50 protein-coding genes, 2 tRNA genes and 2 pseudogenes (1 of these 54 only partly in view) are annotated in these 57288 nt (G+C 71.5%); 20 read left to right on the top strand and 34 right to left on the bottom strand.

From position 1 onward, the window contains the following. Together ABD841_RS28240 and ABD841_RS28235 are read right to left on the bottom strand one after the other, a co-directional pair. Positions 1-2239, bottom strand: the 5' portion of a protein-coding gene (locus ABD841_RS28240; RefSeq protein ID WP_344978149.1) for an ATP-binding protein. The gene continues 1166 nt to the left of window position 1, outside the view; only the first 2239 of its 3405 coding nucleotides appear in the window; it begins with the start codon at positions 2237-2239; the stop codon falls past the left edge of the window. Between the two features lie 161 nt (positions 2240-2400). Then, entirely contained in the window at positions 2401-2970 is a 570-nt protein-coding gene (locus tag ABD841_RS28235) for a hypothetical protein (RefSeq protein WP_344978148.1), read from the bottom strand. A 112-nt stretch (positions 2971-3082) separates the two neighbouring features. Here ABD841_RS28235 and ABD841_RS28230 point away from each other — a divergent pair, with 112 nt between their 5' ends. The 3 genes from ABD841_RS28230 (at position 3083) to ABD841_RS28220 (ending at position 6275) form a co-directional block, all read left to right on the top strand. After that, positions 3083-5053, top strand: coding sequence for a sensor histidine kinase (locus ABD841_RS28230; RefSeq protein ID WP_344978146.1), 1971 nt, complete (start codon positions 3083-3085; stop codon positions 5051-5053). Further along, positions 5050-5685: a response regulator transcription factor gene (locus ABD841_RS28225; RefSeq protein WP_344978144.1), complete on the top strand. Its 636-nt coding sequence runs from the start codon at positions 5050-5052 to the stop codon at positions 5683-5685. The genes ABD841_RS28230 and ABD841_RS28225 overlap by 4 nt, the downstream gene beginning before the upstream one ends. A gap of 155 nt (positions 5686-5840) precedes the next feature. Next, positions 5841-6275, top strand: coding sequence for a DUF3592 domain-containing protein (locus ABD841_RS28220; RefSeq protein WP_425582054.1), 435 nt, complete (start codon positions 5841-5843; stop codon positions 6273-6275). A gap of 589 nt (positions 6276-6864) precedes the next feature. On the opposite strand, the gene ABD841_RS28215 is transcribed toward ABD841_RS28220, so the two are convergent. Both ABD841_RS28215 and ABD841_RS28210 read right to left on the bottom strand, forming a co-directional pair. Beyond that, a tRNA-Ala gene (locus tag ABD841_RS28215) sits at positions 6865-6937 on the bottom strand. Between the two features lie 19 nt (positions 6938-6956). After that, positions 6957-8387, bottom strand: a complete 1431-nt coding sequence (locus tag ABD841_RS28210; protein ID WP_344978142.1) for an MFS transporter — start codon at positions 8385-8387, stop codon at positions 6957-6959. 110 nt (positions 8388-8497) lie between these two features. On the opposite strand from ABD841_RS28210, the gene sigJ reads away from it, so the two are divergent. The 3 genes from sigJ (at position 8498) to ABD841_RS28195 (ending at position 13828) form a co-directional block, all read left to right on the top strand. Continuing rightward, positions 8498-9397, top strand: coding sequence for an RNA polymerase sigma factor SigJ (sigJ, locus tag ABD841_RS28205; RefSeq protein WP_344978140.1), 900 nt, complete (start codon positions 8498-8500; stop codon positions 9395-9397). A gap of 37 nt (positions 9398-9434) precedes the next feature. Continuing rightward, the gene (locus ABD841_RS28200; protein WP_344978138.1) at positions 9435-10649 is read left to right on the top strand and encodes a phytoene desaturase family protein; all 1215 of its coding nucleotides are present in this window, start codon (positions 9435-9437) and stop codon (positions 10647-10649) included. 98 nt (positions 10650-10747) lie between these two features. After that, positions 10748-13828, top strand: a complete 3081-nt coding sequence (locus tag ABD841_RS28195; RefSeq protein WP_344978136.1) for an AfsR/SARP family transcriptional regulator — start codon at positions 10748-10750, stop codon at positions 13826-13828. 69 nt (positions 13829-13897) lie between these two features. On the opposite strand, the gene ABD841_RS28190 is transcribed toward ABD841_RS28195, so the two are convergent. From ABD841_RS28190 to ABD841_RS28170, 5 genes are all read right to left on the bottom strand, one after another. Continuing rightward, positions 13898-14749: an alanyl-tRNA editing protein gene (locus ABD841_RS28190; RefSeq protein WP_344978134.1), complete on the bottom strand. Its 852-nt coding sequence runs from the start codon at positions 14747-14749 to the stop codon at positions 13898-13900. Positions 14750-14815: 66 nt separating this feature from the next. Then, positions 14816-16045 (bottom strand): CynX/NimT family MFS transporter, encoded by a 1230-nt coding sequence (locus ABD841_RS28185; protein WP_344978132.1) that lies wholly within the window; start codon positions 16043-16045, stop codon positions 14816-14818. 248 nt (positions 16046-16293) lie between these two features. Further along, positions 16294-16959 carry an SRPBCC family protein gene (locus tag ABD841_RS28180; protein ID WP_344978130.1) on the bottom strand — a complete coding sequence of 222 codons (666 nt, stop codon included), beginning with the start codon at positions 16957-16959 and terminating at the stop codon, positions 16294-16296. A 65-nt stretch (positions 16960-17024) separates the two neighbouring features. Next, positions 17025-17405: a hypothetical protein gene (locus tag ABD841_RS28175; protein ID WP_344978128.1), complete on the bottom strand. Its 381-nt coding sequence runs from the start codon at positions 17403-17405 to the stop codon at positions 17025-17027. A 25-nt stretch (positions 17406-17430) separates the two neighbouring features. Beyond that, positions 17431-17793 (bottom strand): hypothetical protein, encoded by a 363-nt coding sequence (locus ABD841_RS28170; protein ID WP_344978126.1) that lies wholly within the window; start codon positions 17791-17793, stop codon positions 17431-17433. 86 nt (positions 17794-17879) lie between these two features. On the opposite strand from ABD841_RS28170, the gene ABD841_RS28165 reads away from it, so the two are divergent. Further along, positions 17880-18446 (top strand): 2-thiouracil desulfurase family protein, encoded by a 567-nt coding sequence (locus ABD841_RS28165; RefSeq protein ID WP_344978124.1) that lies wholly within the window; start codon positions 17880-17882, stop codon positions 18444-18446. 142 nt (positions 18447-18588) lie between these two features. Here the strand turns inward: ABD841_RS28165 and ABD841_RS28160 are convergent, their stop codons facing one another. Continuing rightward, complete coding sequence (locus tag ABD841_RS28160; RefSeq protein ID WP_344978122.1) at positions 18589-19251, bottom strand: hypothetical protein; 663 nt, start codon at positions 19249-19251, stop codon at positions 18589-18591. A gap of 50 nt (positions 19252-19301) precedes the next feature. Between ABD841_RS28160 and ABD841_RS28155 the strand changes: the two genes are divergently transcribed. Then, positions 19302-19979, top strand: coding sequence for a response regulator transcription factor (locus ABD841_RS28155; protein WP_344978120.1), 678 nt, complete (start codon positions 19302-19304; stop codon positions 19977-19979). After that, a complete protein-coding gene (locus tag ABD841_RS28150; protein WP_344978118.1) occupies positions 19976-21331 on the top strand; it encodes a sensor histidine kinase in 1356 nt (451 codons plus the stop codon). Before ABD841_RS28155 ends, ABD841_RS28150 begins: the two co-directional genes overlap by 4 nt. Before the next feature lie 190 nt (positions 21332-21521). Here ABD841_RS28150 and ABD841_RS28145 read toward each other — a convergent pair whose 3' ends face one another. After that, positions 21522-24614 carry a hypothetical protein gene (locus ABD841_RS28145; protein ID WP_344978116.1) on the bottom strand — a complete coding sequence of 1031 codons (3093 nt, stop codon included), beginning with the start codon at positions 24612-24614 and terminating at the stop codon, positions 21522-21524. Between the two features lie 266 nt (positions 24615-24880). Then, positions 24881-25933, bottom strand: a complete 1053-nt coding sequence (locus ABD841_RS28140; RefSeq protein ID WP_344978114.1) for a LacI family DNA-binding transcriptional regulator — start codon at positions 25931-25933, stop codon at positions 24881-24883. Positions 25934-26477: 544 nt separating this feature from the next. Between ABD841_RS28140 and ABD841_RS28135 the strand changes: the two genes are divergently transcribed. From ABD841_RS28135 to ABD841_RS28120, 4 genes are all read left to right on the top strand, one after another. Beyond that, a complete protein-coding gene (locus ABD841_RS28135; protein WP_344978112.1) occupies positions 26478-27308 on the top strand; it encodes a carbohydrate ABC transporter permease in 831 nt (276 codons plus the stop codon). After that, positions 27308-28132 carry a carbohydrate ABC transporter permease gene (locus tag ABD841_RS28130; protein WP_344978110.1) on the top strand — a complete coding sequence of 275 codons (825 nt, stop codon included), beginning with the start codon at positions 27308-27310 and terminating at the stop codon, positions 28130-28132. The genes ABD841_RS28135 and ABD841_RS28130 overlap by 1 nt, the downstream gene beginning before the upstream one ends. A gap of 102 nt (positions 28133-28234) precedes the next feature. Next, on the top strand, positions 28235-29524 hold the full coding sequence (locus tag ABD841_RS28125; protein ID WP_344978108.1) for an ABC transporter substrate-binding protein: 1290 nt from the start codon (positions 28235-28237) through the stop codon (positions 29522-29524). Positions 29525-29848: 324 nt separating this feature from the next. After that, the gene (locus ABD841_RS28120; RefSeq protein WP_344978106.1) at positions 29849-31048 is read left to right on the top strand and encodes a hypothetical protein; all 1200 of its coding nucleotides are present in this window, start codon (positions 29849-29851) and stop codon (positions 31046-31048) included. A 176-nt stretch (positions 31049-31224) separates the two neighbouring features. Here ABD841_RS28120 and ABD841_RS28115 read toward each other — a convergent pair. From ABD841_RS28115 to ABD841_RS28085, 7 genes and pseudogenes are all read right to left on the bottom strand, one after another. Further along, positions 31225-31455, bottom strand: a pseudogene (locus ABD841_RS28115) (leucine zipper domain-containing protein); the annotation flags it as partial. After that, entirely contained in the window at positions 31452-32633 is a 1182-nt protein-coding gene (locus ABD841_RS28110; protein ID WP_344978104.1) for a Cmx/CmrA family chloramphenicol efflux MFS transporter, read from the bottom strand. The pseudogene ABD841_RS28115 and the gene ABD841_RS28110, both read right to left, overlap by 4 nt. Before the next feature lie 351 nt (positions 32634-32984). Beyond that, complete coding sequence (locus tag ABD841_RS28105; protein ID WP_344978102.1) at positions 32985-33830, bottom strand: ABC transporter ATP-binding protein; 846 nt, start codon at positions 33828-33830, stop codon at positions 32985-32987. Continuing rightward, complete coding sequence (locus ABD841_RS28100; RefSeq protein ID WP_344978101.1) at positions 33827-34882, bottom strand: FecCD family ABC transporter permease; 1056 nt, start codon at positions 34880-34882, stop codon at positions 33827-33829. Before ABD841_RS28100 ends, ABD841_RS28105 begins: the two co-directional genes overlap by 4 nt. A 209-nt stretch (positions 34883-35091) precedes the next feature. Next, complete coding sequence (locus tag ABD841_RS28095) at positions 35092-36135, bottom strand: FecCD family ABC transporter permease (RefSeq protein ID WP_344978100.1); 1044 nt, start codon at positions 36133-36135, stop codon at positions 35092-35094. Then, on the bottom strand, positions 36132-37178 hold the full coding sequence (locus tag ABD841_RS28090; RefSeq protein WP_344978099.1) for an iron-siderophore ABC transporter substrate-binding protein: 1047 nt from the start codon (positions 37176-37178) through the stop codon (positions 36132-36134). Before ABD841_RS28090 ends, ABD841_RS28095 begins: the two co-directional genes overlap by 4 nt. Positions 37179-37478: 300 nt before the next feature. After that, complete coding sequence (locus tag ABD841_RS28085; RefSeq protein ID WP_344978098.1) at positions 37479-38252, bottom strand: helix-turn-helix transcriptional regulator; 774 nt, start codon at positions 38250-38252, stop codon at positions 37479-37481. 261 nt (positions 38253-38513) lie between these two features. On the opposite strand from ABD841_RS28085, the gene ABD841_RS28080 reads away from it, so the two are divergent. Continuing rightward, positions 38514-39143, top strand: a complete 630-nt coding sequence (locus ABD841_RS28080; protein ID WP_344978097.1) for a pyridoxamine 5'-phosphate oxidase family protein — start codon at positions 38514-38516, stop codon at positions 39141-39143. A 55-nt stretch (positions 39144-39198) separates the two neighbouring features. Here the strand turns inward: ABD841_RS28080 and ABD841_RS28075 are convergent, their stop codons facing one another. From ABD841_RS28075 to ABD841_RS28065, 3 genes are read right to left on the bottom strand one after another with little or no spacing between them, the layout of a single operon-like run. Continuing rightward, positions 39199-39627 carry an AMP-binding protein gene (locus tag ABD841_RS28075; RefSeq protein WP_344978095.1) on the bottom strand — a complete coding sequence of 143 codons (429 nt, stop codon included), beginning with the start codon at positions 39625-39627 and terminating at the stop codon, positions 39199-39201. A 19-nt stretch (positions 39628-39646) separates the two neighbouring features. After that, positions 39647-40834, bottom strand: a complete 1188-nt coding sequence (locus tag ABD841_RS28070) for a thiolase family protein (RefSeq protein ID WP_344978093.1) — start codon at positions 40832-40834, stop codon at positions 39647-39649. A 31-nt stretch (positions 40835-40865) separates the two neighbouring features. After that, the gene (locus ABD841_RS28065; RefSeq protein ID WP_344978091.1) at positions 40866-42017 is read right to left on the bottom strand and encodes an acyl-CoA dehydrogenase family protein; all 1152 of its coding nucleotides are present in this window, start codon (positions 42015-42017) and stop codon (positions 40866-40868) included. A 136-nt stretch (positions 42018-42153) separates the two neighbouring features. Between ABD841_RS28065 and ABD841_RS28060 the strand changes: the two genes are divergently transcribed. Further along, positions 42154-42828, top strand: a complete 675-nt coding sequence (locus ABD841_RS28060) for a TetR/AcrR family transcriptional regulator (protein WP_344978089.1) — start codon at positions 42154-42156, stop codon at positions 42826-42828. 13 nt (positions 42829-42841) lie between these two features. On the opposite strand, the gene ABD841_RS28055 is transcribed toward ABD841_RS28060, so the two are convergent. From ABD841_RS28055 to ABD841_RS28025, 7 genes are all read right to left on the bottom strand, one after another. Beyond that, the gene (locus ABD841_RS28055; RefSeq protein ID WP_344978087.1) at positions 42842-43606 is read right to left on the bottom strand and encodes a crotonase/enoyl-CoA hydratase family protein; all 765 of its coding nucleotides are present in this window, start codon (positions 43604-43606) and stop codon (positions 42842-42844) included. 71 nt (positions 43607-43677) lie between these two features. Continuing rightward, positions 43678-44541: a 3-hydroxyacyl-CoA dehydrogenase family protein gene (locus ABD841_RS28050; RefSeq protein WP_344978085.1), complete on the bottom strand. Its 864-nt coding sequence runs from the start codon at positions 44539-44541 to the stop codon at positions 43678-43680. After that, entirely contained in the window at positions 44538-45971 is a 1434-nt protein-coding gene (locus ABD841_RS28045) for an amino acid permease (RefSeq protein WP_344978083.1), read from the bottom strand. The genes ABD841_RS28050 and ABD841_RS28045 overlap by 4 nt, the downstream gene beginning before the upstream one ends. 446 nt (positions 45972-46417) lie before the next feature. Further along, positions 46418-47077, bottom strand: coding sequence for a TetR/AcrR family transcriptional regulator (locus ABD841_RS28040; protein WP_344978081.1), 660 nt, complete (start codon positions 47075-47077; stop codon positions 46418-46420). Between the two features lie 71 nt (positions 47078-47148). Continuing rightward, positions 47149-47946 (bottom strand): SDR family NAD(P)-dependent oxidoreductase, encoded by a 798-nt coding sequence (locus ABD841_RS28035; protein WP_344978079.1) that lies wholly within the window; start codon positions 47944-47946, stop codon positions 47149-47151. 54 nt (positions 47947-48000) lie between these two features. Continuing rightward, positions 48001-49566 (bottom strand): AMP-binding protein, encoded by a 1566-nt coding sequence (locus tag ABD841_RS28030; RefSeq protein ID WP_344978077.1) that lies wholly within the window; start codon positions 49564-49566, stop codon positions 48001-48003. Beyond that, complete coding sequence (locus ABD841_RS28025; protein WP_344978075.1) at positions 49563-50372, bottom strand: enoyl-CoA hydratase/isomerase family protein; 810 nt, start codon at positions 50370-50372, stop codon at positions 49563-49565. Before ABD841_RS28025 ends, ABD841_RS28030 begins: the two co-directional genes overlap by 4 nt. A 42-nt stretch (positions 50373-50414) precedes the next feature. Between ABD841_RS28025 and ABD841_RS28020 the strand changes: the two genes are divergently transcribed. Both ABD841_RS28020 and ABD841_RS28015 read left to right on the top strand, forming a co-directional pair. Next, on the top strand, positions 50415-51221 hold the full coding sequence (locus ABD841_RS28020; protein ID WP_344978073.1) for an enoyl-CoA hydratase/isomerase family protein: 807 nt from the start codon (positions 50415-50417) through the stop codon (positions 51219-51221). 135 nt (positions 51222-51356) lie between these two features. Continuing rightward, a pseudogene (locus ABD841_RS28015) lies at positions 51357-51725 on the top strand (transposase); the annotation flags it as partial. 95 nt (positions 51726-51820) lie between these two features. On the opposite strand, the gene ABD841_RS28010 reads toward ABD841_RS28015, so the two are convergent. From ABD841_RS28010 to rsfS, 3 genes are all read right to left on the bottom strand, one after another. Beyond that, positions 51821-51893 (bottom strand) — tRNA-Ala (locus ABD841_RS28010). 127 nt (positions 51894-52020) lie between these two features. Next, positions 52021-52653 (bottom strand): histidine phosphatase family protein, encoded by a 633-nt coding sequence (locus tag ABD841_RS28005; protein WP_344978072.1) that lies wholly within the window; start codon positions 52651-52653, stop codon positions 52021-52023. After that, positions 52650-53060 carry a ribosome silencing factor gene (gene rsfS / locus ABD841_RS28000; RefSeq protein WP_344978070.1) on the bottom strand — a complete coding sequence of 137 codons (411 nt, stop codon included), beginning with the start codon at positions 53058-53060 and terminating at the stop codon, positions 52650-52652. The genes ABD841_RS28005 and rsfS overlap by 4 nt, the downstream gene beginning before the upstream one ends. Positions 53061-53461: 401 nt before the next feature. On the opposite strand from rsfS, the gene ABD841_RS27995 reads away from it, so the two are divergent. Further along, on the top strand, positions 53462-53890 hold the full coding sequence (locus ABD841_RS27995) for a Fe-Mn family superoxide dismutase (protein WP_344978068.1): 429 nt from the start codon (positions 53462-53464) through the stop codon (positions 53888-53890). A gap of 116 nt (positions 53891-54006) precedes the next feature. Then, on the top strand, positions 54007-54249 hold the full coding sequence (locus ABD841_RS27990; protein ID WP_344978066.1) for a hypothetical protein: 243 nt from the start codon (positions 54007-54009) through the stop codon (positions 54247-54249). A gap of 12 nt (positions 54250-54261) precedes the next feature. Here the strand turns inward: ABD841_RS27990 and nadD are convergent, their stop codons facing one another. Further along, entirely contained in the window at positions 54262-54882 is a 621-nt protein-coding gene (gene nadD / locus ABD841_RS27985; protein ID WP_344978064.1) for a nicotinate-nucleotide adenylyltransferase, read from the bottom strand. A 74-nt stretch (positions 54883-54956) separates the two neighbouring features. Between nadD and ABD841_RS27980 the strand changes: the two genes are divergently transcribed. After that, positions 54957-55982, top strand: coding sequence for a M48 family metallopeptidase (locus ABD841_RS27980; RefSeq protein WP_425582053.1), 1026 nt, complete (start codon positions 54957-54959; stop codon positions 55980-55982). 520 nt (positions 55983-56502) lie between these two features. Here the strand turns inward: ABD841_RS27980 and ABD841_RS27975 are convergent. Then, complete coding sequence (locus ABD841_RS27975; protein ID WP_344978060.1) at positions 56503-57093, bottom strand: hypothetical protein; 591 nt, start codon at positions 57091-57093, stop codon at positions 56503-56505. Positions 57094-57288 lie beyond the last annotated feature (195 nt).

Here is a 57288-nt window from a genome sequence, read left to right as displayed (position 1 = left end):
CCAGTTCCCGGACGCGCCGCAGCTCGACCAGCTGGCCTTGCGCGTCCCCGGCCCCGAGCCGGGCCTCGGCCAGGGCGAACAGCAGGTCCATCCGCTGGGCCGGGGTCAGGCCGGGGTCGCCGTCGGCGGCGTGCTCGGCGCGTTCCAGCAGGTCGGCCGCCACGTCGTAGGCGCGTAGCCGCTTGGCCTCCTCGGCGGCCCGCCACGCCGCCCGCCAGGCGTGCGCCGCGTGCCCGGCGGGCACGGCCAGCAGCCAGTGGTGCGCGGCGGCGGCCAGCCGGTCGGAGACCGGCCCGCCGGTCCGGGCCTCCAGCGCCCGCGCGACCACGGCGTGCACCCGGGCACGGCGCAACGCGGGGACGACCTCCGTCAGCGCCTCCTGCACCAGCGCGTGCACGAACCGGAACCGCCCCGGCCGCCCCTCTCCCACCAGCGCGGCCGTCATCGCGGGCTCCAGCCGGTCCAGCGCCTCGTCCAAGCCGAGCCCGGCGGCCTCGGCGACGACCGCCAGGTCGAACTCCCGTCCCGCCACGGCCGCCACCCGCAACAGGTCGGCGGCCGGTCCCGGCAGCCGGCTCACCCGGCCCAGCACGACGTCACGCACCCCCAGCGGCAGCGCGCCCCGGCCGGTGGACCCGGCGGACAGGTAGCGGACCAGCTCGGTGACGAAGAACGGGTTGCCGTCGGTCCGGTCCCGCAACGCCCGCACGTCCGTCCCCGCCGGGGTGAGCTCGGCCAGCTCGTCGGCCGACAGGCCGGCCAGCGGCAGCCGTAGCGCCTGGCGGCGTGCCAGCGCCTCGAAGGCGTCGGCCAGCGCGCCACCGGGCTCGGGCCAGTCCCGGGCCGTACCCACCACGGCGAGCGCGCCGTCGGTGACGTTCCCGGCCAGATAGCTCAGCAGCCGCAGCGAGGACGGGTCCGCCCAGTGCAGGTCGTCCAGCACCACCAGGACCGGACGCGCGTCCGCCGCGATACGCAGCGCCCGGGCGGCGGCCGCGTAGGTGCGGAAGCGGGCCCCTTCCGGATCGGCGTGGGTGACCGAGCCGACGCCGGGCAGGTTCGCGCGTACCTCGGCCGGGAGCGGCGGCAGTGCGTCGGTGAGCCGTTCCAGCACCGTCACCCACGGCCAGAACGCCGGCGCCCCCTCGATCGCCGCGCACCGCCCCACCGTCACCAGATACCCGTGGGCGAGAGCCCTGCCGGCCACCTCCTCGGCCAGCCGGGTCTTGCCGATCCCCGGCTCCCCGGTGATGAGGGCGAACCCCGGCGTGCCGGCCGCCGTCGCCTCCAGCAGGGCCTCCAGGGCGGCCAGTTCCTCCCGCCGGCCCGCGATCGCGCGCTCGGTCACGCCGCCGTGCTTCGCGCGCCCGCCCCCGCGGTCGGCGGACTCTTCGCGCGTGCCCGCGCGGTCGCCGTCCTGGCCCTGCTCCGTCGTCTCGGCGGCGGTGCCGGTCGCGACCTGCACCGCCGTGGTCCGTACCGGACGCAGGCGCGGAGACTGGGCGAGGATGTCACGCTCCAGGTCGCGCAGTTCCTCGCCCGGGTCGATGCCGAGTTCCTCCGCCAGGATGCGGCGGACCGTGCGCAGCGCGTCCAGGGCCTCGGCCTGCCGCCCGCTCTGGTACAGGGCCAGCGCCCGCAACGCCCACAGTCGTTCGCGCAGCGGGTGCTCATGTGTGAGCCCCTCCAGCTCGCCCAGCACCTCGTCATGGCGGTCCTGCCGGATGATGGCCGCGACCCGAAGCTCACGGGCCCGCTCCCGGGCCTCGCCCAGGTGGGCCCTGACCGCCGTCGCGTACTCGTGCTCGGCCAGATCGGCGTAGGGCTCGCCCCTCCAGAGCCGCAGCGCCTCGTCGGCCGCCCGTTCGGCCTGCGCCGGCTCGCCGGCCTGCGCGGCTTGTCCGATCAGTTGCAGGAAGCGGTTGGCGTCCACCTGTTGCGGATCCAGGGCCAGGGTGTAGCCGACCGGTCCGAAGGTCAGCAACCGGCTCTGGCCCCGGGCCGGACGCCTCGGCTCCAGGATCCGGCGCAGGTTGGACACATACGAGTGCAGCGACGCCATGGCCTCGGCGGGCGCGTCCTCACCCCACAGCCGGTCGACGAGCGTGGCCGCGGAGAGCGGCCGCCCCTCGGCCAGCACCAGCACGCTCAGCAGCATCCGGGCCTTCAGCGCGCCGACGCGGACCAGACGGCCGTCATCGCCGACGATCTCCAGCGGCCCCAGTACGCGGATGTCCACTGCCTCTGCCCTCCAGGTCACTGACGACGCCTGCTCCCGCGGGTCGGGGCGTTGGGCCACGATAAACGCTGATCGCCCAGAATGCCGGATCGGCCCCGGCCGCGAGGGCGTGTTCCCCGGCGCACGGCCGCGCCGGGTGACCTTCGTCGTCCCGGGGCGCCCTACCGCGGGACCGTGGCCTGCTGCGGCTCCCCCATGCGCTGCACCCGGACGAGTGCGATCGCCAGCATCAGCACGGTGATGCCGTGCCCGAGGCCGCCGGTGAAGCTGCCGTGCGGGTGCACCGGCACATGCCAGGACAGCGCGACGCCGATGCCGATGGTCAGCGGCTGCGCCAGGACCAGCATGACCCCGGCGTAGCGGGGCAGAATGCCGGCGCGGAAGGTGGCGATGCCGAACAGCAGCATCCCGAGGGAGAACAGGCCCGGCCCGATCGGGAAGGAGACGGCCACCATGGCCTGGCTGCCCAGCAGGACGCCGACGTTGCCGACGGCCGAGGTCGCCATGCCCGCCAGGGTGAGGACCAGGCCGATGACGGCGAAGCCCCCGGTGCGCTCGCGCTGGGCCTGGTGCACGCCTACGATCACGATCGCGTACAGGGTCCAGGGGATGAGGATGAGCGCGTCGCGGTAGTCCTGCGGCGGCGGGGTGATGAACGATTCGACGGCGAGAGCGGTCCACCCCAGGAAGCTCGCGACCGCCATGGTCACGTACGGTGATGTGTTTCTCATGTCGGCCACGATCGGCGCCGGGCCGGTCGGGCGTCATGATGCTCCGGTCACCTCGAGTTCGGGACATATTGCCCCGTGACCGCGGGACAGGGCTGGTGGGACCATTCCTGGCGTGACACGTACCTCGATCCGATGGGGCACCACGGCCGGGATCCTGCTGTTCTGCCTGGTGGTGGGCGCGCTCGCGGCCGAGCCCCGGCTGCGCGAGCTCGGTGTGACCGGGATTGTCGAGCGTTTCGACGGCTTCCGCGCCGTGGCGGGGCTGGCCTTCGGGCTGCCCGGCGTGTTCGTGGTGTCGCAGCGGCCCGCCAGCCGGGTCGGGTGGCTTATGGCGGCGGTCGGGGCGGCGCAGGCGGTGGGGGTGGCGCTGTCGGCGTACGGGTTGCTCGGCATCAACGGAGGCGGCGGGGGGCTGCCCGGCGACGACTGGGCCATGTGGCTGTCGAACTGGTGGTGGATGCCCGCCTATTTGGCGGTGCCGACCCTGTTCTTGCTGATCTTCCCGGACGGTCGGCTGCCGTCGCGGCGCTGGCGTCCGGTCGCCGCCCTGGCCGTGGCGGGCATCGCGGTCAACACCGCGGACTGGGCGCTGCGCCCGGTCACCGTCGTGGACGTCGCCGGGCTGTACCCACCGGACTACGTGGGGGTGCTGGCCGGCCTGCCGCCGTTCCCGCCCGCGCTGCGCGTGGCGGGGATCGTGTGCGTTGTCGTCGCCGCGGTGCTGTCGGTCGCGTCGCTGGCGGTGCGCTACCGGGGGGCGCTGGACGCGCCGCGCCGCCAGTTGCAGTGGGTGCTGGCGGCGGCGTTGGTGACCGTGGTGCTGTTGGGGGCGGCCCAGGTCCTGCCGATGGGCGGGCCGCTGCTGGTCGCGCTGGCCCCGGTGCCGCTGCCGGTGGCCGTCGCGGTCGCGGTGGTGGCCCACCGGCTGTGGGACCTGGACCTGCTGCTGTCGCGGGCGCTGGCCTTCGCCGGGGTCAGCGCGCTGCTGCTGGGGGCGTACGCGCTGGCGGTGTTCGCGCTGGGCCGGGTGGTGGGCGCGACGGCGAGCGCCGCGCTGGTGGCCTTCGCCGTCCACCCCCTGTACGCGCGCATCCGGGCCAAGACCAACCAGCTCGTCTACGGCGACCGCGACGACCCCGGCCAGACGCTGCGGCGGCTGGGCGCCCGGCTGGCCGGCGCCGAGCCGCCCGGGCGGCTGCTGGACCGGATGGCCGCCGAGCTGGCCCGGAGCCTGCGGGTGCACCACGTGGCCGTCGAGGAGTCCGGCCTGGTCGTCGCGGAGTGGGGCAGGCCCGGCGGGGAGTGCGAGAGCGTGCCGCTGCACCACGCCGGAGAGCGGGTCGGCACGCTCGTGGTGGGCGAGCGGCTGCGCCCCAGGGACCGCGCCCTGCTGGCGGAGCTGGCCCCGCACCTGGCGGTGGCCGTGCACGCCCACCGCCTCGACGCCGACCTCGAACGCTCCCACCGCCGCCTGCTGGCCGCCCGCCAGGAGGAGCGGGACCGCCTGATGTACGAGCTGCACGACGGCCTCGGCCCCACCCTGGCCGCACTCGCGCTGCACATCGACAAGAGCCGCCGCCTCGTGGACACCGACCCCGGCCAGGCCAAGCAGCTGCTCGGCGACCTGGCGGTCCGTACCCGGACCACGGTGGAGACCGTACGGGCCATCGTGCACGACCTGGCCCCGCCGCCCCTGGACGAGTACGGCCTGGCGGGAGCGCTGGCCGAGCTGGGCAGGGGCTTCACCGGCCACCTGACCGTCGAGACCGACGCCCCCTCCGACCTGCCCGACCTGCCCGCGGCGGTCGAGCTGGCCGCCTACCGCATCACCGCCGAGGCCCTCACCAACGCGGCCCGGCACGCCCGGGCCTCGCACTGCACGGTACGGTTGCGCGCGGACGGCGACCTGGAGCTGACAGTGGACGACGACGGAGTGGGCCTGGGCGCCCCCGCCCGCCGCGGGTTCGGCCTCACCTCGATGCGGCGCCGCGCCGAGGAGCTGAACGGCACCTTCGACCTGGTCACCAGCCCGGGAGCCGGCACCACCGTCCGCGTCCGGCTGCCGCTGGAAGGCGCCCGGTGACCCGCGTCGTGGTGGTCGAGGACCATCCCGTCTTCGCCGAAGGACTCGTCGCTCTCCTCTCCGACCTGCCCGGGGTGGAGGTCGCGGGCGTGGCCGCGACCGGGGAGACGGCCGTCGAGCTGGTCGCCCGGGTCCTGCCCGATGTCGTGCTGATGGACCTGCGCCTGCCCGGCATGGACGGTGTGCAGGCCACCGCCCGCATCACCGCCTCCCACCCGCAGGTGGCCGTGCTGGCCCTGACCATGATGTCCGACGACAAGACCGTCCTGGCCGCCCTCCGTGCCGGTGCCCGCGGCTACCTCCTCAAGGAGGCCACCCCCGCCGAGATCGCCCGCTCGCTGGAGGCGGTGGCCGCCGGGCAGGTCGTCTTCAGCGCCGCCGCGGGCAGCCGCGTGCTGGACGCCCTGGCCTCCTCGCGGGTACGGCCCCGCCCGCTGCCGGAGCTGACCGAGCGCGAACTGGAGGTGCTGAACCTGCTGGCCACCGGCCTCACCAACACCGCCATCGCCCAGCGGCTCTTTCTCAGCGAGAAGACGATCCGCAACCACGTCACCAACATCTTCGCCAAGCTGGGCGTCTCCGACCGCGCCGCCGCCGTCGCCCGCGCCCGGGACGCCGGCCTTGGCGCCTGACCGTCCGGGCCGGCGGCCGGAAGCCGGTCGGACCGCCCTTGCCGGGCCCAGCCTGAGCCGCCGGTGGGGCGGATACCCGGCGGTCCCGACGCGCAGCACTAGGGAGATCCAAACGGGCGACAAGTCAGGCCCTCTACCGTGCTGACGGAGGGCAGGTGAGTGATATGTGGATACTTCTGACAATAGCCGTCCTTTGGAATCTCTTTTTCGGTGGCTTCGCTTTATATTTCTATATCCAGGACAAGCGGCGCTGGGCGAGCATGGTGGAGGTGCCCGGCCTGGTGTCGTTTCGGCAGGTCCTGGGCGGCCCGAGGGATGTGGTGCTGCACTTCCAGACGGCCGAGGGCCGAGAGATCGAGATGGTGCCCCGCTACCGGGGCAACGAACTCCAGATCACGCGTTACCTCCGGGAGGGAACCCGGGTGAGGGTGTTCTACCATCCGCACCGTCCCGACGAGCCGTGGCTCACAGAGGAAAATGGGGCCAAATGGATCTCATTCCCCTTGGTCCGCGCTTACTTTACCAACGCCCTTTTATTGCCCAACTTCGCCATTATGGTTTTCTTAATACTCGACCTCATGGGCTACTGACGCGTGGACCGGAATCGCCCCGTGCGCCCGAGGCGGACGCTTCGCTCCCGGCCGGGTGTTCACACTGACGAGTACAGGGCTCCCCTGGATTCACCGGCGCTGTGACCGGAAAGGTTCACCGGGTTGCGGCTCGCGATCGCGACACCCGGATCGGCCGGATGCGAGTCCGCAGATCCGACCGGCTTTCCCGGCCCCGCCCGTGTATGAGCATTGACGTTCGCCGGTCTGCGGCTACTTGCGGTCGCGGGGTGTGCGGATTGACTGCCGGGTCAAGCACCAAGATCAGGGGAGCGGGCATGACATCGCCGCCGGACCGCTTGGACGAAGCCCAAGCGGCCACAGCGGTCGCCCGAGAGCGTGACCGAGACGAGCGATGGTGGCCACGAGGTCACGCATGCCTCGCAGCCGGTCCGTGACGCGCCCGCAGCGGCCACCCACCGCCGGCGCCCTTCTGCACGACCGCCGCGCATGCCCGAAGAAGCCCGCCGACGGCCACGTCAGCCGGAAAACGACGAGATCCCGCCCGATCGAGCCGATCGGACGGGATCTTGTCAACGCTCTACAGGCCATCTTGAGAACGGCCCCGAAGTGGAGCTATGGGGATTCGAACCCCAGACCTCCTCCATGCCATGGAGGCGCGCTACCAGCTGCGCCATAGCCCCTTGCGATGCAGATGAAATCTTAGCCGACTCGGGAGACCTCTCGCGCCATCATTCCGGCCACGAGGGCGATCGCGGCGGAGCCGAGGGCGCTCACGGTGATGATCCCGAAGGAGATCACGTAGGCGTCGCGGGCGGGCAGAGAAGTGCCGGCGAGGGTGATGGAGGTCAGCAGGGCCGAGGTCGCGGCGCCGGAGACGCTGCCGCCGATGGAGCGGACCAGGGAGTTGATGCCGCTGGCGATGCCGCTCTGGCCCGCCGGGACGTGCTGCACGGCGAGCGCGCCCAGCGCGGCGTAGGCGATCCCGAAGCCGAGCCCCTGCACGGCGTTGGAGCCGACCAGGTGGAGGACCGAGTCGTTGAACAGCGTGAACCAGCCGAACCCGGCACCGCACAGACCCGCGCCGAGGGCCAGGGAGTAGGCCGGGCCGAGCCGCCCCGAGAGGCGACCGGCCATGGAGGAGGACACCAGCATGGTGGCGGTGCTGGGCAGGGCGTAGAGGCCGACGTCGAGGACCGACCCGCCGAAGCCGTACCCGGCCGCGGCGGGGGTCTGGATGAAGCCGGAGAGCAGGGTGAAGGACCCGAACATGGCGAAGCCCAGCAGCAGCGCGGCCAGGTTGGCCGGCAGGGAGTGGCGGCCGACCAGGAGGTGCAGCCGCACCATCGGCTCCCGGATCCGCAGCTGGCTGACGACCCACACCGCGCACAGCGCGGCCGCTCCCCCGAACAGTCCGACGACGAGTCCGGAGCTCCAGCCCCAGTCGTTGCCCTTGGAGACGGCGAGCAGCAGGCAGACGAGCCAGGCGGAGAGCAGCGCCGCCCCGACGAGGTCGGGGCGGCCCCCGGCGCCCGCCCCGGTGTCGTGGGCGCTGAGCGCGATGAGCACGATCGCGACCGCCGCGAACCCCGCGGTGATCCAGAAGACCGGGTGGTGGCTGGAGGTGCGGTCGGCGATCAACCCTGTGACGATCATGCCGAGACTGCCGCCGACGCCCATGGTGGCGCTGACCACGCCGATGGCCGTCATCACCCGGGCGGGCGGGAAACTGTCCTTGATCATGCCGATGGCCAGCGGGATCAGCGCCGCCGACGCGCCCTGCAGGGCGCGTCCCGCGATCAGCACCCCGAGCGAGTCCGAGAGCGCGCAGATCACCGAGCCCAGGACGAGCAGCCCGACGGTGAACAGGATCATCCGCTTCTTGCCGTACATGTCGCCGAGGCGCGACAGCAGCGGCGTCGCCACGGCCCCGGCGAGCAGCGAGGCGGTGAAGACCCAGGTGACCTCCGCGACGGACACCCCGAAAGCGGTCATCATCCGGGGCAGCAGCGGGATCACCACGGTCTGCTGGACGGACACCACCATCCCGGCCGTCGAGAGCGCCACCAGGGTCAGCCAGAGCTGCCTGCTCCGCTGTGCGGTTCCCGGCTCGGCGACGGTCGTCCCTGCCACGTACTCCCCCTCCGCCGGCGATTCCCGCAATCGCATGGTAGAGGGTGGAAATAAACACCCGTTTACCGGGTCGTGTCACGCCGCGGGTGACGTGATACGTCTGTCTTCTCATGACTGCCGAGCATCTGACCGTTGAGCGTTTCGAGAGGCACCGCGACCTGCTGACCGGGGTCGCCTACCGGGTCCTGGGCACCGTGGCGGACGCCGAGGACGTCGTCCAGGAGGCGTGGTTGCGCTGGTCGGAGGTGGACGCGTCCGACGTGCGGGACGACCGGGCGTACCTGGTCCGGGTGGTGACCAGGCTCGCCATCGACCGGCTGCGGCGGGTGCGGGCGCGGCGGGAGGCCTACGTCGGGTCCTGGCTGCCGGAGCTGGCCGCCACCCCGGACGCGACCGAGCACGCCGAGCTGGCCGACTCGGTCGAGCTGGCCCTGCTGGTGGTGCTGGAGACGCTCTCGCCGCTGGAGCGCGCGGTGTTCGTGCTGCGCGAGGCGTTCGACCTGCCGTACGCGGAGATCGGCGAGGTCATCGGCCGCAGCGAGGCGACGGTCCGGCAGCTCGCCCGGCGCGGCCGGGAGCACGTGCGGGAGCGCACGCCGCGCTTCGACGTGGACCGGGACCGGCGGCGCAGGCTCACCGAGCGGTTCGCCGACGCCGCGGTGCGCGGTGACCTGGACGCGCTGACCGCGATGTTCGCCACGGACGTGTCACTGGTCGGCGACGGCGGCGGCAAGGCCAAGGCCCCGCGGCGGGTCATCACGGGCGCGGACAAGGTGGCGCGGTTCCTGTCGTCGATCGCCTCCGTGGAGGGCGCGCGGAGGTTCCTGGAGAGCGCGGGCCTCCCGCCGGCCTCCGGCTTCGGCATGGAGATCACGGACGTGAACGGCGGACCGGCCCTGGTGGTGACCGCCGACGGGCGGCCGGTCACCGTGTTCTCCCTGGTCGTCGCGGACGGGCTGATCCAGACCGTGTTCCTGGTGGCGAACCCGGAGAAGCTCTCCCGCCTGTGATGTCACGAACGGCGGACCCCGTTCCGTCATGAGGGACATGACACGAGACATCAGCATCGTCGGCGGCGGGCTCGCCGGACTCACCGCGGCCATCGCGTGCGCCGAGGGCGGCGCGCGGGTCACCCTGTACGAGGCGCACCGGGAGCTGGGCGGCCGGGCCCGCAGCACCGCGGCACCGTACGTCGCCAACGACGGCACCCACGTGTTCTACTCCGACGGCGAGCCGTGGCGCTGGCTGGCGGCCAGGGGACTGGTCCGGCCGTTCCGCAGGCCCACGCCCGGCGAGATCGTCAGGGCCAGGTTCCGCCACGGCGGCCGGCTGTCCGGCCTGCCGCCCCGGCCGCTGCTGAAGGCGCTCGCCAGGCGGCGCCTCCCGGCCCCGGTCGACGAGGACTTCCGGACCTGGGCCACCCGGCACTTCGGCGAGGAGGGCATGCGGGCCGCCGCGGGGCTGGTCGGCGTGATCACCTACGACGCCGACCCCGGGCGGCTGTCGGCGGCGTTCGTCTGGGAGCGGGTGCTGCGGGCGGCGGCGCCGAAGTACCCGGCGCCGCGCTACGTCGTCGGCGGCTGGGGACGGGTGATCGACCGGATGGCGGACCACGCCCGCGGCCTGGGCGTGCGGATCGAGACCGGCTCACGGGTGGACCGGCTGCCCGAGGGAGCGCCGGCGATCGTGGCGACCTCGCTGGACGCCGCCAGGGTGCTGCTCGGCGACGACTCGCTGCGCTGGGAGAGCGGCAGGGCCGTCCTGCTCGACCTGGGCCTGCGCAGGCACGCGAAGGACCTCTTCTTCGTCTCCGACCTGGACGAGGGGGGCTTCCTGGAGCAGTACGGCCTGGCGGACCCCTCACTCGCCCCGGCCGGGCACACCCTGGTCCAGTTGGAGATGCCGGTCAGGGCGGGCGAGTCCAGGGCGGCGGCCGTCTCCAGGGCGGAGCGGCTGGCCGACCTCGGCCTGCCCGGCTGGCGGGAGCGGACGACCTGGCGGCGCGAGGCCATGGCGGGGGGCCGCACCGGCGCGCTGGACCTGCCCGGCCTTTCCTGGCGGGACCGGCCCGCGATCGACCGTGGAGACGGCGTCTGGCTGGCCGGTGACGCGGTCGCGGCTCCCGGGCTGCTCAGCGAGGTCTCCTCGCACAGCGCCCTGGCCGCGGCCCGAGCCGCCCTGCGCGCGGCCGGGCCGCGTGCGGGCCGCGCGGGGGCCGCACCGCCGGAACGGGACACCGGCCACCTCCCGATCACCCGATAATCACACACAGTCACGGATTTATGACCTAGAGTAACTGTTCGGCAACGCGACGTCATGCCAGGGGTGTTCATCAGGGAATCCGGCCGCCGGGGACAGCGATGGGGACAGGTTTCGAGTTCAGGGTTCTGGGGCCGGTCGAGGTGTTGCACGACGGGCGTCCTGTGCCGGTCAGGGCGGCCAAGCAGCGGGTGCTCCTGGCCTCGCTGCTGCTCGACGCGGGCAGAGTCGTCCCCGTCGGGACCCTGGTGACCCGCCTGTGGGGGGAGTCCCCGCCCGACGGGGCCCGCAACACCCTGCAGAACTACGTGATGCGGTTGCGCCGCGTGCTGGCCGGGGCCGCGCGGGCGGCGGGAACGGCGGGCGACGGCGAGAACGGCCCGGTGCTGACCCGCCCGCAGGGGTATCTGATCGAGGCGGCCGGTGACGCGGTGGATCTGCACCGCTTCGATGCCCTGGTCCGTCACGCCAGGGCCGCCGCGGCCGCGGGCGCGGCCGACCGGGCGTCGGTGCTGCTCCGGGAGGCGCTGGGGTTGTGGCGCGGGCAGCCGCTGTCGGACGTGCCGTCGGAACCCCTGCAGCGGGAGGTCGTGCCCGTGCTGGCCGAGCGCCGGCTGGGCGCGGTCGAGCTGCGGATCCAGGCGGACCTGCTGCTGGGCCGGCACGCGGAGGTCCTCCCGGAGCTGCGGGAGCTGACCACCGGTCACCCCCTGCAGGAACGGTTCTGGGCGCAGCGGATGCTGGCGCTGTACCGGTCGGGACGCCAGGGTGAGGCGCTGGAGTGCTACCGCGCCGTCAGCGGACTGCTCGCCGAGGAGCTGGGCGTCGACCCCGGCGCGGAGCTGAGGGAGCTGCACCGCCGGATACTGGCCGCGGACCCCGCGCTCATGACCCCGGTCCCCGCGTGCGCCCGGCCGCCGTCCACGACCGGCGGCGGGCCGGGCGACTGCTCGCACGGCGGTGGCGACGATGGCGACGATGGCACAGCGGGTGGCGGCGTATCGGGCGGCGGCCGGTCCGATGGCGGCGTATCGGGCGGCGGCCGGTCCGATGACGCACACCGCGGCGCCCCGGCCGGTGCCGGCCCGCGCGGCGCCGCGCGGGCGCCCGGCAACCTCCCGGCCGAGATGACGACGTTCGTCGGCCGCGAACGACAACTCGCCGACGCGCGGCGGCTGCTGGAGAGCGCCCGCCTGGTCACCCTGACCGGCGTGGGCGGGGTCGGCAAGACACGGCTGGCGTTGCGGGCGGCCACGCGGGTGGCGCGGAGCTTCCCGGACGGGGTGTGGCTGGCCGATCTCGCGCCGCTGACCGAGCCGGAGCTGCTCGACCGGGCGGTGGCCGAGGCCCTCGGCGTCCGCGACCAGTCGGCGCGTCCCGGCGTGGACGTCCTGGTCGAGCACCTGCGCGGGAAGGAGACGCTGCTGGTGCTGGACAACTGCGAGCACGTGGTCGGCGCCGTCGCGACGCTGACGGCCGCGCTCCTGCGGGCGGCACCCGGCCTGCGTGTGCTCGCGACCAGCAGGCAGCGGCTCGGGCTCCCGGGAGAGCACTTCCTGCGGGTGCCGCCCCTGACCGTGCCCGCCCGTGACGACGCGGGGCAGCCGCTGACGCGCTACGAGGCGGTGCGGTTGCTCACGGACCGCACCGCGGCCTCGGCCCCCGACTTCCGGATCACCGAGCGTAACCGCGGCGCCGTCGCCCAGCTGTGCCGGCGCCTGGACGGCATCCCCCTGGCCATCGAGCTGGCGGCGGTGCGGCTCGGCACGCTCTCGATCGAGGAGATCCTCGAACGTCTCGACGACCGGTTCCGGCTGCTGAGCGACGGCGGCAGCCAGATCTCCCCCCGCTACCACCGCACCCTGCGGGGCGTGGTCGACTGGAGCCACGACCTGTGCACGGAGCAGGAGCGGCGGCTGTGGGCGCGGCTGTCGGTGTTCTCCGGCGGGTTCGACCTGGCGGCGGCCGAGACCGTGTGCTCGGGCGACGGGCTCGCCCGCGAGGACGTCATGGACGTCCTCGCGGGTCTCGCCCACAAGTCGATCGTGACCGTGACCCGCGCCGGCGGCCGGACCCGCTACCGGCTGCCGGAGACCATCCGGCAGTACGGGCGGCAGCGGCTGCGCGACCTCGGCCAGGACACGGCACTGCGGCGGCGCCACCTCGACCACTACCGCGCTCTGGTCCGCCGGGCCGCGACCGACTGGTGCGGCCCCCGCGAGGTCGAGTGGCTGTCCCGGCTGCGCCGGGAGCTGCCGAACCTGCGGACCGCGCTGGAGTTCTCCATCTCGGAGCCGGGCGAGGCCCAGGCCGGGGTGGAGATCGCCACGAACCTGACGCGGACCCGGTGCTGGTTCTTCAGCAGCACCCTCGGCGAGGGACGTCACTGGCTGGGACGGGCGCTCGCCCTGGCTCCGTGCCCGCCCGGCCCGCTCCGGGTGAGCGCGGCGGCGCTCCACGCGTGGATCGCGCTGTTCCAGGGTGACCAGCGGGCCGCCGTCGCGTTCCTGGCCGACCACCGCGACGCGGCGCGGCGCCTCGGCGACACGAGCGCGGCCGCGGTCACGTACATCGAGGGCGCCCACGCGATGCTCGTGCGGGGGGACGCACGGGCCATCCCGATGCTGGCGCGGGCGCGTGAACGGTTCCGGCGCGGCGGCGAGATCGGCGACGCCCACATGGCCACGATGCTGTGGGCGATGTCCGCGGCGTTCTTCGGCGACCGGGACACCGCGGTCGCCGCCGGTCTGGAGTACCTGGCCGACGCCGAGACGCGCGGGGCGGCCTGGGCCTACTCGTGGGCGCTGTGGAGCCGGGGGCTCATGGAGCTGCGCCACGGCGACCTCGGCGAGGCCGTCGCCCTGTTCCGCGACTCCCTGCGCCGCCAGTGGGCCATCGACGACTCCTGGGGGCCGGTGTGGGGGGTCGAGGGGCTGGCCTGGACCGCGGCCGCCGCCGGCCGCCATGACTACGCCGCCCGGCTGCTGGGGGCCGCGCACCGGCTACGGCAGTCGACCGGCGTCGTGCTCGCCGGGCTCCGGCCGTTCCGCGACGCCCACGCCGAGGCCGACGGCCTGGTGCGTCTGGCGCTCGGCTCCCGGGCGTACGAGACCGCCTTCGACGAGGGCGCCCGCACCGGCGACGTCACCCGCCTGGCCCTGGGTGAGAATCCCGTCACCTGACGAACCGGATCGCTCCCCCCCTCCGGGCCCGCGGACCCGGCGCCGGAGGCGCGGGGCCAGGGGCCCGCCCTAGCCGACGGTGGTGAGCATGGTCAGCTCGGATCCGTCGGCGGACAGCTCCAGGGTGACGGCGACCGCGCCGAGCTCGGAGGTGCGCGACAGGTGCGTACCTCCGCAGGGGATGGAGACCTCGGCCTCCGGCAGGCCGCAGTGCCAGGTGCGCCGGGCGGTCAGCTCGGGCCCCGGGGCGTCGACCCGGACCGGGGCGTCGGCCGCGACCCACTCCTTGAGCCGGTCGCCGACCCGCCGGGCGATCTCCGGAAGCTCGTCGGTCAGTCCCTCGACGACGAAGCCCTTGCGGCGCAGCGACTTGCCCAGCCGGTAGACGTCCCGGCTGCCGCCGGGCAGGATCCGGGAGGAGACGATCGCGGTCTGGTCGAAGTCGGGATGGCCCAGCCCGTCGGCGCGCGCCTCCTTGCGCCATCGCCCGGCCAGCGCCGCGTTCAACGCGAGCGCGGCGAGGTGACAGGCGGTGTGCCCGGCCGACAGCGCGCGGCGGTTGGCCGCGTCGACCGCCAGCTCGACCTCGGTGCCCGGACCGCCCGCCACCGGCTCGGCGGTGACGTGGACGACCAGCCAGTGCCAGCCGGGGGTGCCGCGGCGCACGGGGATGTCATCGCCGAGGTGGACGGTCTCCCCGTCCTCCGCCACGGCCCCGGTCACGCAGTCGGTCACCACGAGACCCGCGATCGTCCCCGCGTCGGCGGGCTGGTCGGGCCAGGTGTGGTCCAGCGGGTGGAACGGGGTCTCGGCCACGATCGTCCCGTGCCGGTCCTCCACCGGCACGGTCGCGACGACGGTGGAGCGCCCCGTGACCTCTCCCCTCGGATAGGTGACGTGCGTCGAGTGCGTGATCGGCATCCCCCCATCATGCCAGTGCGGCTTGCGCCGCCCCCGAGGGGCGCAAGCCGCACCGGATGGCGGGGGTCAACGCGCGATCGCGCGCTCGTCCTCCAGGTAGCCGGGGCGGGCGGCGTACCAGCCGGCCGCGAGCTGCACGCCCACCACCGCGAACAGCAGCAGGAACGGCAGCGTCCAGCCGCCCGTCGCCTCGTACATGACGCCGATGAGCAGTGGCCCGGCGCCCGCGATGAGATACCCGACGCTCTGCCCGAAGGCCGACAGCGCGGCCGTGGCCTCGGGGGTGCGGGTGCGCACGGCGAGGATGGTCAGCGCGAGCGGGAACGACCCCATCCCGATGCCGACCAGGATCGCGAACAGCCAGGCCGGGCCGGACGGCACCAGCCACAGCCCCAGGAAGCCGGCCACGTAGAAGGCCACGAAGGCCGCCACCACGGGCCGCTGGTCCGTGAACCTGGCGGCGATCCAGGGCACGACCAGCGAGACCGGGATGCCGATCGCGGTGAAGACGCCGAGGACCAGCCCGGCCTGGCCGGTGCTGTAGCCACCGTCGATGAGGATCTTCGGCAGGAAGCCGAACATGATGTAGGCGACCATGCTCTGCGTGCCGAAATAGGCGGCGACCGCCCAGGCCAGCCTGCTGCGGACCAGGGTTCCGGCGCCCACCTGCCCGTCCGCGCTGCGCCGCTCCGGCTCACTGCGCGCGAGCGCAAGCCACGGAATGGCGGCGACAGCGGCGAGCGCCGCCCACACGCCGAGCGCGACGTGCCAGTTGCCGTCGGCGGCCCGCTCGATGGGCACGGTCGCGGCGGCCGCGAGCATCGTGCCCACCGCGAGGGCGGTGGTGTAGACGGTGGTCATGGTCCCGGCCCGGCCGGGGAAGTGACGCTTGATCAGGCTGGGGATGAGCACGTTGCCCACCGCTCCGCCCGAGAGCGCCAGGGCGCTGCTGTAGAGGAACACCTCGGCCGAGTTCACCATCGAGCGGATGAGCAGGCCGGCCCCGAGGACGATGAGGGAGAACAGCAGCAGCCGGTGCTCCCCGACCTTCCTGGCCAGCGACGGGGTCAGCGCGCCGACCGAGGCGAAGATGAGCACGGGCAAGGTGGTGAGCAGCCCGACCCCGACGCCGGTCATGCCCAGGCCGGAGGAGATCTGGTCGAGCACCGGCCCGACGCTGGTGACGGCGGTGCGCAGGTTCAGCGCGGCGAGAACGATCCCCAGCACGAGCAACCAGGCGAGGGAACCTGTCGGTCTACCTGTGCGGCCCCGGGGGTGGTGGGTGAGCACGCTCATGCGGGGTTCAGTCCTCCTCAGTGGTTCCGTTCAATCATAGGATGATTGGTTGACTCCAACTGTAACAGGACTGAAACCTCGTTTTGTTCCTGACTGTTCCACCGTCCTGAAATAGGACACAAATCCCTAACAACCTGAAAACCGGGCCACACTTCCCTTTACAGGACGTGACCCGGTCTTCTCAGCGGCCGGCCGTCGGCGCAAGACGCCGACGCCCGGCCCCGGACCGCGGGGGCCGGGTTCCGGCGTCAGATGCGCGGCCCCGGAGTCAGCGGGGGCTCCTCGCCGGGACGGCGGCCGGCCGGCGGCAGCGGCCCGCCGCCGGGCGGGGGCAGCGGGGACTCCGGCGGGTACGTCTGGCCGACGGTGCGCGGCGGAGCCGGCTCGTCGAAGCCGTAACCGCCACCGACGCCGGTACCGCGGACCCCTCCCGTCACCTGGTCGCCCGCGCCGTGCTGGTGCGGGCCGGGCACCTCGCCACGCCAGGCGCCGGTCTCCGCGCCGCGCGACTCGATGAACGCCTTGAAACGCTCCAGGTCGCCGCGGACGCGCATGCGGACGATCTGCAGCCAGTCGCCGACGGTCTCGACGAAGCCCTCGGGGTCGTACTCCATCTGGAGCGTGACCCGGGTGGTGTCCGGGCCCAGGTGGTGGAAGGTGACCACACCGGCCTGGTGCGGCCGGTCGACCGACCTCCAGGCCACCCGCTCGTCGGGGTGCTGCTCGGTGATCTCCGCCTCGAACTCCCGGCGGACCCCGGCGATCTCGACGATCCACGCGGTACGCGTGTCGCTCAGCTGCTTGATCGACTCGACGCCTTCCATGAACTCCGGAAAGCTCTCGAACTGGGTCCACTGGTTGTACGCCGTCCGGATCGGGACGTTGACGTCGATGGACTGTTCGATCGTGCTCATGACCGTGCCTCCCTTGTGGTTTGGTCGGTTCGGGAGGCAAGCTGCCCGGTGAGGTCCGGGCCTAACTAGCGACGCCGCAAAAGCCAATAAAGCCCCAGGACGGGGAGTACGAACGGGATGAAGAGGTATCCGCTCCCGTAGCCGGACCAGACCGTGGCGCGCGGGAACGCCTCGGGGTCGACCAGGCTGAGGGTGCCGACGACGAGCACCCCGGCCAGCTCGATGCCGCAGGCGACCAGCGCGAGCACCCGGTTCCCCCGGGCCAGGGCCACGGTGAGCACGATGTAGACGGCGGCGGCGAACGCCGACAGCGCGTAGGCCAGCGGGGCCTCGCCGAAGCGTGTCGCGATCTGCACGCCGGCGCGGGCCCCCGCGGCGAGGGCGAACACCCCGTAGACCGCGACCAGGGCACGCCCCGGCCCGGTGCCGATCGCCGGCTCGCTCACCCCGCCCCCAACCGGTTCCGCTCGCTCACACCAACCCCTGCCAGATCTGGAGCATCCGCCCGACCATGCCGGGGATCGCGAAGCCCGCCACCGCGATCACCGCCGGGCCCCAGCGCGAGCGCTCCCCGAACCCCCAGAACGCCGCCGCCGGGGGGATGACCAGGGTGCCCGCGAGGTAGCCGATGAGCGTGGCCGTCTCCTGCGGCCCCTCGCCCCGCACCAGCGCGGCGATCACGAACCCCGCCTGGACGAGCAGGCCGAGCTCCAGCACGCCGAGGGAGATGAGGAGCGTGGCCCCCATCGCCTTGTCACGCGCCGTGCTCAGCAGGCTGAACAGCCCGATCGCCAGTGACAGCAGGATCAGGCCCGTCGCGAGCGGGCCGATCATCGGAGCACCCGGGGCTCGAAGAACATGAGCAGCAGGGTACTGCCCGCCCCCCTCGCCCTCCCCACCGCGCCGCGTAATCTGGACCGGTGGAGAGGATTCTGGTCAGTGCCTGCCTGATGGGGCGGAAGGTCCGTTACGACGGTGCCGCCAAGACCAGCGGCGACGCGCTGCTGGCCGTCTGGCGCGAGGAGGGGCGGCTCATCCCCTTCTGCCCCGAGGTCGAAGGCGGGCTGCCCGTCCCCCGCCCGGCCGCCGAGATCGAGGGCGGCGCCGGGGGGCCGGCCGTGCTCGCCGGGGCGGCCCGGGTGCTGACCGCGCAGGGCGACGACGTCACGGGGGCCTTTCTGGCCGGGGCGCAGGCGGCGCTCGCCGTCGCCCGGTCCTTCGACGTGAAGGTGGCGATCCTCAAGGAGGGCAGCCCCTCGTGCGGCAGCCTGACCGTCTATGACGGCACCTTCCGCGGCAACCGCACGCCGGGCCACGGGGTCACCACGGCCCTGCTGGAACTGCACGGCATCGCGGTCTTCGGCGAGGAGCGCATCGCCGACGCGGCCGCCCGGCTGCGCGAGATCGAGGCGTTCCCGCGCCCCGGGGCGGGTTCCGGAGACGGATCCGGGGCGGGCCAGGAGGTCCCGCGCATCTCGCCGGTGTGAGGATCGGCCGGGTGATGCCGCGCACGGCTACGGTGCGGAGCCGCAGCGCACCGGGGTGGCCGGCGACGACGCGGCGAGCCGCCGCCCGGACGGCCGCGGTGGGCGGCGGATCCGGCGAACACGACGCCCCGGTGCACAGGGCTCAGTACTCCCACAGGTCTGTGCGGTTCTCCCCGCCGATGCAGAAGACCGCCGAGCCGTGCTGCCCTCGCACCAGGTCGACCCGGATCCAGCCGGTGGCCGAGGCCACCTTGGCCTCGTAGCCCGCGGCGGGTGCGGCGGCGATCAGGCGGCACACGCCGTTCTCGATGACGAACGAGACCGAGCCGCCCTTGACGTCCACCACCCGCACGTTCTCGTCGGCGAAGGAGCGGGTGGGCGGGGCGGACGTCGGGGACGCCGCGGGCTCGGCGGCCCGGGTGGCGCCGGAGGCGAACGGCGTCGGGGAGGCCGTGGTCCCGGCGGCGTCGGGCGCGCGGGTGTCCGCCGGTGCCACCCTGATCTTCGACGGGGTCCTGCGGGGCCGGGCGACGTCCTCTGCGGGCGCGGCCGGTGTCGGCCGGGGAGAGGCCGTGCGCCGGGACGCGCCCGAGGCGGCCGGCGGGCCGGCGGGCTGCGGCCCCGACGGGGCCGCGGCGGGAAGCGGGGCGTCGGCCGTACGCACGAGCGCGGCGTCGAGGGGCTCGATCGCGACGTCGTCGAAGACCTCGCTGCGGAGCACATCACGAACGCCGAACCAGGCGACCGAGATGGCCAGGGCCGTGGCTCCACACCACACCGCGATGAACCCCAACGTCTGGCGCATGCGGTGAATTATTACCTCATACGTCTCATTCCTTACTACGGTTACCTCACATGGCAACAGTTCTGGTGGTGGAAGACGACGAATACGTACGATCCGCGATCATTCAGGAACTGAGCAGACGGCAGCACGCGGTGCGCAGCGCCGGGCGCGCCCTGGACGCGCTGCGGGAGATCACGCTGAACCCGCCGGACGCGGTCGTCCTCGACCTCGGGCTCCCGGACCTCGACGGCTCCGAGGCGCTCAAGATGGTGCGCAGCGTCTCCAGCGTGCCGGTCATCGTGGCCACGGCCCGCGACGACGAAGCGGAGATCGTCCGCCTGCTCCAGTCGGGGGCCGACGACTACCTGGTCAAACCCTTCTCCGGTGACCACCTCAACGCCCGGCTGGACGCCGTGCTGCGCCGGGCGCGCAGCACCACCCCGCCCCCGATGCTGTGCGTCGGCGGGCTCTCGGTGGACCTGAACCGGCGCGAGGCCAGCCTCGACGGCGTGCCGCTCACCCTGACCAGGCGCGAGTTCGACCTGCTCGCCTACCTCGCCGCCCGCGTCGACCGGGTGGTCCCCCGCAAGGAGCTGCTCACCGAGATCTGGCAGCAGTCGTACGGCGACGACCAGACGATCGACGTGCACCTGTCGTGGCTGCGGCGCAAGCTCGGGGAGAGCGCCTCCGCCCCCCGCTACCTGCACACCGTGCGCGGGGTGGGCGTCATGCTGATCACGCCCTCATGAGGCGGACCCTGGCCCTGCTCACCGTGGCGGGGACCTCGATGGTCGCCCTGGCCTTCCTCATCCCGCTGGGGCTCATCGTCAAGGAGGCCGCCCGCGGCCGGGCCCTGGCCGAGGCCGAACGGCAGGCGTCGGCACTGGTGCCGGTGCTGGCCATCACCGTCGACCCGGACCGGCTGACGCACGCGCTGCTCAGCACCGGGGCGCGGGACCGGATCGCGCTCCACCTGCCCGGCGGTGGCACGGTCGGCGCGGCCCGGGCTCCCGCCGGGACCGTGGCCGCCACCTCCCGGCGGACGCGGGCCGTCACCGCGGAGATGGAGAACGGCTACCTGCTGCTGCGCCCGGTCGCCCTGGACGGTGACCGGACCGCGGTGGTCGAGATCTTCATCCCCTCCGACGACCTCACGCGAGGCGTCACCGCGTCCTGGGCGGTGCTGACCGGGGTGGCGGCGGTGCTCGTGGCGGGCTCGGTGCTGGTCGGCGACCGGCTGGGGGTGCGGATGGTGCGCTCGGCGCAGCGGCTGGGCCGGGCGGCGGCCTCGCTCGGTTCCGGAGACCTCAGCGTCCGCATCGAGCCCGAGGGCCCGCCCGAGCTGGTCGCGGCCGGCGAGGCGTTCAACAGCATGGCCGACCGGGTGGTCCAGCTCCTGGCCGCCGAGCGGGAGATGGCCGCCGACCTGTCGCACCGGCTCCGCACGCCGCTGACCGCGCTCCGGCTCAGCCTGGACCACCTGGGGCCGGAGGCCGAGCAGAGCCGCGACGCGCTGGGCCGGCTGGAGGCGGAGGTCGACAGGATCATCGCGGCGGCCCGGCAGCCTTCCCGCGCGCCGGAACGGGTCCACTGCGACGCCGCCCAGGTGCTGCGCGAGCGGCTCGCCTTCTGGTCCGCCCTGGCCGAGGACCAGCGACGCCCGTGGGAGCTGATCGGCGCCGCGGAGCCGGTCCCGGTCCCGGTGGCGGCCACCGAGCTCGGCGCCGTGGTGGACGCCCTGCTCGGCAACGTCTTCCGGCACACCCCCGAGGGCACGGCGTTCACGGTGACCCTGCACCGGGGCGCGGGGACGGTGGGCATGCTGGTGGCCGACGCGGGTCCGGGCATCCCCGACCCCGCGGCGGCACTGCGCCGGGGGGCCTCCGGCGCGGGGTCGACCGGTCTCGGGCTGGACATCGCCCGCCGGCTCGCCGAGTCCGCCGGCGGCACGCTGCGGATCGACGCCTCCGCCCTCGGCGGCGCCCAGGTCCAGCTCTGGTTCCGTACGGACCAGCGCGACCGCACCCCGCGCACCGCGCGCCGCCTGGTCGGCGGCCGCTGGTCACGGGGGAAGGCGGCCGCGGGGAAGAGCCCACGCTGAAGATCAGCCTAAGCCGATCTCAAGCACGCCTGAAACGTGTTTTTCCCCGGTTTCCGCTACGCGATCGTGAGAAGGCCGGCGGGCACCGCCGCGGTGCCCGCCGGAGCCGGCGCGGGGTTTCGCCCCGGTGCCGCCTTCGCCGTCGTTCAGCGGGTGGACCGGGCGGAGGCGGGCATCGGAGCGGTGGCGGTCACGGGAGCGCGGTCGCCACGCGGACGTTGTCGAAGTCGACGGCCGCGCGGCCCGTGACGAGCTGCACGGATCCGGGCCCGGTGATCGGATTCGGATCGGTGACGGTGACGCGCGGTGTCGTCTCCCCGCCGACGAAGGCCCGGATCTCGGCACCGCGCAGCTCGACGCGGAGCGTCGTCGGCCCCGTGACCGCCGCGCCCGAACCCGTCGCGATGACGCCCGTGCCGGCTCGGAAGACGTCGACCGAACCGTTGGGACGGAGATAGACCATGTATCCGGACTGCGTGTAGGCGTCGCCCGGCTTCGCGGTCCGTACCTGGACGCCGCCGAAGGCCGTCGAGGTCGCGAGCGTCCGGAAGTCGATACCGGTCTCGACGAAGCCGTCGGCGACCCGCAGATCGTCGACGACGGATTTCCAGCCCGTGCGCGTCGTGTCCTGCTGGCGGTACACGCCGTCGGCGACGGCCCAGGTGCCGTCGACGGCGGTCCACGCCTCGGACGTCGCCGCCGCCGAGGAGAAACCGTCGCGGAAGACGACACCCTCGGCGTCCGGCACGATCTGCAGCGCAAGGGTGTCGATCTCGGTCGTCCCGGTGGTGCGCAGCGTCTCGACGTCGAGCCGGCACGATCCGGGAAGCGTCGTCTCCCGCACGGTGACCTTCAGGTCGCCGGGGCCCGAGGCGGTGGCGTCGCCGGTGAGGCACGGCCCCGAGACGGTCGCCTTGCCGATGCTCCGGCCCGAGACCCGCACCGTGAGCTCCTGCCCGGCCACGACGTTCGCGGTCTCCGGCGTGGCGGTGACGAGGTCGCGGCCGACGTCGGAGCGCGCCGCGGCGGCGACGAGCCGCGCGGCGTCGCGCCGGCTCAGCACGCCCTTACGGGCGAGCGCCGCGGACGTCTTCGTGACGTGGACGACGAAGGCGCTGCGGCTCTCCCACTGCTCGTCGGCCCGCAGGAGGTCGGCGACCGTGCAGCCGGTGCCGTCGTCGGCGTTGGCGACACCGGTGTCCCGGCTGCCGATGAAGACTCGCGCCCGCTCGTCGGAGCCGGCACACGCGTCGTCGACGACACGGATGTCGTAACTGAGCGTGCCCGCGGCCTTGATGTCGACGACCTGGAGGGTCCGCTTCCCTCCCGCCACCGGGAAGGCCGAGGGCCACACGGTCGCGGCGCCGGCGCCCGTCCAGCGGATCTCCACACTTCGCCCGTCGCGGTTGACGACGACTCCGGAGACGCCCTCGGCACCGGCCCGGGAGCCGACCTCGACGGGGCCGCCGCCGATCCACTGGAGCGTGTCGTCCTCCTCCAGCACGAGCGGGATGCGTTCGAAGAAGTCACCCGAGCCCTCGACGCGCACCGTGAGCTTGTCGCCGAGGGTGACGGACTTGGTCACCGGGCTGCCCGCCGCCGCGTAACGGATCTCCAGGGCGTCGAGGTCGTCCACCGCCGCGGGATCGACGGGGGAGCCGTCACGGAAGAACTCGGGGACCGGCTGGTCGTAGGCGTCGAAGTGCACGCCGTCCGCCGCGACCCAGCCGGTGCCCCAGGACAGCTCCGCCTCCACCGGACGGGTGCGCGGAGCACCGATCTGGGGGGCGTTCTGGCCCTGGACGACGACGCCGAGCTTCGGGTCGTAGAGGTAGTTGAGTCCGAAGCGCTGGTTGTCCCAGAAGCCGTACTGGGTGTTGACATGCTTGCCGAAGCCCATGCCGACGACGTAGGCGGGTCGCTTGGCGAAGACGAACCGCTGGCCGGTGACCGAGTCCGCGCGGTACTCGGTGTACGGGGCGCCCGCGTAGGGCCGGAGCGTGTCGACGGCCGCCCGGCGCTCGGCGGCCGCCGGGTAGTACTCCTCCTTCAACGCGACGTCACGGATGATCGAGGGGTCGAGGTAGGCCCACGTCGGAGCGATGAGCGGCGCGACCGAGGTCTGCCAGCCCGCCTCGGCGAAGGCCGCGCGGCGCTTCCGGATCTCCTCCTGGGTGGTCGCGTAGGCCCGCGCCTGAGGGATCGTCGAGCCCCAGAGGTTGTTGGAGCCGATCGGCAGCTCGCCCGCGTAGTTCCAGCCGCGGTGACGCGAGTCGATCGCCGTGTTGATGAAGTAGCCGTCGAGTCGCGTGTCGTAGAGCAGGTTGTACTGGGCCCAGTCCATGTAGCGCGTCTGCATCCGGTCGATCGTCGCCCGGGTGGCGGGGTCGCCCCATCCGGCGAGGTCTTCCGCGTGGACTTCGAGGCTGTAGCGGTGCGCGACCGTGCCGTCGCGGAAGAAGCCGGCCTCGCTCTGCGCGATCCTCTCGTGGTCGGCGAGGCGTTCCTGGAAGCGCGTGCGCAGCGCCGGGTCGTCCAGGCGGTCGAGGAGGCGGGAGATGCCGACCAGCCCGCCCGCGACCTGGTTGGCGAACTGTGAGCCACGCGGCCCCCAGACCTCCTCGTCCTCCAGGAACCACCGGCCGGCCGCCTTCATGGCCTCGGTCAGGGAGGAGACCAGTGCCGGATCGATCGTGCCGTCGGCGTCGAAGAGCTCCAGCATGATCGCGTAGAGTTCGAGCGCGAAGCCCGTCGCGGCACGCGAGTGGACGTCGCCGCCGCCCTGCGGGAACGATCCGTCGGCGTTCTGGGTGCCGAGCATGAACTGCAGGGCCGCCTCAAGGCGCTTGCGCAGGGCCTCGTCCCGGTAGTACGGGTTCCACGGGCGGTCTGCGGTGTAGAAGTAGGCGAGCGTGAGGACGTTCTCCATGACGCGCGCGTCGTTCGGCCCCTGCCCCGTGCGCCAGCAGTTGCAGGTGATGTAACCGTAGTTCACGGTGCTGTCGTCGTTGACGCTGTTGGCGAGCCGGGCGAGGTTGGCGAGATAGGGGGCGATTTGCTGTTCCAGGCCGGTGAAGTCGGCGAGGTCGATCTTGCCCGGGTCGAGGGCGGCGACTTCGGGCAGTGGCCCGGAGACGACCGCCGGCACCTCGCCCGGCTGCGACGACGTCTCCGCGGCCGCCGGGACGGCCGGTGCCAGCGTCAGGGCGGCGGTGACGGCCACCGCGGCGATCCGGTGACCGCCACGGGCGCCGGGGCTCCCGCCGTGTCGTTTCGATCTCATGGTCGTGCCTCCAGGATGCGGTGTGGTGAGCGCCGGCGATCGGCCGGACGGACCCGCTGATCACCGTGGAACGCCCGCGAAACGACAGCCCGGGACGTCCCGGGGCCTGCGCTGTGGCACCCGCGCCGCGTCTGTGAATCGATTCACGGCTTGGTGTGCGGCGAGCGTAGTGACGGCGTTGCAGCCATGTCAACAGCCGGTTACGAGTGGCCGCTCAGCGTGCGCGCCCCGGCGAGCCCGCGCGGAGGCGACGACGGCCCGGCGCGCTACCCGCGGTCGTTCCCCGCGAGGGGAAGGGACGTCGCGCGGACCACGAGCTCGGGCTCGAAACGCCCCTTCGTGTCCTGCTCCTCCTCGATGCCGAGCAGGATCCGGACGGCGCTGGCACCGAGCGCCGCGGAAGGGTGCCGGATGGTCGTGAGCGGCACGATCGCGAAGTCGGCGAACTCTATGTCGTCGTAGCCGACGAGGGAGAGATCCCCCGGCACCCGGACCCCGGCCAGGATGAGCCCGTGCAGAAGGCCGAGCGCGAGCAGGTCGTTGCCCGCGACGATCCCGTCGGGAAAGCCGGTCTTCGGGCGTTCGAGCAGTGTCCGCGAGACCGCCTCGCCGACCTTCGCGGTCTGGACCTGCGCGCGGATGACCTCAAGCGAGGCCGGCGCCGCGGACTCGGCGACCGCCCGTTTGGCCCCCGCCAGCCGCAGGTCGACGTGAGGGTGCGCGCCGCCCACGAAGAGCAGGCGCCGCCGGCCCTGGGCGAGCAGGTGCGAGGCGGCGAGGTAGCCGCCCCGCTCGTTGTCGCCGGAGATCGCCGGATAGCTGTGCGGCCCCGCGGCGACACCGGCGAGGACGAACGGTGTCCCCCGCCGCCTCAGCTCGAGCAGCTCCGCGGGAACGTCGCCGACCGGAATGGCGAGGATGCCGCTCACCTGCTGGGACTCGAAGAAGCTGATGTAGGCGCGCTCGCGTTCGAGACTCTCGTCGCTGTTGGCGACCAGGATGAAGCGGCCGTGCGCGGCGGCCTCCGCCTCGGCGCCCGCCGCGATCTCCGCGTAGACGGGGTTGCTGGTGCTGGAGATGAGCAGCCCGAGCGCGAGGCTGTGGCCGACCCGGAGCCGCCGCGCCGCGTCGTTGCCGACGTAGCCGAGCTCGTCGGCCGCCGCGAGGACGCGCTGGCGCAGTTCGCGCGAGACCCGGTTCGGCTGGGTGAAGGTGTAGGAGACGGTCGCTCGCGAGACCCCGGCGCGTGCTGCGACATCGCCCACCGTGGCGGCGGAATCCTCGGCCCTCGACCGCCTGGGCGCCGGTTCAGAGGTCATCGCGCTCCTCACTGTCGTGTCCACCGGGTGTGATCGGGGGTTGTCCGCCAGCCTAGCGCAATTGTGAATCGATTCACATGTCGACTGAGCACGTCGGCCGGTCCGGCGCTCCGGGCGAGCGACGCGCCGCCGCACGCCCGCGCCGCCGGCCCGGGACCCACGGACGCGGGAGCGGGCGGCGCGGTCTTCCGTCTCCGCCGCCCGGCCCGAGCACCATTGACACGGGTTCGGGCGACACGTAACCTGCCCGAAACGTTGTGAATCGATTCACAGCCACTCAAAGGAGTGGCCTTCGCATGACGGCCGCGACCATCCAACCCCCTGAGCCCACCTACACCGTACGGGCCACGTCCGCTTATGTGAATCGCGTCACATATATGAACACAGACGCGATTATGGACATATGTGAGAGGAGTCCCCCGTGGCTTTGCCGCATGCGACAACGACACCGCCGGGAGTGCGGGAACCCACCGCGCAGGAACCTCCCGGTGCGGCCCGGAAGACCCGCCACACAGGGGGCGTGCGAGCGCCGTGGTGGTTTGTCGTGCCGGCGCTCGCGGTCTACCTCTTCATCGTCGTCGTCCCCAGCGTCAACGGCGCGTTGTTCTCCTTCACCGACTGGAACGGGCTACGACCGGACTGGTCGTTCGTCGGCCTGGACAACTACGCCGCGGTCTTCACCGACCGCACCGCGCTGGACGCCCTGGCCAACACCCTGCTGCTGGCCGCGATGGTGACCGTGGTACAAAACGTCGTCGGGCTGCTGCTGGCCCTGGGCGTCAACACCCTGGTCAAAAGCCGCTACGCGCTCCGCGTGATCTTCTTCGCGCCCGTGGTGCTCACCCCGCTGGTCGCCGGATACGTGTGGAGCTTCCTGCTCTCCCCCAACGGCGCGGTCAACGACGCGCTGCGGGCCGTCGGCCTGGGCGCGCTGGCCCACGACTGGCTGGGCGACCCCGACACCGCGCTGTACGCGATCGCCGCCGAGATCGTCTGGCAGTTCGCCGGCTACTCGATGGTGATCTACCTGGCCGGGCTGCAGGCCATCCCGCGCGAGGTGCTGGAGGCCGCCCGCATCGACGGCGCCGGCCCCTGGCACACCTTCCGCAGCGTGGTGCTGCCCCTGCTCAACGGCGCCGTCGTGATCAACGTGATGCTCTGCCTGATCGGCGGGTTGAAACAGTTCGACCAGGTCATGGCCATGACCGGCGGCGGCCCCGGCACCGCGACCGAGACGATCTCCACGGCGATCTACAAGAACGCCTTCACCCTGGGCGACTTCCCGCTGTCCATCGCGCTGGCGGTCGTCATGACCGTGGTCATCGCCACCCTGGCCGCCATCCAGTACCGCCTCACGCTCCGGAAGAGTCACTGATGCACGCGCGCTACACCTGGCGGACGCTGACGCGGGAGATCACCCTGATCCTCGTCGCGCTCGGGTTCCTCATCCCGCTGGTCGGGCTGCTCAACATCTCGCTGAAGCCGCAGAGCAGCCAAAGCAGCGCCCTGGCGTTCGCGTTCCCGCCCACCCTGGACAACTACGCCGCCGCCTGGAGCCAGGCCAGCCTGGGCGCGGCGCTGGCCAACAGCTTCTTCATCACGACGCTCAGCGTCGCGTTGATCATCGCCTGCTCGGCCCTGGCCGCCTACCCGCTGGCCCGGGTCACCCGCGCCTGGTCGCGCTACACCTTCGTCTTCCTGATCGGCGGCCTGCTCATCCCGGGCCAGCTGGCCCTGCTGCCGTTGTACGCGACCATGCGCGATGCCGGCCTGCTCGGCTCGCTGTGGGCGGTCATCGTCATCAACGTCGGCCAGCAGATGCCCTTCTCGGTCTTCCTGTACACCATGTTCCTGCGCGAGCTGCCGCTGGATTACGAGGAGGCCGCGCTGCTGGACGGGTGCGGCCCGCTGCGCTCGTTCGCCCTGGTGGTCTTCCCACTGCTGCGCCCGGTCACCGGCACCGTGGTCATCCTCAACGCGGTGGGCATCTGGAACGAGTTCTTCACCCCGCTGCTGTATCTGGGCGGCAGCGGCAACACCACGGCCCCGGTCGCCATCTACGGCTTCGTCAGCCAGTACGTCTCCCAGTGGCCGCTCATCTTCGCCGGCCTGGTGATCAGCGTCCTGCCGATCCTGGTCGTCTACCTGGCGCTTCAAAAGCACATCATCAAGGGCTTCGCCGGCGGCCTCAAAGGCTGACGCTCCACACAGGCCGACACTCCACACAGGCCGACACTCCACACAGGCCGGCTCTCCGCAAGGGCCGGCGCCCCACCCCCCGTTCCCGATTCGGAGTCTGTCATGAAGTCGATCAAAACGTTCACATCCATGTGCTGCCTCACCGTCACGGCCGTGGCCCTCAGCGCCTGTTCCACCGCGGGCCCGGGCGCCACCGGCGCCGACACCGCCGGTGCCGCCTCCCAGGTGCTGACGCTGGCCGCCGCGGGCCAGGGCCCGGCCAAGGCCGCGGTCGAGGCGTTCGAAAAGGCCAACCCCGGCGTCACCGTCCAGACCACCTTCACCGAGGACGACGCCTCCTACCAGCAGCAGATCCGCACCCAGCTCTCCTCCGGCACCGCCCCCGACGTGTTCCGCATGTGGCCCGGCGGCGGCAACACCATGGCCGTGCGCGACCTGGGCGCCGACGGCATGCTCCTGGACCTGTCCGGCGAGAGCTGGGCCGGCGGCCTGAGCCCCGATCTGCGGGCCGTCACCAGCGACCCGAACGGCAAGATCGTCGCCGTCCCGGTGACGATCGGCGCGATCGGCGCCGTCTGGAACGACCAGGCCCTGCGCAAAAGCGGGCTGAGCACGCCGACCACCTGGCCGCAGGTGCTGGCCTTCTGCAAGGCCGCCAAGGAAAAGAACGTCATCGCCTTCGCCCTGGGCCTGAAGTCGTCCTGGGTCACCCAGCTCGTGCCGTACGCGCTGACCGCCTCCCTGGTCTACGGGCCCAACCCCGGCTTCGCCCAGCAGCAGAAGGACGGCACGGCCAGCTTCGCGACCTCGCCGTGGAAGCAGGCGCTGGAGCAATACCTGCAGATGCGCGACGCCGGGTGCTTCAACGACAGCCCCAACGGCGTCGGCTACGACGAGCAGATGCAGATGCTCGCCCAGGGCAAGGCCCTGGGCGTGGTGCACGTGCTGTCGGCGGTGGCCTCGGCGCTCACCTACGCCCCGCAGGGCACCACCTTCTCGATGACCCCGTTCCCCGCCACCGACAACGCCGACGCCACCTACCTGCCGGTGTCGGTGGGCATCGTCTACGGCGTCAACGCCAAGGCCAAGAACCCGGCGCTGGCCAAGAAGTTCATGCAGTTCCTCGCCTCTCCCGAGGGTCAGGCGCTGTATGCCACCGCCTCGGGCAGCAGCCCGGCGCTGAACAGCCCCTCCTTCCAGGCCGACGCGCTGCAGCAGCCGGTGCTGGAGGCGGTCAAGTCCGGCCGCTCCACCCTCTACCCCGACCAGGCCTGGCCCAACCCGAAGGTGCAGCAGGAGCACCTGACGTCCATCCAGGAACTGTTCAACGGCACGATCGACGTGCCGACCGTGCTCGCCCGCATGGACAAGGCGTTCGCCTCCACCAAGTGACCCCGCTCACTCACCCACGAAGGAAAACATGACGTTCAACGGAATCCTGTCCTCCCCCGTGACGCCGTCCGGCGCGGACGGCCACGTCGGCGACGCCGTGCCGGCCGAGCCCATCGGGGACGGAACCGAGGCAGGGGCGGGCGCGGTGCCGGTACCGGACGGGCCGCGGTCCGGCACGGCACTCGGCCGCGCCCCGCTCGCCCGGCGACACGGGGCTTACGTGCGCTCGAGGCGCCAGATCCGCGATGGCGCCGGCTGCCCGCGCCGCTTCCAGCCAGACTTCGCACCCTCGCTACCCCGGTGGTGACCGCAATGGAGACGAGCATGGAGGCGTGTCTGTGGATCACGCCCAAGATCTTCGACGACCTGCGCGACCCGGAGCCCGGGATAGCGGCGTTCTTCGACCACCACGCCGCCTGGCTGGTGGACCGGCCGGTCACGGTGGTGTTCTGCGCGGGCAACGGTGATCACGTTCTCGACTACGCGGGCCGCCAGGCATGGGACGACCGCTTCGACTGGGCCCGCTACAACTGCTTCGCGCTCGGCCCCGGCGGGCCCGCCGCCATCACCAGGGCGCACAACCGTGACTGGCTGGCCCGGGTGCGCGACGGCGGCGAGCGCTCGGCCAACCCGTACTCCGCGGGGCCGATGTTCGTCGTCTCCGAGCAGCCGATGGACTACCGGACGCTGGCCGGGATCTACGCGGCTGTGCGGGCGGAGGCGGAGCGGCGCGGGCTGCGGGTGAACCTGCTGGAGTACCTGGAGCCAGGCCCGGAATTCTGCCGCAGCGAGTGGAAGACCGCACGGCACCCGGAGGCGGCCGCCGGCAGCGCCGACGCCGGCGGTCACATGGTCCCCGGTGTGATCGACGTGACGGCCCCGCTCTCGGCCGACGCGCGCCCGTACGCCGCCTTCCCCGACGGCATCCCGGCCGGGCTTCCGGCCGGGGACTTCGTCGCCGCCCAGACGGCCGCGTTCACGGCCGACTTCGGGCTGGACGGGGTCATGCTCGGCAACCAGTTCGGCCTGGTCGGGTTCTGGCACCCGGACAACGCTCCACCGCTCACCCCCGAGCGGTCGGCCGGGATAGAACGGTTCTTCCTGCGGCTGCGCGAGGCCATGGGCGAGCGCCTCGTCTACTGGATGGACACCTACTGGCGGGCCGATGTGGAGCGGGCGGCGTGGGGCATGACCGACGCCGCCTACCTGACCCTCGACGCGATCCTGGTCAGCACGTTCGCCGTGCTGGTCGAGCGGACCGAGATCGTGCCCAACCTGCTGAGCAAGGCCGCGCTGGGCGGGCCGCGACCACTGCTCGGCCTGGACTTCGTCGACCCCTGGTACTGGTACCGCACCTACCTCGACGACCGACGCACCTACCTCTACCAGCGGGAGGTTCTGGCCACGCACGCCACGTCCGTGGCCGGCGTCTCCTTCTTCGCCAACGACACCTTCGGCCACTTCGTGCCTGAATCCGAGCTGGCCGCGACCCTCGAAGTGGTCAGGAAGGGGGAGAACGGATGACGTGCTCACGCACGCTCCCGGCGGAGCCGCCGGCCGCGGCCCCCGCCGTCACCGCCCGGCGCTGACTCCGGTCCCCTCACGGCCGGACGACACACCGCCGGCCGTGAGGGCTCGCCCGCCCCACGGCCGGTCCGGTCCATGAGGGTGCGCCCGCCCCGCAGCCGCCCCGCTACCTACTCGATCTGCTCGATGACCTGTTCCGGTGTCGCTTGCGGGCTGCGGTGCGGCACCGAGGACCGATCCTGCGAGCCGGCATCGCCATACCGCCACCAGCGGTTGACCCACTTGGACGCGCAGGCTCGTGAGATGCCCATCTCTGCGGTGACATGGGCGATCGGGCGGGTTCGGCACCGGTCGATCAGGCGGCGACGACCTTCGATGCTCAACGGAGCGTTGGAGCGAATCACCTGGCGACCTCGGGGACTCGGGGTGCGATCACCTGCAGCAGCGGAAATGCCACGAGCAAGGCGAGCCCCGTCAGCGCGGCTGTGACCCACACCGGCCCGAGGTCGCCTGCCCGGCCGGCGAGCGCAGCCGCTCCCAATGCGGGCCCGGCCGCCGCCCCGATATTGAGTGCCGCAGTCGCATACGAACCGCCCATGGTCGGGGCGCCTGCAGCCGCGTAGAGCACCCGCGTGATCAAGGTGCTCCCTACCGCGAAGGCCAAGGCGCCCTGTGTGAACACGAGGATCAGTAGTGCCACGGGATGAGCGGCGAGTGTCGCCAGCGCGACCCAGCCGAGCAGCAGCAGAGGTCCGCCCACAGCGATAGTGAGGCCGGGACGGTGGTCGGAGAGACGCCCGGCGACCGTGACACCGATGAAGGACCCGATGCCGAAGAGCACCAGAACCATCGAAACCCACAGTTCACCCAGATCGGCGGTGTCGGTCACGATTGGTGCCAGGAAAGTGAAGGCGGCGAACGTGCCGGCATTGACCAGGGCGCCGAGCATCATGGCCAGGAGCAGCCTGGGCGATGTGAGCTGGGCGAGCTCTGATCGCAGAGAGAGGCCGGCGACAACGTCCGATGATGCCTCGCCCGGCCGACCGGGAATGCCCCGCAAAAGGCCGAGAGCGGCGGGAACACAGAGCAGCGCGATCGCCCAGAAGGTCGCTCGCCAGCCCAGCGCTGTGCCAAGCAGCGCACCGGCCGGAACGCCGGCGACGGTGGCGACCGTCGTACCGGACAGAAGGACCGCCAGAGCTCGGCCCTTCTGATCTGCCGCCACGAGCCCGGCGGCCGTGCTGAGCGCGACTGCCAAGAAGCCGGCATTGGCCAGTGCTGCCACCACACGACTGGCGAAGAGGACCGAGAAGGCCGGGGTGACCGCGCCGACGACGTGGCAGAGAGCAAAGAAGAGGATGCAGCCGAGGAGAGTGGCCCGTGCCGGCCACCGACGGGCGAGCGCGGCCATGACAGGTGCGCCGACGATCATCCCGACCGCGAAGGCCGAGGTCAGCAGGCCGGCAGCCCCGACCGAGACACCGAGACCGGCGGCGATGTCCGGCACCAAGCCGGCAAGCATGAATTCCGAGGTGCCCATGGCGAAGACCGCCAGGGCGAGCAGGTAGAGCGCGAGAGGCATCGAGGGCTCCGAGGCGAGAGAACGAACAGAGAACGTCTCGTCACCGCGGCCAGCGCCCCGGGGACGCCCAAGAAACCGCCCGTGCGCAAGCGACAGGCAGAGGGCCGGGAACTCAGCGATTCAGGGGGCTGACGGCGTGACCGAAAGCCCCCACAGTGGATGCCTCAGGGCTCGACATGGCTTCCACACTACTCGAACCGGCCCGACACCAAGCAACCGGATTGATTCGCGGGCGGGCGCCGTCAACGTCCTGTCCCACAACACCACGGCACCGGATTTCTTCAGCGGCCATCCACGACAGGGGCGGGTGTCTCCGGCTGTCCGAGGAGGCGGGCCGGTCGTCCCGCGTGGTCAGCGGGATGTCCCCTGCATGTGGTTCGGGGACGAGGTGGGCTCTGGCCGGACGTGGTGGCGGCCGATGGGGAGCATCAGGGGGCGACCCGAGACGGGGTCTTCGACGATGCGACTGTCGAGGCCGAAGACGGTGCGGACACTGTCTTCGGTGAGGACCTCGGCCGGGGTGCCGGAGGCGTGGAGGCGGCCGTCGGCGAGGGCGATGAGGTGATCGGCGTAGCGGGCGGCGAGGTTGAGGTCATGCAGGACCATCACGATGGTGGTGCCGCGGGTCCGGTTCAGGTCGGTCAGCAGGTCGAGGACTTCGATCTGGTGGCTGACGTCGAGGAAGGTGGTGGGCTCGTCGAGGAGGAGCAGGTCGGTCTGCTGGGCCAGCGCCATGGCGATCCAGACCCGTTGGCGCTGACCACCGGACAACTCGTCGACGGCGCGGTCGGCGAGATCCGTCGTCTGCGTGGCCTCCAGAGCAGCCGCCACCGCGGCGTCGTCCTTGTCGTTCCACCGGGAGAAGAGCCCCTGGTGGGGGTGGCGACCGCGGCCGACAAGGTCGAGCACGGTGATGCCTTCGGGCGCGACCGGCGACTGGGGCAGCAGCCCGAGCGTACGGGCCAGTTTCTTCGCGGGCATGCGATGCACCTCCTTGCCGTCCAGGACGACACGGCCCTCGCGGGGCGTGAGCAGCCGGGACAGGGAACGCAGGAGCGTCGACTTCCCGCAGGCGTTCGCGCCGACGATGACCGTGATCTCGCCGGGCGGCACGACCAGGTCAAGGGACTCGACGACGACGCGGTCGCCGTAGCCGAGCGTGAGGCCCTCGGCCGCCAGGGAGTGGGACGTGGTCACAGCGAGCCTCCCGCCCGATGGGTGCGGACGATCAGATAGACGAGGTACGGCGCTCCGAGGACGCCGGTGACGACGCCGACCGGGTAGCGGACGTCGAACGCGAACTGGCCGGCGAAGTCGGCGATGAGGACGAGGAGGGCGCCGACGAACCCGGCGGGCACGAGCAGGGAGCCGCCCGCGCCGACGAGCCGGGCCGCGATGGGGCCGGACAGGAACGCCACGAACGCGATCGGCCCGGCCGCCGCCGTGGCGAAGGCGATCAGGCCGACGGCGGCGACGATCACCGTGACGCGGGTGCGTTCGACGCGGACCCCGAGAGCGGAGGCGGTGTCGTCGCCGAGCTGCATCGCCGACAGGTCGCGCGCCTGGAACAGCAGAACGGGGGTGAGGACGACCAGCGCGACGAGAGCCGGCAGAACCTGCTCCCAGGTCGCGCCGTTGAGACTGCCGGTCAGCCAGCGCATGGCCTCCTGAAGGTCCCATTCTGCGGCCCGGGACAGGACGTAGGAGGTGACGCTGTCGAGGATCGCGGAGATCCCGATGCCGATCAGGATGAGCCGCGTGCCGACGACGCCGTCCCGGAACGCCAGGGTGTACACCAGCAGGGCGACGGCGAGAGCCGAGACGATGGCGAGGACCGACACCTGGGCCCCGCCGAGGGACAGCGACACGATCGCGATGGCCGCCGCGGCGCTCGCCCCCGAGCTGATGCCGATGATGTCGGGGCTGGCCAGCGGGTTGCGGAGCATCGTCTGGAAGGTGACACCGGCCAGGCCGAAGCTGAATCCCGCGACCACGGCGAGGACGGCCCGCGGCAGCCGGAGCCGCCCGACCGTGAAGGACGCCCCCGGGACCTGCTCGCCGAGGATGACGCGGACCACGTCGCGGGGCGGGTAGAACGTCTGCCCGGCCATCAGAGTCACGGCGAACCCGGCGACGACGAGCACCACCAGCGTCAGGACGACCAGGAGACGGCCGGAGGCGCGCCGGCGACGGCCGCGGGCGACGGCCTGGACGACGGACGGCCGGGTGGCGGCGGCGGGGGCGCTCACAGCACCTCCTTCGTCGGCGCCGTGAGCGCTGCGCTGCCGTGTTTGCCGGATCGCTCGCTACGCTCGCTCACAACCCCTCCTTCGTCGGTGCCGTGAGCGCTGCGCTGCTGTGTTTGCCGGATCGCTCGCTACGCTCGCTCACAACCCCTCCTTCGTCGGCGCCGTGAGCGCTGCGCTGCCGTGCCCATCGGTTCGCTCGCTACGCTCGCTCACAGGTCACGCACCTTCTGACGGCGGACGATGTGGATGAAGAACGGGGCGCCGATCAACGCCGTCACGATGCCCACCTCGACGTCTGCGGGGCGCGCCACCACGCGGCCGACGACGTCGGCGGCGGTGAGCAGCGACGCGCCGACCAGGGCGGAGAACGGCAGCAGCCAGCGGTGGTCCACGCCGACGAGCAGACGGCACGCGTGCGGGACGACGAGTCCGACGAAACCGATCGGCCCGGCGACGGCTGTCGACACGCCGCACAGCACAACGGCGCCGAGGGCGGCCGTGGCCCGGATGACGGCGACGCGCTCGCCGAGCCCGGCCGCGAGTTCGTCGCCCAGGGCGAGCGAGTTCAGCGCCCGCGCGGACAGGAGACACACGGCGAAGCCGACGGCGAGAAACGGCAGGACGTGCCCGATGCGTTCGTAGGACGCACCGCCGACCCCGCCGATCTGCCAGAGCCGGAAGCTCCCGGCGATGTCGTTGCGGGGCAGGACGACGGCGCTGACGAGGGACGCGAAAGCCGCCGACGTGGCGGCGCCGGCGAGCGCGAGTTTGAGGGGCGTGGCTCCGCCACGCCCGAGGGATCCGACGGTGTACACGAACACGGCCGAGACGGCGGCCCCCGCCATCGCGACCCAGATGTACCCGGTCGGTGACGTGAGCCCGAAGAACGCGACGGCGGTGACGACGGAGAGCGACGCGCCCATGTTGACGCCCAGGATCCCCGGGTCGGCCAGCGGGTTGCGGGTCACGCCCTGCATGACGCCGCCCGCGAGGCCGAGCGCGGCGCCGATGACCACCGCGAGCAGGGTGCGCGGTATCCGCTTGGTGACCGCCGCCTGTTCGAGGGAGCCGTCCGCGCCACCGAGGGCGGCCCAGACGTCGGACCAGGCGACGTCGCGCGAGCCGAGGGCGACGGAGGCCAGCATGAGCACGGCCAGGACCAGGACCGCGACGAGCAGCCACAGGATCCGGACACGCGCCGGACGCCGCACGAGGGCGGCGTCCGGCAGGCGGCCGGTGTCGGCCGACGTCACTTGACCTTGTCCGCTGCCTCGGCGAGCGCCTTGACGTAGTCCTCCAGCACCCACGAGATCGACAGGGGGGTCGGGTTCGCGGCGGTGCCCAGGGGCGTGCTGCCGGGCAGGAGGTACACCGAACCGCGCTCGATGGCGGGGATCTTCGACAGCAGCGGGTCCTTGCGGAGCGTCTCGAGCAGTTTGCCCTTCTCATCGCCGTATCCGGTGATGATGTCGACGTCGTCGAACAGGTCGACCTGTTCCGCGCTCCGCGTCAGGGCGAACTTGTCCGTGCCCTCGGACGCCTTGGTGATGCTGCCCGGGATCGTCATCCCGAGGTCCTGGAAGAACAGCGTGCGGGTGTCGTGTGTCGTGTAGAAGCCGACCTCGCTCACGTCGTTGGGGTCGACGTGCGTCATGAACATCACCGACTTGCCCTTGATCTGCGGGTACTTCGCGACAACCTCGTCGATGTCGCCCTCGATGTCGGTGATGAGCTTCTCGCCCTCGGTGGCGAGCCCGATGGCCTTGCTGTTCATCCGGATGATCTCGCGCCACGGGGTCGCCCACGCGGCCTCCGGGTAGGCCACCACGGGAGCGATCTTGCTCAGGGTGTCGTAGTCCTGCTGGGTCAGGCCCGAGTAGGCGGCCAGGATCACGTCCGGCTTCGTGTCGGCGACGGCCTCGAAGTCGATGCCGTCGGTCTCGTTGAACAGGACGGGCGTCTTGGCGTTGAGTTCCTCCAGGCGCTTCTCCACCCAGGGCAGGAGCCCGTCGCCGTCGTCGTCGCCGAAGTTCGCGGCGGCCATGCCGACCGGGACGACGCCGAGAGCCAGCGGTGCTTCGTGGTTGGCCCAGTTGACCGTGGCCACCCGCTCCGGCTTCGCCTGGATGGTGGTCGTCCCCAGCGCGTGCTCGATCGTCATGGGGAAGGCGCCGGAGTTGCTGCTCGTGCTGCTGCTCGCGCTCTCACCCTTGGTCTCCGACGGGCCGCCACAGCCCGCGATGCCCAGCAGGACGGCCGCCACGGCGAGGATGCGAAGGCTGTGTGAACGCTTCAATCCGTACTCCGGTTTCAGAATTCCGCTGGTGCCGGCCCCCGCACGCTGGATCGCGGTATGCGCCCGTGGAGCGGTACACCGTACTGCCGCAAGCTCCCGACCTAGTTAGGTAAGGCTTGCCTTCTTTTGAACTTTAGGAGAAATGACTGAGTTGTCGCAATCAATCTTTTGAGACACCTGTTGTCGAGATCGGGACACGGAGGCCGGACCACGGACCTTCGGTGGCGCGTGTGCGGGGACAGCGATACGTCCGCGAGACCTGCGCCGCGTGGGAAGGCAGGCTTCGGCCGTCCCGGAGCCTCAACGCGCCCGGAACGCTCCCGGCGTCAGCCCGGTCGTCCGCCGGAAGGCCGCACCGAACGCGCTCGCCGAGCGGTAGCCGACCTCCTCGGCCACGACGTCGACCTCCCAGCCCCGGGTGAGCAGCGCGACCGCGTGCTGGGCGCGCACCGCCGCGACCCAGCGCGCGAAGCTGGTGCCCGTCTCCGCGTTGAAGGCACGGGTGATCGTGCGGGCGCTCACGCCGAGGTGGGACGCCCAGTCCGCCAGCGTCCGCTGATCGCCTGGATCGTCCCGGACCGCGTCAGCGATCGGACGCAGCAGGTCGGAGGTGGGCATGTGCAGGAGCAGTTCGCGCGAGGAGGGGGTGAGCACGTCGAGCACCATCGCCTCGGTCACCGCCCGCGAGCCGGAGGGCAGCTCCGTGTCGGCGAGCCGCTCCAGCAGCAGCCGGAGCAGCGGGGTGATCTCGACGCCGACGGGCGTGGGAGAGATCGAGGTCATGGTGCCGAAGCCGAAGAAGTTGGCGCGGCACCAGGTGCCGGCGATCGCCGAGCCGGAGTGCAGCGTGCCCGCGGGCATCCACAGGCCCAGGGCGGGGGTGACCGTCCAGACCCGCGCCCCCACCACGGCCGTGGACGCGCCCCGCTCGTTCCAGAGCAGTTCGTGGAAGGGGTGGGAGTGCTCGTTCCAGGTGGTGTCGTGGGCGATGGTCTCGCTCCAGCTCAGGATCACGAACGGCATCTCGACCGGCCCCGCCGCGAGGGCGGGCAGCGTGCGGGTTTCCCTGGTCATGGGAGGACACGGTCGACACGGTCGACACAGTGCGGCACGAGCGACATTCCCCCACCTTAGTACTGCGCCGACAGGTCGGTGCCTTGAGAGGAACCGCTGGTCACGGCGCCGGCTCCGCCCGAACCTGACCTACGGGCCGTAGGCGTGGCCGCTCGCCGCGTCCGCTGACCGCCGGACGTCTCACGGACGCCCGGCGGGGGCTCCCCGGCCTGCGGAGATCTCCACCCGCCCCGCTGGTTAGGCCCGCCTTATATTTGGGTGGTGAATCCTTCTGAGATCCGTACGGTGGGGACCGAGGCCGAGCTCCGGGAGATCATAAAAGAGCCGCCGCAGACCGCCTGGGACAAGGACATCGCCCGGATCGACGAGCACGCGCGCACGATCATCGCGCACTCGCCGCTCGTGCTGCTGGCGACCTCGAACTCGGACGGGACCTGCGACGTCTCCCCCCGAGGGGACCCCGCCGGGTCGGTGCTGGTCCTCGACGACCACCGGCTGGTGCTCGCCGACCGGCCCGGCAACCAGCGGCTCGACAGTCTCCGCAACGTGCTGCGCAACCCCCGCGTCGGACTGCTGTTCATCGTGCCGGGGATGAACGAGACCCTGCGGGTGAACGGGCGCGCGGCGCTCGTGGCGGACGCGCCGTTCTTCGACGACCTGGCGGTCCAGGGCAAGCGGCCGCGGCTGGCGGTCCTCGTCGACGTCGAAGAGCTGTACATGCACTGCGCGAAGGCGTTCCTGCGCTCCTCGCTCTGGAAGCCCGAGACCTGGCCGGACCGCAAGAGCCTGCCCACGCTCGGACGGATCGCCAAGGACCAGATGGGCCTCAAGGTTCCCGCGAAAGTGATCGACGCGGGGCTCGCCCTGGACGCCAAGACGAACCAGTACTGACTTCCGGCGCGCCCCACCGGAGGCCATGGGCCGCGACGGCGTCCGGCCCGGGCGCCTACCAGGGGGTGCCGATCGGGCGGTGCCGCTTCGTCCTCTGGCGGGCCGGTGCCCGGCGGCGACGGACCATCATCGCCTCCGCCAGGTCTTCCAGGCGGCCGTCGGCTCCCGGAGCCCTGGTCGGGGGGCCGATGGTGAACATCCGGACCCCTGCCATCCGCGCCGCCTCCGCGCCTACGGTGACCACATCGCTGTGGCACAGCAGGAGATCGACTCGGCTGTCGACGAGCACGCGCATGGTCTCGCCGACCGTGAGCAGCGGACTCACCGGTACGACCGCAGCTCCTGCGGCGAGGACGGCGTGGTGCGCGCAGGGGAACTCCGCCGTGTCCGGGCACAGGAGGGCGATTCGGTCGCCGCACCCCAGGCCGAGCCTCTTCAGGGCCGCGGCCTGGATTCGCACCCGGTACCGGGTTTCCGCGTTCATCTCGCCTGCCATCAGCGGGTCAGTCTCGCTGGACCAGGACGGCGACGCCCTGCCCCACGCCGACACACATGGTCGCCAGGCCGTTCCGGGCGCCGGTGCGGTTCATTCGGTGCAGCAAGGTGGTGAGAATGCGTGCGCCCGAGCAGCCGAGCGGATGGCCGAGCGCGATGGCCCCGCCATCGGTGTTGACCCGGTCGGGGTCGATGTCGAGTTCCTGCACGCAGGCGATGGCCTGGGCGGCGAAAGCCTCGTTGATCTCCGCTGTGTCGATATCGCCGACGGCCCGGCGGGCGCGGGACAGCGCCCTGCGGGTGGCCGGGACCGGGCCGAGGCCCATCACGTCGGGATGCACACCGGCCGCTGCCCCCGCGACGTAGCGTCCGAGCGGTTCGAGTCCGAGATCCCCGAGCGCCTGCTCGCTCACCAGCAGGAGCGCGGCGGCGCCGTCGTTCATCGGGGAGGCGTTGCCCGCGGTGACGGTGCCGTCCGCGCGGAAGACGGGTTTCAGGGCGGCCAGGCGCTCCGCGGAGGTGTCCTCGCGGATGGACTCGTCGGCGGTCACCGCGGAGCCGTCGCGGCGCTCGACCGGCAGGAGTTCCGCGGCGAAACTTCCGTTCCTCTGGGCGGCGGCAGCCCGCTGGTGACTTCGCAACGCGAACGCGTCCTGCCGCTCACGGCCGATGCCGTACCGCTTGGCGACCTCCTCCGCGGTCTCGCCCATGGACAGGACCCCATGCAGATCGGCCATGCGGGGATTGGTCAGCCGCCAGCCGAGCCGCGTGTCGTGTGTCTGGAGAGTGTGCGGGAGGGGGTCGTCGGGCCGGGGCAGCACGAACGGCGCACGGCTCATGGATTCGGAACCACCGGCGACCACGATGTCCGCCTCGCCGGCGGCGATGGCACGGGCGGCGCTGATCACTGCCTCCATCCCGGAGGCGCACAGCCGGTTGACGGTGACTCCGGGGATGCTGTCGGGCAGGCCGGCGAGCAGGACGGCCATCCGCGCGACGTTGCGGTTGTCCTCTCCGGCCTGGTTGGCGGCGCCCCAGTAGACGTCGTCGATCCGGATCGGGTCCAGTGTCTTCACCCCGGCGACCAGGCCGCCCAGGGTGGTGGCCGCCAGGTCGTCCGGGCGGACGGCCGACAGTGAGCCGCGCAGTCTGCCGATGGGAGTACGGCGGGCGGAGGCGAAGTAGACGGGGCGCATGAAGGTTCCCTTTCAGCTGGCGGGTGATGGCTCAGGTGAAGGCGGACACGCCCGTCAGGGCGCGGCCGATCAGCAGCTTGTGGACCTGGCTGGTCCCCTCGTAGAGGGTCATCACGCGGGCGTCCCGCAGGTATTTGCCGACCGGGTATTCGTCGATGTAGCCGTAGCCGCCGAAGACCTGCATGGCGTCGTTGGCGGCGCGTACGGCCGCCTCGCTGGCGTACAGCTTCGCCATCGACGACTCGGTGGCGAACGGCAGGCCCCGGTCGATGTGGTCGGCGACTCGCCATACCAGCAGCCGGGCCGCGTCGACGTCCACCGCGATGCCCGCGAGCAGATCCTGCACCAGCTGGTGGGAGGCGATGGGCTTGCCGAACTGCTCACGCTCCCGTGCGTACGCGACCGCCGCCTCCAGGCATGCCCGTGCCAGGCCCACGCATCCCGCGGCCACTGACATGCGGCCCTTGGCCAGCGCGGCCATGGCGATCGAGAATCCCTTGCCCTCCTGGCCCAGGACGGCGCTCGCGGGGACGCGTACGGCATCGAATACCAGTTCGGCGGTGGCCTGCCCGCGCAGGCCCAGCTTGCCGTGCAGTTCCCGGCGTTCGAGACCGGAGGAGTCGGTCGGCACCAGGAAGGCGGTGATGCCCCGGTGGCCGGGTTCGCCGGTGCGGGCGAACACCAGGGCCACGTCTGCCCAGGTGCCGTTGGTGATGAACATCTTGGAACCGCTGATCACCCAGTCTTCTCCGGCACGCTCCGCCTTCGTGGTGAGCGCGGCCGCGTCGGACCCGCTGCCGGGCTCGGTCAGCGCGAAACATCCCAGTGCGCTGCCGCCGGTGAGTGCGGGCAGCCACCGGCGCTTCTGTTCCTCACCGCCGTAACTGTTGATCGACTTGGCGACCAGGCCCAGCGAGACCGACACTATGCCGCGCACCGCCGAGTCGCCCCGGCCGAGTTCTTCCAGCACCAGGGCATAGGTCAGGTGGTCGCCCTCGGAGCCGCCGTACTCCTCGGGGATCGTCAGGCCCAGGAAACCGAGCTCGCCGAGCTGGCCGACGATCCTCCGGTCGACGGATTCGACGCGGTCCCAGCCTGCGGCGTGGGGGGCGATCTCGTTGTTGACGAACTCGGCGGCGAGCTGCCGTACCGCGATCTGCTCCTCGGACAGTTCCAGGTTCATGACCCACCCTAAAACTAGCGTTGCAAGTTTCAGCTGGATGCTAATCCAGATAAACTAGCGACGCAAGTTTTGGAGGGTCGGTGATCGAGCCGGGAAACCGGTGGCCGTTCCGACCGCGATCAAGGGAGGTAGCGCTGTGGGGCGACCACGCCGACCGTTGCTCAGCCGGGACCGCATCGTGGCCGCCGCACTGGACCTGGTCGACGCCGAAGGGCTCGAGGCCGTCTCCACGCGGCGGCTGGCCGCCGAACTCGGGGTAAGCGGACCGTCGCTCTACAACCACGTGGCGACGAAGGAGGAACTGATCGACTCCGTCGTCGACGCGGTCCTCGGTGAGGTCGACACATCGATGTTCACCCGGCTCGGGGCCGATGATCAAGACTGGCGCGCCGCCCTGGCCGCATGGGCGGAGTCCTACCGGGCCACGCTGGCCGCGCATCCCAACATCGTCCCCGTCGTCGCCCAGGGGCCGGGCCGCCGTGCCAACGCCCTGCGCATCGCCGACGCCGTGTTCGGCGGTCTGGTCGCCGCCGGGTGGCCTCGCCGGGAGGCCACCCGGGTAGGTGCGCTCATGCGGTATTTCATCACCGGTTCTGCGCTCGGTTCCTTCGCCGGGGGATTCCCCGACGACGCCACCGTGTACGAGGGGAACTATTCGCACCTCGACCAGGCGCACCTGCTGGCCGACCGGCAACAGGAGATCAACGAGAGCGCCTTCGCGGCCGGCCTTCAGGCTCTTCTCGACGGGCTCGAACTGCGCTATCGCGCCATGAGTGGATCGGGCCGCGACGCGGGGACCCGGGTGCCCTGAGAGGAGTCGCGTCTCACTCGCCGGTCCAGATCGGCGCGCGTTTCTCGGCGAAGGCGCGAGCGCCCTCCTGGGCGTCGCGCGAGGTGAAGACCGGAGCGGTTATCTCCCGCTGCCGGTCGAAGGCCACGCCGGACGGCCAATCCCGTGACTCGACGATCACCTGCTTGGTGACGCGGACCGCCAGCGGCCCGTTGGCCGCTATCGCCGCGGCCAGTCGCCGGGCCTCCGCCAGCGCCCCTCCCACCGGTGTCAGCCGGTTGACCAGCCCGAGCGCGTAGGCCCGTTCCGCGGTGAGGAAGTCGCCGGTCAGCGCGAGCTCCATGGCGACGTGGTACGGGATGCGACGGGGCAACCGCAACAGGCCGCCGCCGGCCGCGACGAGCCCGCGCCGCACCTCCGGGAGGCCGAACTTCGCGTTCTCCGCGGCCACCACGAGATCACCGGCCAGCGCCAGCTCGCAGCCGCCCGCCACCGCGTACCCTTCGACGGCGGCGATCAGCGGCTTGCGGGGAGGAGCCTCGACCAGACCCGCGAAGCCGCGACCTTCTACATACGGGCGCTCTCCGCGCAGGAACGCCTTGAGGTCCATGCCGGCGCAGAAACCGTTCCCCGCCCCGGTGATGATCCCGACCTTCAGGTCCGGGCGGGCGTCAAGCTCGTCCACCGCGGCCGCGATGCCTTCGGCGACGGCGCGGTCGACGGCGTTTCGCGCCTGCGGCCGGTTGATCGTGATGACGGCGAGGCCGTCATCATATTCAGTGATCACTTCGTTGCACATCGTTCTCTCATTCGGTCGGTCGGTGTCGTAGGCGGGCGGCACCGGCGTGATGCAGGTGCCGTTGTCCGGTGTCACCGGTCGTCACGCCGACCGGCGTCGCTCGATCGCCCCCCGGTCGTCCAGGAGTAGAAGCCCTGGCCCGTTTTGCGGCCGAGGAAGCCGTTGCCGACCTTCTCGCGTAGCAGCTGCGGCGGTGAGAACCGGTCACCGAGCTCACCGGAGAGGTATTCGGCGATGGCGAGCCTCACATCGAGCCCCACCAGGTCGGTGAGGCGCAGCGGGCCGATGGGGTGGCGATAGCCCAGGACCATGGCGCTGTCGATGTCATGCGGGTCCGCCACGCCCTCCTCCACCATCCGGATCGCCTCCAGACCGAGGAGCACCCCAAGACGGCTGGTGGCGAATCCGGGACTGTCGCGGACGACGATGGGGGTGCGCTGCCACACCTCACTCCAGCTCCTTGCCAGCTCCACGGTCTCCGGTGCAGTCCGCTCGCCGGTGACGATCTCGATCAGCGCCGACTTGGCCACCGGGTTGAAGAAGTGCAGCCCGAGGAACCTACCGGGGTCGTGGACGGCGCGAGCCAGCCGGCTGATCGCGATGGAGCTGGTGTTGGTGGCGATGATCGCTTTGGACGCCGCCCGGCCGGCCGCGGCGAGCACTTCCGCCTTCAGCTCCGCATCCTCCGCTACGGCCTCGATGACGAGCTCCGTCTCGGGAGGGATTCGCCTGATGTCCGTGGTCGTTTCCAGCCGCGTGAGCGCGCCGGCGGAGTCCGGCCACTCCCGGCGGACGCGTTCCGCGGCACGATCGGCGGCCGCCCGGTCGACTTCGATCAGGGTCACCGCGCTGCCCGCGACGGCCATGAGGCCGGCGATGCCGCACCCCATCGTGCCTCCGCCGATGACGGTTACCTTACGTGGGTGATCGGTCATGTCTTCTCCATGTGTTCGGGCCACTGCGATTCCCCGGTCGTGAGGACGGACGCCCCCCGAGGAGCGATCCGGTGTTGGAACAGGCGCCGGACGAGGTAGATCACCGCGATTCCGGCGGGCGCGATCAGCCCGAGCCCGAGCTGGCCACGGGAGTCGGGCAGGATGAGCATGCCGACGGCCACCGCCACCAGCAGTGCGAGCGTGAACCAGCTCAGATACGGATGAGCCCACATCCTGACCGGCAGGGCCCCGCCTTCGCGCTCGATGAGCCGGCGCAGCCGTAGCTGGGAGATCGCGATCGCGGCGTATATGACCAGCGCGACACTGCCCGCGGCGTTCAGCAGGAATGCGAACACGGCTTCGGGCGCGAGGTAGGCCACTGCGACCGCCAGCCAACCGGCGAGCGTGCTGAGCAGGATCGCGCGGATCGGCGTGCCCCGGGTCGTGGTCCTGGCCAGGGCGCGGGGGGCCTCCTGCCATGCGGTGAGGGCGAAAAGCATGCGGGATGCGGTGTAGATGCCGGCGTTGAGGACCGACAGCACGGCGGTCAGCACGATGATCTGCATGGCGAGCGCAGCCCCGGGAATGCCGAGACGCTCCAGGAGGGTTACGAACGGGCTCGCGTCCGCACGGATCGCGTCATAAGGGACCAGTAACACGATGAGGCTGATCGAGCCGACGTAGAAGATGATGACCCGCCAGACCACCGTGGTGGCCGCGCGGGCGACGGCGCGGACCGGGTCGGTGGCCTCCGCTGCGGCGACGGTGACGATTTCCGAACCGAAGTAGGAAAAGACCACAACGGTGATGGCGCTCAACACCCCGGCGGCACCCGCCGGGGCGAGCGAGCCGCCACCGATGGCGAGACCGTTGACCTGCTGCCCGGGCAGCACGCCGAACAATCCGGCAACCGCGATTCCCAAGAAGGCCACGATGGCCACGACCTTGACGGCGGCGAACCAGAACTCGGCCTCACCGAAGCTGCGCACGGAAAGCAGGTTGACCACGCTCATCACGCCCATGACGGCGGCGGAGACGACCCACAGCGGGATGTCCGGGAGGAAACCTCCGATGATCTCCGCTCCGGCTATGGCCTCAAAGGCCACCACGATCACCCAGAAGTACCAGTATGTCCATCCGATGATGAACCCCGCCCCGTTGCCGAGGGCGAGCCGGGCGTAGTCCGAGAACGATCCCATCGACGGCCGCGCGGCGGTCATCTCGGCGAGCATGCGCATCACCAGAAGGAGGATCAGCCCGCCCACCGCGTAGGCGAGGGGAGCCAGTGCTCCCGCTGTGCGGATCACCGCGCCGGAGCCGATGAACAAGCCCGCCCCGATGACGCCACCCAGGGCGATCATGGACAGGTGACGTGGCTGCAAGGCCCGCCGCAGCGTCTGTGGGGAATTCGCATCGATGTGGTCTGGCAAGTTTCGCCTCCTCCGGTACGGCCAGCGCAGCCTCGGGTGGCCGGCCGCGGATCGAAACGCGCGGGAATGGCCCTCGGAGGGCTCACCTGGGCGACTGTGACAGCGAGGAATCGGTCAGCTCATGGCCGCGGTCCGGCGGGCCGGGCGCCATCGTCCGTCGCTCGGGTTGCAGCCTAAATGATTCGATCGATCGATACAATAGTGGTTTGACCATGTACAGCCCGGAGCGGTCGCCGGCCCGCAGGTACGGGTGATCGACGATGTGTGCTTCCCGAAGAGGGAAAGATGCCGGCAGGGGTGGCCCGCCGATGGCGCGGGACGCTGGGCAGGCAGTCCGGCGGCCGGGTGCCGATCAGCCGGCCGCGCCCGTAGCGGATTCATGCCCGGAGGGCGGATCGGACGCCGGTCACAAGGCCCGGCGAGAGGAGGGGGCGGCCGCCCCCTCCTCAGGGCTGGAGGAACCGTGTGGGTTCGCCGATGTCCAGGTCTGCGCGCCGTACCGGGCGACCGTTCTCCGATGCACGCATCAGGCCCAGGCCGCCGTCTGCGTACGTACGGCACAGCTCGCGCAGGCCGAGATCACCGCTGGGCTGGAACCAGTGGGACACCGCGGTGCACATCTCCAGCAGACCGATGGTCAGCGCCTTCGGATGCGAAACGGTGAACACCCCGGTGGCGACGCCCTCCTCCACGGTGGTCCGCCACACGCTCTCGTAGGCGTCACGGATGCCGACCACGCGATCGCGGCGCTCGCCGGACAGAGCGCGCACCTCGGTGTCGCTGACGATTTTGGCCAGGCGGTCGGTGACGTGCTCCCACACATGCTGCTCGATCAGCATCGCCAGGCGCTGACAGGGCGTGTCCAGCGTGTGGTACGCCTCATCGGCGGCGCGCTTGAGCGGCTCGGTGCTGGTGAACATGATGTCCATCAGCAGGTCGTCCTTGCTGCCGAAGTGGTGGTAGAGCGAGGACAGGGTGACGCCGGCCCGCGTGGCGATGTCGCGGATGCCCGTCCCGTGGAAGCCCCGCTCGGCGAACAGTTCGATGGCCGCCGAGCGGATACGGCGAGGCGTCTCCGCCGCTTCTGCGGCACGCGTGCGCGGCATCGTAGGCTCCTACCCGGTCATGAGGCTGTCTCCTGTCGACTGAACCTACATGATCACGATCGCTGCTGCGGTCACCCGGCCATGGTCAGGCCGCCACTGACGGACAGCACCTGGCCGGTGACATGTGCCGGAGCCGCGGCGAAGAAGGCGACCGCCTCGGCGATCTCCTCCGGCCGGGCAAGGCGCCTGTTCGGGGTGGCGCGAACGATCGCGTCCATGGTGGCCGCGGCCCGCTCGTCCTGCTTGATCTCTTCAAGCAGAGGGGTGTCGGTGGGGCCGGGGCACACGCAGTTGACGGTGATGCCGTGGCGCGCGGTCTCTCTGGCGATGGACTTGGTGAACGCGATCGTGCCGCCTTTGCACGCGGCGTACACCGCCTCGCCGGAGGAGCCGACGCGCCCGGCGTCGCTGGCCACGTTGACGATACGCCCGCCGCCGCGCGCGACGAGCCGCGGAATGGCGAGATGGGTGGCGTTGAACACCCCCTTCAAGTTGATGTGGATGAGCTTGTCCCACAGCGATGGGTCAGTGTCCGTGAATCGCTGCACGTGATCCCAGCCGGCATTGTTGATCAGGAGGTCCAGACCGTTCAGACGGATGCAGGCCGCCTCCATGGCCTCGCTGAGAACGGTGTAGTCGCCGACGTCGGCGGTCACCGCGAAAGCGCCGGGCACCTCGTCTGCGAGTGCCCGCGCCGCTGCCGCGTCGAAGTCGACGATCGCGACGGACGCGCCGGACGCGCCGGACGCGGCGAGTCTGCGAACGATCGCGGCGCCGATCCCTTTCGCACCGCCGGTCACGATCGCGGCGACGTTGTGAAACGGGGACTCGTCGTTGTGCGGGTGGCTGTTCTGAGAATCGTTGCTCATCATGGAGACCTTGTCGTCGAGGGGTCGGAAGGCGGCCGGCATCTGCGGCCGAGGTCAGTCGCGGCTTTCCCGGTCGAATGCGGAAGGGCTGACGCCGCGTGACTTGAGCACGTGCTTTTCGATCTTCTCGGTCGGTGTCTTGGGTAGTGGGCCGGTGAACTCGACATACCGGGGCACCATGTGGCGCGGGAGATCCTTCTCGCAGTAGGCGAGCAACTCCCGCGCGTCCAGTTCGGCGCCCGGCCGAAGCGACACCACGACCATCACGTCTTCTTCGGTGAGTTCGCTCGGAACTCCGAACGCCGCCACCTCCAGCACGGCGGGGTGCCGGCTGATCACCGCTTCGATCTCCAGCCCGGAGATGTTCTCACCGCGCCGACGGATCACGTCCGCTCCCCGGCCGACGAAGTAGAAGTAGCCGTCTTCGTCGCGATGGGCGAGATCTCCGGTGTGGAACCACAGGTCGCGCCATGCCTCGGCGGTGACCTCCGGCATGCCGAGGTACTCGCTCATGATCACGTGTGGTTCGAGGGGCCGGATGCAGATCTCCCCAACCTCGCCGCTCGGCATCTCGAATCCGTCGGAGTCCAGAATCTTGACGTCGAAGGGGTGGACGGGGCGGCCGCAGGAGCCGGGACGACGGGGCTCGCCCGGGCGGTTGTACAGCACGATGCCCGTGTCGCTGAGGCCGTACACCTCGACGAGTTCGACACCGAACCTGCGCTCGAACTCTCCGGCCCACTCCGGTAGCGGAACGCCCCAGCCGAGCCGGGCCGGGTTGTCCGCGTCATCGGCTGCCGGCTCCTGCTTGTGCAGCATGGTCAGGGTCGCGCCCATGAAGTCGAAAACGGTCGCCTGATAGTGGCGTACCTGTGCCCAGAACCGCCGCACCGAGAACCGTTCCACCAGGGCCGCGGTCGCGCCCAATACGAACGCGGGAGCGACGGTGAAGACAGCCGCGTCGGCGTGGAACAGCGGGAAGGGGCAGAACAGGACGTCGGCCGCGGTCAGGCCGAGCTGCTCGGTGAAGATCTCCGCTTGCCGGAGCACGTACCGATGGGGCAGCACACAGGCTTTCGACCGGCCGGTACTGCCGGATGTGAACAACAGGATGCTGGGATCGCCGGCACGGGTCTCGTGACGCGGTGCGGGGATCGGGTGCTCCGTCAGATCCGCCCATGGCCGGACGGGAACGGCGCCGGGCCGCGGACCGGCGTGGCCCCGGACGAAAACCGTACGCAGGTTTCCGGCCTTCGGCAGCGCTTCTTCAAACGCCGGCAGGAACCGCTCGTCGACGATCGCGACTTCGGCCCCGCACATCCGCAGCGCGGTCGCGAGCCCGTCGCCGAGCAGCGCCGTGTTCACCGGCGCGGCGACGGCTCCGATCCGGCCCAACGCCAGCCAGGCGACGACGAACTCGATGCTGTTCGGCAGGACGAAGGCCACGGTGCTTCCCGCACGTACGCCGTTTTCGGCGAGGCCGGCGGCGACCAACCGAACCTGCGCGGCCAGTTGACCGTAGGTGAGCGTCTCGTCCTCGACCCGCAGCGCCGGATGATCGGGCTGGGTCCGCGCGTGTCCGTCGACGAAATCGCTGAGCGTGCGCGCATCTTTGATCATCGTCGTGTCCCTTTCTCCGCACGGCGGGCCGCGAACTCCCGCAGGCTCGTCTCGGCCGCGTTGCCACGTCGTGCCTTTCCCACGGCCACCGCCTCCCGCTCCAGCGCCCGCACGATGGCCTCGTTGTTCGCATCGCTCAGCAACCGCCGGGTCAGGCGGACCGCCTGCGACCTGCCCGCCAATTCTTCGGCGAGGGCGATGGCCCGGTCCAGCACCTGCTCGGCGGGCAGCGCTTCGCTGATCAGGCCGGCCGTCAGCGCCCACGCCGCGTCGTAGGTCCTCCCGGTGAGCACCATGTCGCGTGCGCGTCCGTGCCCGACGATGGACGGCAGCAGCACCGAGGCCGCGTTCGTGCACACCAGGCCCCACGCCACCTCCGGGCAGGCGAATACGGCGTGCTGGGCGGCCACTCGCAGGTCGCAGGCCAGTGTCAGTTCCAGCCCGCCCCCCATCGCCGCGCCGTTGATCGCGGCGATGCTCGGCTTGTCCGACTCGAGCAGCGTCCTGGTGACCTGCTGGAGCAGTCCGATGGTCTCGTCGAACGCCTCAGCGTCGGTGCCGGCGGCCTCGGACAGATCGTCACCCGAGCAGAACCCGGATCCCGCACCGGTCAGGACGATGACCTCCGTCTGTTCACGCCGCTCCGCCTCGATCAGCGCGTCCCTGAGATCGCACAGCATCTGGCGGGACAGCGCGTTTCGCACCTCGGGCCGATTCAACGTCACCACCGAGGTCGGCCCTCGATGGTGGAGCACTACGCGTTCGGTACGACCGTCTTCGGCCGCGATACCGGATTCAAGCGTCATGAGGGTATTGTATCGATCGATCGATACTTAGCAAGGAGGATCATGGACCGTTACGCGGGCTACCAGCGGCTGGACGTGAGCCGGCTGTCGGACGGTGTGCTGAAGGTGACCATTCACAACCCCGGTCGCGCCAACGCGCTCGACGCGGTGGGACACGCGGAGATCACCCGGATCTGGCGTGACGCCGAAGCCGACGAGCGGGTACGCGCCGTCCTGGTCACCGGGGCCGGCAACACGTTCAGCGCCGGCGGTGATCTTCACTGGGTGCAGAGCCTCGCCGATGACCCGCAGGCGAGGATCGCCGGGCTGCGCGAGGCCCGGGAACTCGTGACCAACCTCATCGAGTTCTCCAAGCCTGTCGTCTCGGCGGTGCGGGGAGCGGCGGTCGGAGCCGGCCTCGTCGTGGCGCTGCTCGCCGACGTCTCCGTGGTCGCCAGGAACGCCCGGCTGATCGACGGCCATACGAAACTGGGCGTCGCCGCCGGCGACCACGCGCCCCTCATCTGGCCGCTGCTGTGCGGGCTGGCCAAGGCCAAGTACTACCTTCTCACCTGCGATTCGCTGGACGGCGCGGAGGCCGAGCGCATCGGCCTGGTCTCACTCGCGGTGGACGAGAGCGACGTCCTCGACAAGGCCACCGACATCGCCACCCGGCTTGCCGGCGGTGCCCCCACCGCCCTGAGCTGGACCAAACAAGCCCTCAACTCGTGGCTCCGGGCGGCCACCCCGCACTTCGACGCCGCGCTCGCACTGGAGTTTCTGGGGTTCGCCGGACGGGAGGTGCAGGAGGGCATCGCGGCGTTCCGGGAGAAGCGCGCCCCCGTGTTCCAGCGGGCCGAGGAGGCATAGGGCCCGGAGGTGCCGGGTTGCGCGCACGGACGTGGGATGAGTTTCCCCAGCCGGATAGCGTGGTGCGGGGAGATGAGGACGGCCGTCGCGTGATCCTTCGAGTGCGAAGTTCAAGATCGAAGGAGAACAGGAGCGATGGCCGTGCCCGACAGTGTGGACCCTGCTGCCCGGCTGGCGAAGCAGATCGAGACCGGGGATCCGGATCTGTTGCGATCCATGGTGAAGACCACGGCCGAGGGCGGCGCCGGCTGGCCGGCCTTCCTCCGCTCCCTGGTCGCCCGCGACCTGTCCGGGGTGCAACCGGTCGTCTCCGATGCCCGCGCCGGACCGGTACAGGCGGTTGACGTGGCCCTGCCGGGCGCCTCCTGGCAGCGCTGACGTACGCGCTACCTGCTCACCACGGTGCCGAAGTCCGTCCAGCCGTGGGTGGCCACGCTGGTGCGCACCGTCTTCGACCAGCCTGCCGCCGCGGCCGCGCACGCCCGGGTCGTCAAGGCGCTGGAAGCACCGGCCGGGAAACGACGGGATCCCGCCCGATCGAGCCGATCGGACGGGATCCCGTCAACTACCTGCAGGCCATTTCAAGAACGGCCCTGAGGTGGAGCTATGGGGATTCGAACCCCAGACCTCCTCCATGCCATGGAGGCGCGCTACCAGCTGCGCCATAGCCCCTGGTCACCGCTTCGAGTTCTCTCTCAGCGGCGCTCCGGAAGCATATAAGGAGACCGACATGTTCACCTAATCGACGACCATGCGGCCCGTACCCGTCACCCGGGTACGCATGGCACGGTGCGTGAGGTCACTCCTGTGTGACCTCGGGGCTGTCGTCGCTGTGGACGGGCTCGGGGAGAGTCCCGGCGTTGTGCTCCAGCAGGCGCCATCCCTTGCGCCCCTCCTCCAGCACCGACCAGGAGCAGTTCCCCAGCCCGCCGAGGGCGGGCCAGATCTCCTGCGGCAGGTTCATGAGCTTGGCGATGCCGAGCCGGATGGCCGCGCCGTGCGAGGCGACGACGAGCAGCCCGTCGGGCTCCAGCCTGGCCGCCCAGCGGCGGATGGCCGACGACACCCGCTCGGCGACGTCGGCGACGTCCTCGCCTCCCGGCGCCTCCCAGGCGGCGAACTCCCGGGGCCAGCCGGTGGAGATCTGCTCACGGGTGAGTCCCTCCCACTCACCGCCGCCGCGCTCGCGCAGGTCCTTGTCGACCGAGACGCCCAGACCGGTGATCCGGGCCAGCGCCGAGGCGGTGTCGTAGGCCCGCTGGAGATCGGAGGATACGATCATGTCGGGACGCAGCGCGGCGAGCAGGGAGGCCGCACGGCCGGCCTGCGCCAGGCCGGTCTCGTCCAGCGGGATGTCGCTGTGGCCCTGGAAGCGCTGCTCGACGTTCCACAGCGTCTGGCCGTGCCTCAGGCAGACGACGCGGCGACTCACTCGGGTACCGCCTCGCCGCGGGCGCGCTGGGCGGCGACCTGGGTGACGCTGTCCGGCAGGGCGATGGAGGGGCAGTCCTTCCACAGGCGCTCAAGGGCGTAGAAGGTGCGGTCCTCCTCGTGCTGGACGTGCACGACGATGTCGATGTAGTCGAGCAGGACCCAGCGGCCCTCGCGCTCGCCCTCACGGCGGACGGGCTTGGCGTCGGCCTCGACCCGCAGCCGCTCCTCGATCTCGTCGACGATGGCGCGGACCTGACGGTCGTTGGTGGCGGAGCAGAGCAGGAACGCGTCGGTGATGACGAGCTGGTCGCTCACGTCGTAGGCGAGGATGTCGTCGGCCAGCTTGTCGGCCGCCGCCTCGGCGGCGATCCTGATGAGCTGGATGGATCTGTCAGTTGCTGTCACGGTATGGGTCAGTCCTCCTTAGTCGGCACTGTCACCTATTAGGGTGCCCGATTCGGCGCTCGTTGAGGAGCCGCCACTTGAACAACACCTGTCGTGTGCCACCGGATTCCGTACCGCGAACGAATCAGCGGCCGGACCAGGGGGGCTCCGCGCCGGGGACAGCGCCCGTCGATGCCCGGGGACGCGCCGGACCGGGTCTGCGACACTCGGTGATCACACCGGCCGGCCCGCGGATACGCATTTCATGTGATTCACGTGAATGATAGCGAACTCATCGTTCTCCCCACGCGCCCCGGCCCGCCCGCGGCGCCAGGACGGTACAGGTTCGCGGCCACACCGGTGATCACCACGCGCTCCGTCCCCCTGCGCCGGGACGGCGTCCCCCGGGCCGCGGGCGAGAGGTGGACACGGAAGACGCGCGTTCTTTCCGCGGGGACCTCGAACTCGCATACCGCGGACCAGCCGAGGCGCTTGTAGAGGCGGACGGCGGCGACCGCCCCGACGGCGAGCTGGGCGCGGCCATCGACGAGCACTTCGGCTCGTTCGAGGCCTTCCAGAAGCAGCTCACCACCGCCACCGCCACCGTGCAGGGCTCCGGCTGGGGCGTGCTGGCCCGGGAACCACTGGGCCGCCGCCCGGTGGTCGAGCAGGTCTACGACCACCACGGCAACGTCGGCATGAACACCACGCCGCTGCTGGTCTTCGGCGCCTGGGAGCACGCCTACTACCTGCAGTACCGCCACGTGCGCCCCGACTCCGTCGAGAAGCTCTGGTCGTTGATCGACTGGAACGACGTCATCGCCCGCTACGACGCCGCCCGCGGAGCCTGACCCCAGCGCCGACGGCGCCCGCCTCGTCCGATCCCGGTCCACGGGGCCGGGCGGGCGCCGCGCCCCCCTACAAGCGGGCATCCCAGGGCGATGACGCCGACGACCGGAGCGTCATCATGGGCGCGCTGGCCGCACAGGGCACCGGACTGCGCGTCTGCCGCCGCACCCACGCCTCGGCCCTCATCCGGTACGGCGAGAGCGTCACGACCGTCCGGCATCCGCTGGGCCGCGGCTCGGCCGTCACCACTTCGAACATCTACGCGTATCTCTGGCCCGATGCCGGCGACCGGGCGCGAGCCGCGGTCGATGCCGTCTTCGCCGATGCGCCCGCGACGTGCCCGGGGGCGGAAGGCGAGTGACGAGTACCCCGGTCAGCCCTCCAGATCCCGGTACAGGCCGCGCTTGTTGATGTACTGGACGATGCCGTCGGGGACGAGATACCAGATCGGCTCACCCGCGGCCACCCGCTGACGGCACTCCGAGGACGAGATGGCCAGCGCCGGGATCTCCACCAGGCTGACCTTGCCCTCCGGCAGGCCCGGGTCGTGCAGGACGTGGCCGGGGCGGGTGGCGCCGACGAAGTGGGCGATGGTGAACAGTTCGTCGACATCGCGCCAGCTCAGGATCTGCGCGAGCGCGTCGGCGCCGGTGATGAAGTACAGATCGACCTCGGGCCCCCAGAGCGCGGAGATGTCCCGGAGGGTGTCGATGGTGAAGGTCGGCCCGGGGCGGTCGATGTCAATGCGGCTGACCGAGAAGCGGGGATTGGAGGCGGTCGCGATGACCGTCATCAGATAGCGGTCCTCGGCGGCGGAGACGGTCTTGTCCGCCTTCTGCCACGGGCGCCCGGTGGGCACGAAAACCACTTCGTCGAGGTCGAAGTGGTGGGCGACCTCACTGGCCGCCACGAGGTGGCCGTGATGGATCGGATCGAAGGTTCCCCCCATAACGCCCAGACGCCGCTTTCCATGCCTGGTAACCGCGTTCATCATGGAACGGACCATACGCGTAAGCCGTACAGAGCTTTTAATCACCCCCCGCGCATGGCGGGCGGGCCCGACGTAGCATGCCGGACATGACCACCACCCCGGATCGCAACCGCGTGCAGCTTCCCGGTATCAGCTCACGCGCCTACGAACACCCCGCAGACCGGTCCGCGCTGGTCGCCCTCCGGTCGCTCAGCGGGTTCGACACGGTGCTGAAGCAGATGTCCGGCCTGATCAGCGAGCGCCGCCTGCGCCTGATCTACCTCGCGTCGGCCGTACGCACCAGCGACACGCAGTTCCGTGCCCTGTACGACATGGGGCGCGACGCGGCCTACACGCTCGACCTGCACCGCATCCCCGAGGTCTACGTGCAGCAGAGCCCGCAGGTCCAGGCGAAGGCGATCGGTTTCGACGACCCCTTCATCGTCGTCACCACCGGTCTGCTCGACCTCATGGACGCGGAGGAGCAGCGCTTCGTCATCGGACACGAGACCGCCCACATCCTGTCCGGTCATGCGGTCTACCGCACCATGCTCGACATCCTCACCCGCCTGGCCACGCGCGTGGCGTGGATCCCGCTCGGCTACATCGGCCTGCGCGCGATCGTGGCGGGCCTGGAGGAGTGGCACCGCAAGTCCGAGCTCTCCGCCGACCGCGGCGGCCTGCTCTGCGGCCAGGACCCGGACGCGGCGCTGCGCGCCCTGATGAAGCTGGCCGGCGGCTCGCGCCTGCACGAGATGAACATCGAGGCCTTCCTCGACCAGGCGCGCGAGTACGACACCGCGGGCGACGTCCGCGACGGCCTGCTCAAGGTCCTCAACCTGCTCGGCACCACCCACCCGTTCGCGGTCTCGCGTGTCGCCGCGCTCGACAAGTGGCGCCGCGGCGGCGAGTACGACCGGATCCTCACCGGTGAGTACCCACGCCGGACCGACGACGCGCAGGCGAAGATCTCCGAGGAGGTCAAGGCCGCCGCCCGGTCCTACCGCGAGTCCTGGTCGCAGTCGCAGGACCCGTTCATCGGCGTGCTGCGGGACGTGGCCGAAGGCGCCGTGAACGCCGGAGAGCGCATTTTCAACCGCTTCGCCCGCCGCGACGGTAACTAACGAACACTTCACCAAAAGGTCCGGGTAACCACCCCGGACCTTTTCTCTATGGATCGACCATAAGGTGGCTTTTCCCTATTGTCGTGCCTCTGAGAATTCGCGTGGTCATCGCGCTGACCGCGGCCGGACGACCTCTGGCTGTTCCACACGACGAGCCGGCTGTACGGCTCGCATCCGGCAGGCCTCACCGGCATCCAGAAGGCGTTCCAGAACGCACCGTACGCGAACAAGGACGAGCTGCAGGAGCAGAGACTCGCCGCGCCACCTGCAGACCGACTGTCTGAGCGGTGTCCTCGCCAAGAGCATCTGGCCGTCCTTCGGCCGGACCGCCAAAGACTGGAACGAGCTGCTGGGCCTGCTGAAGGCCAACGGTGACGTCAAGGGCCAGGACCGGACGAGCGGCAAGGGCGCCAACCGCGTCGCCCGGACCAAGCTCGGCTACACCGGTGGCGACCCGGGCGCCTGCAACACCTGGACCGCCGCGCCGTCCAAGGTGGCCTGAGCCCGCGCGGAACCCCCGTCAGACGAGGAAGGCGATCACGCGCACGGCCGCGGAGCACAGGGCGACGAAGCCGCCCAGCACGGCCAGTGCGCGCAGTCCCTCCTTCCGGAGGTCGACGAGCTCGGTTCCGATCCGCTCGATCTCGCGGCCGAGGATGCCACCGCACACCACGCCGAACACGACGCCCGCCACGGCGACCGGGGCGGACTCCATCCACCACTCCGGGGGAAACGAGCCGCCGAGGGCCAGCCACAGCGCGAGGCCGGCGAGCGCCGCCGCGGGCAGCCCCGGCCAGAAGAGCACGGTCAGCGACGAGACGACGAGGACCAGCGGGAAGCTCACCACGCGCAGCGCCATCCGGACCTTGGCCGAGGCGCGCTTCCTGACCAGCCGGTGCCCGAACCAGATCGCCCGGGCCAGCGCGGCGGACACCCCGGTGACGGCGAAGGTGGTCAGCGGCCAGATGACCGTGGCCACCACGCACGGCACGGCCAGCAACGCCAGCAGCAGCAGGGCGCCGTTGCCGGCCGGCAGCGGACCCGGCCTGCCCTCGCCCCCGAGCCGGGCGGCCGAGCCGTCCGCCGGCCTCCCGCGGGCGCCCCGGCGCACGATACCGGACCGCGGCCCCTCGGGAGCGGACCGCCCGCGCGTCCCCTCGCCCGCCGCGGAGGACGACCGGCCCGCCCGAGCACCCTCTGCCGTCGCGGAACGCCCCGCACGCGACACCTCGCCACCCGGCGGGGCCGCCCGCCCGGTCCGGCTCCCCTCGCCCACCCCGGAAGGCGAGCGCCCGGCCCCGGGCGC

The sequence above is a fragment of the Streptosporangium fragile genome, from assembly GCF_039534445.1.
GTDB lineage: Bacteria > Actinomycetota > Actinomycetes > Streptosporangiales > Streptosporangiaceae > Streptosporangium > Streptosporangium fragile.
Note: the sequence above shows the minus strand (reverse complement) of the source record. Positions and strands in the feature narration are given on the sequence as shown.

Bases quoted from the DNA above. Each gene is read 5' to 3' on its own strand.
- ABD841_RS28025 (WP_344978075.1), bottom strand. From the start codon at position 50,372: ATGACGCTTGAATCCGGTATCGCGGCCGAAGACGGTCGTACCGAACGC.
- ABD841_RS28130 (WP_344978110.1), top strand. From the start codon at position 27,308: ATGCACGCGCGCTACACCTGGCGGACGCTGACGCGGGAGATCACCCTG.
- ABD841_RS27980 (WP_425582053.1), top strand. From the start codon at position 54,957: ATGCCGGACATGACCACCACCCCGGATCGCAACCGCGTGCAGCTTCCC.
- sigJ (WP_344978140.1), top strand. From the start codon at position 8,498: ATGACTGCCGAGCATCTGACCGTTGAGCGTTTCGAGAGGCACCGCGAC.
- ABD841_RS28050 (WP_344978085.1), bottom strand. From the start codon at position 44,541: ATGACCGATCACCCACGTAAGGTAACCGTCATCGGCGGAGGCACGATG.
- ABD841_RS27990 (WP_344978066.1), top strand. From the start codon at position 54,007: ATGGGCGCGCTGGCCGCACAGGGCACCGGACTGCGCGTCTGCCGCCGC.
- ABD841_RS28120 (WP_344978106.1), top strand. From the start codon at position 29,849: ATGGAGGCGTGTCTGTGGATCACGCCCAAGATCTTCGACGACCTGCGC.
- ABD841_RS28140 (WP_344978114.1), bottom strand. From the start codon at position 25,933: ATGACCTCTGAACCGGCGCCCAGGCGGTCGAGGGCCGAGGATTCCGCC.
- ABD841_RS28035 (WP_344978079.1), bottom strand. From the start codon at position 47,946: ATGAGCAACGATTCTCAGAACAGCCACCCGCACAACGACGAGTCCCCG.
- ABD841_RS28160 (WP_344978122.1), bottom strand. From the start codon at position 19,251: ATGCGCCAGACGTTGGGGTTCATCGCGGTGTGGTGTGGAGCCACGGCC.
- ABD841_RS28190 (WP_344978134.1), bottom strand. From the start codon at position 14,749: ATGCCGATCACGCACTCGACGCACGTCACCTATCCGAGGGGAGAGGTC.
- ABD841_RS28145 (WP_344978116.1), bottom strand. From the start codon at position 24,614: ATGAGATCGAAACGACACGGCGGGAGCCCCGGCGCCCGTGGCGGTCAC.
- ABD841_RS28180 (WP_344978130.1), bottom strand. From the start codon at position 16,959: ATGAGCACGATCGAACAGTCCATCGACGTCAACGTCCCGATCCGGACG.
- ABD841_RS28200 (WP_344978138.1), top strand. From the start codon at position 9,435: ATGACACGAGACATCAGCATCGTCGGCGGCGGGCTCGCCGGACTCACC.
- ABD841_RS28170 (WP_344978126.1), bottom strand. From the start codon at position 17,793: ATGATCGGCCCGCTCGCGACGGGCCTGATCCTGCTGTCACTGGCGATC.
- ABD841_RS28235 (WP_344978148.1), bottom strand. From the start codon at position 2,970: ATGAGAAACACATCACCGTACGTGACCATGGCGGTCGCGAGCTTCCTG.
- ABD841_RS28150 (WP_344978118.1), top strand. From the start codon at position 19,976: ATGAGGCGGACCCTGGCCCTGCTCACCGTGGCGGGGACCTCGATGGTC.
- ABD841_RS28055 (WP_344978087.1), bottom strand. From the start codon at position 43,606: ATGTGCAACGAAGTGATCACTGAATATGATGACGGCCTCGCCGTCATC.
- ABD841_RS28030 (WP_344978077.1), bottom strand. From the start codon at position 49,566: ATGATCAAAGATGCGCGCACGCTCAGCGATTTCGTCGACGGACACGCG.
- ABD841_RS28040 (WP_344978081.1), bottom strand. From the start codon at position 47,077: ATGCCGCGCACGCGTGCCGCAGAAGCGGCGGAGACGCCTCGCCGTATC.
- ABD841_RS28070 (WP_344978093.1), bottom strand. From the start codon at position 40,834: ATGCGCCCCGTCTACTTCGCCTCCGCCCGCCGTACTCCCATCGGCAGA.
- ABD841_RS28125 (WP_344978108.1), top strand. From the start codon at position 28,235: ATGAAGTCGATCAAAACGTTCACATCCATGTGCTGCCTCACCGTCACG.
- nadD (WP_344978064.1), bottom strand. From the start codon at position 54,882: ATGATGAACGCGGTTACCAGGCATGGAAAGCGGCGTCTGGGCGTTATG.
- ABD841_RS28155 (WP_344978120.1), top strand. From the start codon at position 19,302: ATGGCAACAGTTCTGGTGGTGGAAGACGACGAATACGTACGATCCGCG.
- ABD841_RS28085 (WP_344978098.1), bottom strand. From the start codon at position 38,252: ATGACCAGGGAAACCCGCACGCTGCCCGCCCTCGCGGCGGGGCCGGTC.
- ABD841_RS28065 (WP_344978091.1), bottom strand. From the start codon at position 42,017: ATGAACCTGGAACTGTCCGAGGAGCAGATCGCGGTACGGCAGCTCGCC.
- ABD841_RS28195 (WP_344978136.1), top strand. From the start codon at position 10,748: ATGGGGACAGGTTTCGAGTTCAGGGTTCTGGGGCCGGTCGAGGTGTTG.
- ABD841_RS28110 (WP_344978104.1), bottom strand. From the start codon at position 32,633: ATGCCTCTCGCGCTCTACCTGCTCGCCCTGGCGGTCTTCGCCATGGGC.
- ABD841_RS28020 (WP_344978073.1), top strand. From the start codon at position 50,415: ATGGACCGTTACGCGGGCTACCAGCGGCTGGACGTGAGCCGGCTGTCG.
- ABD841_RS28185 (WP_344978132.1), bottom strand. From the start codon at position 16,045: ATGAGCGTGCTCACCCACCACCCCCGGGGCCGCACAGGTAGACCGACA.
- ABD841_RS28075 (WP_344978095.1), bottom strand. From the start codon at position 39,627: ATGAACGCGGAAACCCGGTACCGGGTGCGAATCCAGGCCGCGGCCCTG.